Genomic DNA, 56,878 nt, shown 5'->3' on the forward strand with positions numbered 1-56,878 from the left:
CGCCTCCCTGTTCGCCCGGTTCTCCTCCCGCCAGGACGACTCCCCGCAGATGAAGATGATCGCCGCGCTGCGCAACCAGTTCGGCGGCCACGCCGTCGAGTCCTCGAAGTAGCCCTGGGGGAACCGCTGCTCGTCCTCCCTCCCCCTGCCGAGGGCGCCGGGGTTCCCCCGTCGGGGAGACGGAGCGGAACCCGCCGGGACAGCACCCCGGCCTGCTCCTCGCCCGCACGGTGAGGAGCGGGCCGGGGGACGGCTGTTCCAGCCGGTGACCGGGCCGCTGAGCGGGTGACCGAGCACGGCCGGCCGGTGATCGCGGAGTGGAACGCGCGGCCGTGAACCTTCCGCTGCCGGGGGCTGGTTGACAGTCTCCGTCAGCGGCGTCAGAGTCCCCTCCGATGGAGATCAACGATCTGACGACGGCCGAGGCGCGGGTGTGGCGGGCCTTCGCCCGGGGCGAGTACGTCGACTTCCACACCGCTCCCGACGACGACCCCGTCGGCGGCGCGGCCTGGGGACCGGAGCGGACCGTCCGCGCCACCGTACTGCGCGCCCTGCTGCTGGACGGCCCCCAGGAGGACGGCGAGATCCCCTCGCTCAGCCTCGCGGGCGCGCGGATCACCGGCGGCCTCGACCTCCAGTACGCCACCGTCGACCACCCGGTGCGACTACGGCGCTGCCACTTCGAGGAGACACCCCGGTTCTACGGCGGTCGGTTGCGCGAGCTGAACCTCAGCGAGTCCGTGCTGCCCGGCCTGATATCGCACGCCGTACGGGTGGACGGCGTGCTGCGGATGACCCGGGCCCGGGTCCACGGCATGGTGCGGCTGGCCGGTGCGGAGATCGCCGGGAGCCTGTACATGGAGAGCGTGGAGATCGACGCGCCGGACGCCGAAGGGCCGGTGCTCCAGCTCAACCAGGCCGTTCTCGGTGCCGATCTGTGGGCGCCGGGGCTGCGGGCGCGCGGGCCGGTGCGACTCTCCGGCGCCTCGGTCGCCGGTGTGGTCAACCTCAGGGACGCCGTTCTGGAAAACCCCGGCGGCACGGCCCTGGAGGCGCAGTACCTCGTCGTCGGGGCGAACGTGTCGGCCGGGTGCCTGCGGGCCCTGGGCACCGTCGACTTCCGGGGCTGCCGGGTCCCCGGCACCCTCGATCTGGCCCACACGAGCCTGTCCCGGCCCGGCGGCACCGCGCTGCGGGTCAGCAGTTGCGCCGTCGGGGAGCTGTGGCTGTTCGGCGGGGCCCGGGTGGAGGGCGCGCTCCGGCTGCGCCGGGCCCGGGTGGACAGCCTCAGTCTCGACCCGGCGGCGGTGCCGGACGAGGTGTACCTGAACGACCTCACCTACACGGCGCTCGTCCCCCACCATCCGGCCCCGCGCCGCCTGGCCATGCTGGAACGCGACGGTGACGGCTACGTCCCCTACTCCTACGAGCAGTTGACGGCCGCCTACCGCCGCATCGGCGACGACGACGCGGCCCGGCTCGTGCAACTGGCCAAACTCCGCCGGCACCGTCGCACCCTGCGCTGGCACGGCCGTCTGTGGGGCCACCTGCAGGACGTCGCCGTCGGCTACGGCTTCCGCCCGCTGCGGGCCGGCGGCTGGCTGCTGTCGCTGCTCGCGGCCGGCTCCCTCGCCTACGGGCTGCACCACCCCGAGGCGCTCAAGCCGGACGAGGCGCCGGAGTTCAACCCGGTGTTCTACACCCTCGACCTGCTGCTGCCGGTCATCTCCTTCGGGCAGGAGACGGCGTTCGCCCCGCGCGGCTGGTACCAGTGGCTCGCCCACCTGCTCATTCTGCTGGGCTGGGTCCTCGCCTCGACGGTGATCGCGGGCGTGACCCGCGCCGTCAGCCGCCAGTGATCCCCGGGCGGTGTGCCGCGCGGCCGGGGGGACGGCCGCGTCCGGGGCGCCGTGTCCGCGGCAGCCCTCGTCCCGCTGGAGTCCGACGCGGACCCGGCCACCGTGCGCGTGCGGGCGGTGCGGGCGACCGGACGCACCCGGCGGCGGCCGGGCGGACGGTCCCGGCCGGCGGCCGGGCGGCCCCGTCGTGCCGTGCCGGTCCCCGCCGGTTCCGGCCGGCTGGGGGACCGCCCGGTCAGTCCCGGCGCGGCACGCCGTACACCCGCTCCACCCGCAGCCGTACCACCAGCCGCCGGTCGCGGACCATCGCGGCGCGGTAGTCGTCCCAGTCGGGGTGTTCGCCCAGGACGTCGCGGTAGAGGCGGACGAGTTCCTCGACCGTGTCGTCGTGCGGGTCGGCGGCGACCGGGGACAGGTCGGCGGTGCCCTCGGCGACCGCGTAGGCCCACCGGTCACCGGTCGTCACGTGGTAGGAGGCGCGGGGGTCGCGGCGCAGGTTGCGGGTCTTGGCCCGGTCGTCGGTGACCGACACGCGGATCGTGCGGCCGGCGGGGTCGTAGGCGTGGCTGACGTTCGACAGCTGGGGCCGTCCGTCCCGTTTGAGGGTGACCAGCACTCCGGCGTGTCCCTCGGCGAACAGCTTCAGCAGCGCGTCCCGCGTGGCGTCGTCATCGGTCATGCCCGGGTGAACGGGTCGGCACGCCGATGTGTTCCCCCGGGGGCTCCCCGCGGCCCCCAGGTCTGAGGCGGTCCGGGGAGGGTAGACCGGACGCACCTCGGCGAGTGACGAGCACGACGGGAGGACGACGATGGCACGGCTGCGGCAGGAGACCGGCCCGGACGGGGCCGGGCTGGACGGGAAGGCGCTGGAACGGCTGGACGGGCACTTCGCCCGGGAGGTCGACGCGGGCCGGCTGCCGGGCTTCCTGGTGGCCGTCGCCCGCGGCGGACGCGTCGCCCATCTCACGGCGTACGGCAGGCGGGACGTGGCGGCCGGGCTGCCCGTGGAGGCCGACACCCTGTTCCGGATCTACTCCATGACCAAGCCGGTCACCGCGGTCGCCGTGCTGATGCTGGCCGAGGAGGGCCTGCTGTCGCTGGACGACCCGGTGGCCCGGTACCTGCCGGCGTTCGCCGAGCCGCGGGTGTACGTGAGCGGCGAGGCGCCCGACGTCACCACCCGCCCGGCCGCCGGGCCGGTGCTGGTCCGGCATCTGATGACCCACACCGCGGGTCTGACCTTCGCCTTCTACCACGCCCACCCCGTGGACGCGCTGTACCGGGCGGCGGGACTGGAGTCGTCGGTGCCGCCCGGCGCGGACCTGGCCGAGACGGTCGACCTGTACGCGAGCCTGCCGCTCCAGTTCGAACCGGGCACCCAGTGGAACTACTCCGTCGCCAGCAACGTCCTCGGGCGGCTGGTGGAGGTGGTGAGCGGCCGGCCGCTGGACGTCTTCTGCGCCGAACGGATCTTCGGCCCGCTCGGCATGCCGGACGCCGGCTTCGAGGTCACCGACGAACAGGCGACGCGGCTCGCCGAGTTGTACGGCGAGAAGGAGGACGGCGGTATCGAACCCGTCCCCGGGCTGCCGCTGCGGGGCCGGCCGCGGTTCCTGTCCGGCAGCGGCGGCATGGTGGCCTCCGCGTACGACATCCACCGCTTCACGGAGCTGCTGCGGCGCCGCGGTGAACTCGACGGCGTACGGCTGCTCGCCCCGGCGACCGTGGACCTGATGACCCGCAACCACCTGCCCGGCGGCGCCGACCTGCGCGCCTTCGGCAGCCGTCCGGCGCACGACGAGCCCGGCAACGACGGCGTCGGCTTCGGCCTCGGCGTCTCCGTGGTGACCGACCCCGCCCGCACCCAGGCGCCCTCGGGGCCGGGGACGTACGGCTGGAGCGGGGTGGCGACGACGACGTTCTGGGTGGACCCGGGCCGGGACCTGACGGTGCAGTTCCTGACCCAGGTGCGGCCCAGGTCCTCGCACACGGTGTTCCGGGACCTGAAGCGGCTGGTGCACGAGGCGCTCACGGACTGACCGGCACCGGGGCCGCGGCGTCCAGGTGCGGCAGGTGGTGGTCCAGGCGCTCCCGTTTGGTGCGCAGGTAGGTGATGTTGCTCTCGCACGGGGGTATCAGCAGCGGCACCTGCTCGGCGACCCGGATGCCGTGCCGGGTCAGCGCCTCCCGTTTGCGGGGGTTGTTGGACATCAGGCGGACCGAGCGGACGCCCAGGTCGTCGAGGATGCGGGCGGCGGCCCCGTAGTCCCGGGCGTCCACCGGGAGTCCCAGCGCGAGATTGGCCTCCACCGTGTCCAGGCCCTCCGCCTGGAGGGCCATCGCGCGCAGCTTGGCGAGCAGACCGATGCCGCGGCCCTCGTGCCCGCGCAGGTAGACGACGACGCCGGCGCCCTCGGCGGCCACGGCACGCAGCGCGGAGGCGAGCTGGTCGCCGCACTCGCAGTGCCGGGAACCGAAGGCGTCACCGGTGAGGCACTCCGAGTGCAGCCGGGTGAGGACGTCCTCGGTGCCGATGTCCCCGTGCACCAGGGCCACTTGCTCGTCGCCGCGCTGGTGGTCGAGGTAGCCGACGGCGAGGAAGGTCCCGTACACCGTGGGCAGCGGGACGGCCGTCACGCGCTCCACGTCCGTGCGGTGCGCTGTCTTCTCGCCTGGTACGCCATGTGGTTCTGTCATCATTCCGGGGTTCCTCAACGGTGTCACGAGCTGAGACGAAGGGCCTTGCGGACATGGGTGGTTCAGGGGTGCGGGCGGGGGCGCGGGGCGCGGTCCCGGCGGACACCACGCAGGACGTGCGGGCCCGGGCGGCCGGCGGCGCGCGGCAGGTGGCGGTGCTGCCGGTGGGGAGCTACGAGCAGCACGGCCGGTATCTGCCGCTGGCCACCGACACGCTGGTGGCCTGTGCCGTCGCCGCCGGGCTGGCCGCGGCGTACCCGGTGCACCCGCTGCCCCCGGTGACGGTCTCCTGTTCGCACGAGCACGCGGCGTGGCCCGGGACCGTCAGCATCTCCGCCGTGACCCTGCACGCGGTGGTGCGGGACATCGCGGCGTCGCTGCGCCGGTCGGGCGTGGAAGCCCTGGTGGTGGTCAACGGGCACGGCGGGAACTACGTCCTGGGCAACGTCGTCCAGGAGGCCACCGCGCGCGGTGAGCGGATGGCGCTGTACCCGGCCCCGGAGGACTGGGAGGCGGCGCGGCTGCGGGCGGGCGTGGCGACCTCGCTGCTCACCGACATGCACGCCGGGGAGATCGAGACGTCCATACTGCTGCACGCCCATCCGGAGTACGTCCGGCCCGGTTACGAGACCGCCGACTTCGTCGCGGACGACCGGCGTCATCTGCTCTCCCTCGGTATGGCCGCCTATACGGACTCCGGTGTCATCGGCCGTCCTTCGCTGGCTTCGGCAAAGAAGGGCGAGGTGCTGCTGGCGAGCCTCACGGAGTCCTTCGGGGCGTACTTCTCGGTGATGACGGGGGCGGGGGGTGCCGGAGTACCGGCGGCGGGGACGGCGGGGGACGGTGGCCGGGCGGTCGGGGCGGGGGGCCGGAGCACGGGCGGGGGCGGGGGCCTGCGGCCGGGGCCGGGGTCCGAGCCAGGGCCGGGGTCCGAGCCGGGACCAGGGTCTGCGCCGGGACCGGGGACCGAGCCGGGGCCGGGCGGAGACCACGCCCTCGACGCGGACCGTGTGACCGACACGAGCCATGTGACCGACACGAGCCGTGCGACCGACACGAGCCGTGCGACCGACACGGGCCGTGCGACCGACACGAGCCGTGCGACCGACACGGGCCGTGCGACCGGTGGTGGCCATACGGCCGGTGGTGGCCCCGGGCCGGCCGGTGACGGGGTCGACGCCGGACGCGGGTGACCCGGGAGCGGCACGGTCGGCCGTCTCCGGACGGGCCGGGACGCGGCGACCGGGGCCGTGCCCGGCGGGGGCGGCACCCCAGGTGCGTGCCGGACGGGTCGCGGCACGGCAGCCGGTGACACTCCGCACCTGGTCGATGCCGCCGCCCCGCTTCGGACGGGGCGCGGCCCGGCCCCCGAAGCCGTACCGGGCGCCCTCGCGGCCGTCGGCAGCCCGCGCACGGACACGGGGAGGCCGGGGACGGTCCCGGTTCGGGCGGGCACCGGGCCGTGCCCGGCGGGCACCTGCCGGGCGGCGGGACCGGAACGCGGCCAGGAGACCGGCAGCCCGCGGACGGCGGCCGAGGGACGCCACCGGGAGACGAGCCGCCCGCGGACGGCGACCACAGCAGCCCGCCCCCGGGCGGCGGACCAGCCGCGGACGGCGACCACAGCCCGCCGCCCCGGGACGGACCGCCCCCGGGCCGCCAGGACCCCCGCGCCCGGCAGGCTCGCCACCAGGACGAGCACCCCGTACACCACCGCGACACCGAGCCCGCGGTCCGCGCCGAGACCGGCCGCGCCGAACGACCAGGCGGTGACGCCCTCCCGGGGCCCCCAGCCGCCGACGTTGAGCGGCAGGCTCATGGCGAGCAGCGCCAGGACGGCCAGCGGCATCAGCACGGCGACGGACGCGGAACCGCCGGCGACCCGGGCCGCGAGCACGAACAGCGCCAGGTGCCCGGCCAGGACGACCGCCGACGACAGGGCGATGCCGGGCCAGCCCTTCCGGGACACTCGCGTGGCGCGGCGGGCCGGCCGCCGGTCCATGCGGAGGGCGGCGAGGACCGCGAGCGCGCCCAGCGCCGCCAGGGCGACGAGCGGTGCCAGGTGCCGGGCCTCGTCCCGCACCGGCGACTCCATCGTCACCAGCACCACCGCCCCGACGACGGCCAGCGCCACCTGCCCGGCGGCCCGTTCGAGGACGACCGCCCGCACGCCCCGGCCCAGGTCGCCGGCGCCGCGCCCGTGCCGTACCGCCCGGTGGACATCGCCGAGGACCCCGCCGGGCAGCGCTGCGTTGAGGAAGAGGGAACGGTAGTACGCGGCGACGGCCGGGCCCAGCGGCAGGGCGATCCGCAGGCCGCGGGCGACCAGTGTCCAGCGCCACGCGCTGCACACGGTGGTGACCAGCCCGAGGCCGAGCGCCGCCAGCAGCGCCGGTCCGTCGATCCGGCGCAGCCCGTCCAGGAAGGGGCCCCCGCCCGTCCGCCACAGCAGGGCCGCGAGGACGGCGGCACCGGCGAGGGTGCCCAGGTGGCGGCGGAGCCGTCCGGTGGCCGCGCTCATGTGTCACCGCCCGCCGGCCGGCCCAGCGCCAGCAGGTCGTCGTGGTGGACGGTCACGCGCAGCTCCCCGGCGCGGCAGGCCGCCAGGCGCTCGTCCAGGTACGGTGCGGCGGGCCCGCGCAGCGCGGGCCGCTGTTCCACGGCCGCGCCGACCCAGCCGCGCAGCCACCGCTCGGTGAGCGCGGCGTCGCCGGGGCCCAGCCGCCAGGGGCTGGGCCGTACGCGGACCGCGGCGCCGTGCGCGGCGAAGGCGTCCGCCGTCACCGCCACCGCGTCCGGACCGAGCAGGCCGCCGCGCCGCTGGTGGTCGTCGAAGGCCGCGGCGATCTGGGCGTCCAGGGGGTGGGCGGGGGCGAGTTCCACGCGTCCGGCGACGGAGAGGGTGAGCAGCGCCGCGCAGCCGGCTCCGGCGCAGGCGGCGGCGAGGGCGGTGACCTCGTCGGCGGTGAGGACGTCGAGGAGCGCGGAGGCGGTGACCAGCCAGGCCCCGCGCAGGGCGTCGGGGGTGAGGCGGCCGACGTCGCCGCGCCGGGTCTCGACCGTGACCGGGCTGCCGTCGGCGGCGGCGCGCGGGGGGTCGGCGGCGGCGAAGTGCAGGAGGTAGGGGTCGCGGTCGTGCAGGGTCCAGTGCTGGGGGCCGTCGAGCAGCGGGGCGAGCCAGCGGCCCATCGAGCCGGTGCCGCAGCCCACGTCGTGGATGGCCGGCAGACCGGCCGGCCGCGTGGCCCGGAGCGGTTCGAGCAGGTCCCGGGCGCGCGCGGCGGCGTCGGCGGGTTCGCGCAGCCGCAGCCACTCGGGGGGATAGCGGACCGCCTCGGCCGCCGGCTCGGCCCGCCTCACGCCGGCTCCCCGGACAGGGCGGGCAGCCGTCCCAGTACGGCCGCCAGGCACTGGGCGGTCGACGCCCAGCCGTTGAGGGACGTACGGCGGGCGCGGGCGGCCGACCTCAGGCGGCGGCGCAGGTCCGGCTCGGTGAACCAGCCGCGCAGCGCGGCGGCGAGGGCGCCGGGGTCGTCCGGCGGGACGAGGATTCCGGGCACCGGACCGCCGGGGGCGCGGCCGACCGCCTCCGGGAGTCCGCCGACGTCCGTGGCCAGCACCGGGACACCGCGCGCGAGCGCCTCCGTCACCGCCATGCCGTAGGTCTCGGCGCGGGAGGCGAGCACCATGAGGTCGGCGGTGGCGTAGGCGGCGTCGAGGCCGGCGCCGGTCTTCGGTCCCGTCAGCTCGATCCGCCCGTCCAGCCCGTACCCGCCGATCAGCTCCCGCAGCCGGCGGGTGTAGGACGGGTCCTGGCCGAGTGGGCCGACGCACGCGCAGCTCCACGGCAGGTCGGCCACCTCCGCGAGGGCCTCCACCAGCCGGTGCTGGCCCTTGCGCGGGGTGACGGCGGCGACGCACAGCAGCCGGGAGGCTCCGTCGGTGCCGGGGGCCGGCGGCGCGATGTCGGCGCCGGGGGCGGCGAGGTGGACGCGGCCGGGGTCGAGGCCGTGGTGGGCGACCAGGCGGCGGACCGCCCAGCCGCTGGTGGCGACGGTGGCGGACACCGCCCGCAGTACGGCCCCCTCGCGGGCGTCGAGCTCCGCGGCGACGGACGGCTCGCGGCCCGTCTCGTCGGCGAGCGGGAGGTGGACGAGGACGGCCGTCCGCAGCCGTGCGGCCTCGGGGACGACGATCTCCGGGACGCCGCAGGCGACCAGCCCGTCCAGCAGGACCACGGCGCCGTCCGGCAACCGGCGCAGCGCGCGGGCGAGTTCGGCGCGGGCGTCCGGGCCGGGCCGGGGCCAGTCGCCGTCCACGGCGATCGGCCGCACCCGCCAGCCGAAGCCGGGCAGGTCCAGTCCGATCCGCCGGTCGTAGGCGTTGCCGCCGCTGGGCGCGGCGGGGTCGTCGACCCCGCCGGGCAGGACGAAGTGGACGGAGCGCAGGGACATGGGGGCGGTCTCCCCGTTCCTCGGGAGGGAACGCTGCGCGGGCACACGGGCGAGCCGCGCCCGCGCGGTGGCGGCACCGGCCCGCCCGGCTGCCGCGTCCGCGCGCTCGGCGGCGGCCGTGCCGGCCCGCTCGGCGGCGGTCACGCCGGCCCGCTCGGCGACGGCCGTACCGGCCTGCCCGACGGCGGTCGTACCGCCCCCCTCAGCGATGGCCGTACCGCACCCTTCGGCGGCGGTCGCGCCGCCCCGCTCGGCGGCGGTCGCCCCGGTCACAGCGCACGCTCGTAACTCGCCCACGCCACATGGGACTCGTGCAGCGTGACGGTGAGGCCGGCCAGGCCCCTGGCGCCCTCGCCGAGCGCGCCCCGGTGGACGCGGTCGGCGAGCCGGTCGGCGATGACCTTGGCCAGGAACTCGGTCGAGGTGTTGATCCCGGCGAAGTCGGGTTCGTTGTCGAGGTTGCGGTAGTTCAGCTCGGCGACGACCGCGCCCAACTCCCGTGTGGCCAGCCCGATGTCGACGACGATGTTGTCCGCGTCCAGCTGCTCGCGCCGGAACGTGGCGTCCACCAGGAACGTCGCTCCGTGCAGGCGCTGCGCGGGGCCGAAGACCTCGCCGCGGAAGCTGTGGGCGACCATGATGTGATCGCGGACGGTGATGCTGAACAACGGACGACCCTCCAGGTGTGGTACGTCTCCCGGCGCGTTCTGCGGGCTCGCTCTCCGGGTGCGGTGCGTTTGGTAGTACGGCCCGTCCGCTGCTCGCGTTCAGTGGTCGTACCGCACCCGGTGGCACAGCGCGGGCAGTTCTCCGGTGGCCAGACGCGGCAGGACGTCCGGCAGTTCCCCGAAGGCGCACTCGCCGGTGACGAGGGCGTCCAGCGCCGGGTCGGCGAGCAGGTCCAGGGCGAGGGCGAGCCGGTCGGCGTGGGTGCGGCTGCTGGACCGGGCCGGGGAGACGGTGCCGACCTGGCTGCCGCGCACGGTCAGGCGGCGGGAGTGGAAGGCCGCGCCGAGCGGCAGGGCGACGCTCCGGTCGCCGTACCAGCTCAGTTCGAGCACCGTCCCCTCGGGCCGCAGCAGTTCGAGCGAGCGGGCCAGGCCCGCCTCGGTCGCGCTGGCGTGCACCACGAGGTCGCGGTCGCCGAGGGCCGCGTCGGGGGTGGCGAAACCGGCGCCGAGCGCGGCGGCCACCTGCGCCCGGGCCGGGTCGGCGTCGACCAGCTGGACGTCCACGCCGGGGAACCGGGCCAGCAGCGCGGCCACCGAGCAGCCGACCATGCCGCCGCCGACCACGGCGATCCGGTCACCGATCAGCGGGGCCGCGTCCCACAGCGCGTTGACAGCGGTCTCCACGGTCCCGGCGAGCACGGCCCGCCCGGCGGGCACGGACGACGGCACCTCGGTCACGGCGGCGGCCGGGACCACGTAGCGGGTCTGGTGCGGGTACAGGCAGAAGACGGTGCGGCCGACGAGGGCGGCGGGGCCCTCCTCCACCACCCCGACGCTGAGGTAGCCGTACTTCACCGGGCCCGGGAAGTCGCCCTCCTGGAACGGCGCCCGCATCGCCGCGTACTGGCCGGCGGGCACCCGGCCGCGGAACACGAGGGTCTCGGTGCCCCGGCTGACCCCGCTGAAGAGCGTGCGCACCAGCACCTCCCCGGGGCCGGGAACGGGCAGTTCCACCGGGCGGATCACGCCCTGCCCCGGCGAGTCGAGCCAGAAGGCGGCGGCGGTGCGCGTCATCGGGTTCCTCCTGAACGGTCGGCGGACGGCCCACGTAACGAGGGGGCACAGGCCGCCCGGTGGGTGGCGGCGCTGATCGACTCTGTCACACGGCCGGAGGATGTTCGGTGGCCCTGAACGACATGTACGACGCCCGTCCCGTGCGGTGGGAGACCGCCGCCGGCGCGGGCGCGCAGGTCCTGTTGCTGGCGCTGCTCGGCGCGGCGCACGGCATGGGTCCGGCCGGCTGGCTGACCGGGCTCGTCTTCGCGTGCGCCACCTGGGCGGTGCTCTCCCGGGCGCTGCGCCGCGCCCGGCCGCCGGCCTTCGGCCCGGCCAACCGGATCACCCTCGGCCGGGCCAGCCTGGTCGGGGCCGTCACGGCCCTGGTCGCGGACTCCTTCCGCACCGCGCCGCCCGTCTCCCTCCTGGTCGGCCTGACCGCCGTGGCGCTGCTCCTGGACGGCGTCGACGGCCACGTCGCCCGCCGCACCGGCACCTGTACCCCGCTGGGCGCCCGCTTCGACATGGAGGTGGACGCGTTCCTGATCCTGGTCCTCAGCGTGTACGTGTCCGTCCGGCTGGGTCCGTGGGTGCTGCTGATCGGGGCGATGCGCTACGTCTTCGTCGCCGCCGCCCGGGTACGGCCCTGGCTGTCGGCGCCGCTGCCGCCGAGCCGGGCCCGCAAGACGGTGGCCGCGCTGCAGGGCGTCCTGCTGCTGGCGGCGGGCGCGCAACTGCTCCCGCGCCTGGTGGACACGGCACTGGCGCTGACGGCGCTGGGGCTGCTGGTGTGGTCGTTCGGCCGGGACGTGCTCTGGCTGCGGCGCACCTCCCGGGCCGGTGCGGTTCAGGCGGCCGTACCGGAGCCGGCCGCCTCGCGCGGGCGGGGCAGCAGCACCGCCGCCGCCACCGGCACCGCCGCCAGCACCAGCCACGGCACCGGTGCCGGCAGCCCGCTGTCCAGCAGCCAGCCGGTGAGGGAGCTGCCGAGCAGGACGACGAGGCCGGAGACCGAGGACAGCGCGCCCGTGTACAGGCCGAGCCGGCCGTCCTCCGCGAGGTCGGGGACCCAGGCCCGGGCGACGGGCGCGACCAGCATCTGGCCGAGGGTGAGCAGGACGACGAAGGCGGCGGCGGGCAGCAGCCCGGCCGTGCCGGTCCAGTCGGCGGGGCGGGCCGCCGCCACCGCCGCGAACCCGGCCGCGACCAGCGCCAGCCCCGCCGTCATGGACCGGCGCGGGGTCAGCCGCCGGCCCGACCACCGGGTGACGGGCAGTTGGGCGGTCACCACCAGCAGCGAGGACAGCGCGAGCAGCCAGGCCAGCGGCGACTGCGAGCCGGCCGCCCGCTCCACCTCGGCGGGCAGGGCCAGGTAGAACTGGTTGTAGGCGAGGAGGTAGGCGCCGTACGCGCAGCACAGCGCCAGGAAGGGCCGGTTGCGCAGCAGCAGCCGCGCGCCGCCCTCGGCGCGGACGCGGGCCCGGCCGGGGACGCGCTGCGGGAGCAGCCAGGCGTGGCCGGCGAGGACGAGGACGAAGATCCCAGCGCCGGCCAGGCAGGCGGCGCGGAAGTCGACGCCGAGCAGCAGTGCGCCGAGCAGCGGTCCCACGAACGCGCCGGCCTGTCCGGCGACCGTGAACAGCGCGAGCACCCGGGTGCGGTTCTCGCCGCTCTCCTCCTCCCACAGCACCGCCTGCCGGGCGACCTCCGACTCGACGGCGGGCGAGAACAGCGCGGCGGCGAACCCGATGAGCAGGACGGCCGTGACGACGGACCAGGTGGCGTCGGCGTACCCGAGCCAGGCGAACCCGGCGATCCGCAGCAGGCACCCGGTGAGGACGACGGGCCGGATGCCGTACCGGTCGGCGAGCGCCCCGCCGACCACGAACAGCCCCTGCTGGCTGAAGGTGCGCAGTCCCAGCACGAACCCGACCAGCCACCCCGCCATGCCGATGCCCTGGCCGAGGTGCTCGGCGAGGAAGGGCAGCACGGCGTAGAACCCGACGTTGAAGGCGAGCTGGGTGAGGACGAGCAGGCGCAGGAGCGGGGAGAGCCGGGTGCGGCCGCAGGCCGTGCGCGGCGCGTCGGCGGGGGCCGCGGTCACCTGGCCCCCACCAGTTCCCCGGCGGTCCGCGGCGTGCCGGCCTCCGGGGTGTCCGTCCGGTGCGTACGGCTTCGGCGCCGGCGGGGGAGGCGGACTCCGCCGGCGGCGCTCACCGCCAGCGCGCCGAGCAGGGCGAGGACGACAGCGGGGGCGAGGACGGCCCAGGGGGCGCGTTCGGCGTAGGGCTGGTTCTCGGAGAGCAGCAGGCCCCACTCGGGGGACGGCGGCTGGGCGCCGAGGCCGAGGAAGCCGAGCGAGGCGAGGGCGAGGGCGACGCCGGGCAGCCGGATCAGGGCGTGCCGGAGCACGGGCGGCAGGACGGCGGGCAGGAGTTCGCGGCGCAGCAGGTACCAGCGGCCCGCGCCGATCCCCCGGGTGGCCAGGATGTGCGGGGTGGCGCGTTCCTGCTGGAGCAGGGCGGCGGTGTGCGCGGCCAGCGGGGCCCAGGCGACGGCGGCCACCGCGAGGGCGGGGGTGGCGGCGCCGCTGCCGGCGACGGCGGTGACGAGGAGGGCGAGCAGGACCGGCGGGACGGCGTTGACGGTGTCCACCAGCGGCCCGGAGAACCGGGGGACGAGGCCGAGCAGGACGCCCGCGACCAGCGCGGCGGCGCTGATGGTGAGGGCGAGCAGCAGGGTGGACAGGGCGCCGTGGCCGACCCGGGCGAGCAGGTCGCGGCCGAGGGAGTCGGTGCCGAAGGGGTGGGCGAGGGAGGGCGGGCTGAGCCGGGCGCCGGTCTCGACGGCGAGGGGGTCGCGGGGCAGGCCGAGCGCGACGACGGCGAGCAGCGCGGCGGCCAGGCCCAGCGGCAGCAGACCCCGGGCGGGCGGGCGGGGCCGGTGCAGGGTGGACAGGGCGTCGTCGCGCAGGGCGGGCCCGGTGAGCAGGTGGGCGGCGAGCCGGGCGCCGCCGGCGGCGAGGGCGGCGAGCACGACCAGGGCGAGGGTGCCGGCCTGGAGGACGGGCAGGTCCTGGGCGAGGGCGGCCTGGAGGGTGGTGCGGCCCAGGCCGGGGATGTCGAAGATCTGCTCGACGGCGACGGCCCCGCCGGTCAGGCCGACGGCGAACAGGCCGAAGTTGGGCAGCAGCGCGGGCACACAGCGGCGTACGGCCTGCCGGGCGATGCGCCGGCCGGTCAGTCCCCGGGCGGCGGCGGCCAGCGCCCACGGCTCGGCGAAGGCGCCGGGCAGCAGGTCGTCGAGGAGCCGTCCGAGGACCGCCCCGGCGGGCAGGCCGAGGGCGAGGGCGGGCAGCAGCGTGTACTGCGGCCCGTACCAGCCCAGCGCGGGCAGCCAGCCGAGCTGTACGCCGACGACGGTGGCGAGCACGGAGGCGAGGAGGAACTCGGGGAGCGCGGCGAGCACCGCGGAGACCGTGCCGCGCGGGCGCCGGCCCCTCAGCCGCCGCCGCGCGCCCAGCCGGAGCGTACGGGCGCAGACCGCGCCGGCGGTGAGGACGGCGACGCCCAGCGCCACCGCCATCAGCAGCACCGACACGCCCAGTGCCTGGAGCACGCCGGGCAGTACGTCGGTCCCGGAGATCCAGGACTGGCCGGCGTCCCCGCGCAGCAGTCCGCCGAGCCACTTCCCGAGCAGCGGCAGCGGGCCGTCACCGAGCCCGAGCTGCTCGCGGACGGCCGCCAGCACCTCGGGGGTGGGGTCCCGCTCGGCCGACCGTGCCTTGAGGACGGTCAGCGCGGGGTCGGTGCGGGTGAGCCAGGGCAGCAGCCCGATCCCGCACACCAGTCCGGCCGCGAGCAGCATCCGCCACGCGGCGGCGGTCACCTGCTGCCGCACGGCTCAGCGCCGCGTTCCCGTGCCGACGAGGGTGCGCTCGTAGGGGTCGAGGACGACACCCTGCACGCCGTCGGCGACACCGGTGATGATCCGCTGGTGGACGAGCGGTACCACCGCGTCGGTCCCGAGCACGCGGGCCTCGGCGGCCATGGCGGCGTCGCGCCGCTCGTCGGTGTCGGTGACCCGCGCGGCCTTCGTGACCGCCTGGTCCACGTCCTGGTCGCAGAGCTGGGCGATGTTGAAGTCGCCGTCGCAGGTGTAGTCGCTGGCGAGGATGGAGACCGGGTCGCCGGTGTCGAGGAGGGTGTTGCGGGCGAGGACGAACGCGTCGAACTTCCCGTCCAGGGCGTCGCTCTCCAGCCGCGAGTACTCGCGCACGGTGAGCTTCACCGTGAACCCGGCCTTCTCCAGCTGCTCCTTCACCACCTGGGCGACCTCGGGCAGTTCGGGCCGGTTGTCGTAGGTGGCGAGGGTGATGGTCTGCCCGTCGGCCTTCTTCGCGGCGGCCCGCCCGACCGGCTTCTGGCGCTTGCCCTCGGCCCAGGTGACGGCGGGCCCGTAGATCCCGGCGGCGGCGTCCCCGTACCCCTCGTACACGTCCTCGGCGAAGACGGAGGTGTCGATCGCGGCGCGGGCGGTGGCCCGCAGTCCGGCGTCCTCGAGCGGGCCGGAGGAGGCGTTGAGCAGGAGGCTGGTGGTGCGGGTGGTGGCGGTGTCCCGGCGGGTCCCCTTGTCCAGGGTGGCGGCCTGGGAGACGGGCACGGCCTCGGCGATGTCCAGTTCGCCCGTGCGCAGGGCGTTGGCGCGGGCGGTGCCGTCGGCGATGAACCGGGCGTCGACGCCGGACGCCTGCGCCCGGCCGCCCCAGTAGTCGTCGAACCGGTCGAGGGCGGCGGAGGTGGTCCCGTTCACCTCGGTGATCTCGAAGGGCCCGGTGGCGGTTCCGACCGGGTCGGCCTTGCCGCCCGCCTTGTACGCCTTCGCGGAGAGGATGGCGAGGGAGGGGCTGGAGAGCCGGAGCGGGAGCACGGGGTCGGGCTCGTCGGTGGTGACGGTGACCGTCCGGTCGCCGCCGGCCTTCGCGGTGAGGCCGACGCCGGACAGGGCGGCCGGCGCGGGCTCCGCCTCGACTGCGTGCGCGAGGGAGCCGGCGACGGCGGCCGGGGTGACCTCCGTGCCGTCCTGGAAGGTGGCCTCCCGCAGCGTGAACTCCCACGTCCTGCTGTTCTTCCGCTGCCAGGACGCGGCGAGCGCGGGCGCCGCGCTGCCGTTGGCGTCCAGCGAGGTCAGTCCCTCGGTGACGCCGAGCCGGCTGAGGAGGGTGGCGTCGGCACCGTAGGGCGAGAAGTTCTCGGCGGGCGGGAAGGCGAGCGCGACCCGCAGCCGGGAGCCGTCACCGTCGCCGGACCCGGAGTCCGAGCCGCCGCCCGAGGAGAAGCAGCCGGCTATCAGCGGAAGGAGCAGGAAGGGGGCGAGCAGCCGAAGGCGGCGGTGGGAACGCATGGTCCTCGGTTCGATCGGATTCGGGCAGGTCGGACGGGTGGCGGTGGTGCGGGGCCAAGCCTACGTGAAAACCATTTCCAGGAACACAGTCACCCCATGGCCACGGCACAGGACGGTCACGGCATGGGACGGTCACGGCATGGGACGGTCACGGCATGGGCACGTCGAAGTGCACGATCCCCTGTCCCCCGCCGGCGTCCTCCCGCTCGTCGTGTACCACCTTGGCGAACGACCGCCAGAAGGGCTCGGCGCCGGTGACGGCCGGGTCGGTGTGCAGGTACACGGCCCGGTACCCGCCGTCGGCGGCGGCGAAGGCGAGCAGTTCGTCGACGATCCGCCGCGCCAGCCCGCGCCGCCGGTGCTCGGGCCGCACGTAGACGCGCCGCAGCTGCGCCGTCACGCCCGAGGGGTACTTCTCGGCGACGTGCGCGGGGTTCGGCGGGTGCGCGGGGCCTCGGCTGTCGAGGGCCCCGGTCGCGACGACCTCGCCCGCCCCGTCCACGGCGACGACGAGCGTGTGCCGCGCGGGCGTGAGATAGGCGCCGTCCAGATCGATGATGTCGCGGTGCCACCGGGGCACGTACCCGCTGCCGAAGTCGCGGTAGACGGTGTCGAGCATGACGGCCCGGGCGGCGTCGAGGTCGTCAGGGGTCGCCGGACGGATGCTGTAGTGGTGTTCGCGCACTTGCGCATCATATGCATTAGACCTGTAGGCCCTGATCAGTGGCCCCCTGAAGGCCGTTCCGGCCCCACGTACAACCTTTTCACCTGCCTTCGAGTCGATCTGTGCGCGTCCCTGCAGTCCCTGGGCAGCCCGCGCTCCGCCCGGGGTCACGGCTCCCGGCTCACCACCCGCTGAGAGACCCCGTTGATCCACAGCACCACCACCCGGCGGGACGGCCCCGCCCCCTCCCCCGCCGAGGTACGCGCCGAGCGCCGCCACCTCGTCGAGTCCGTCCGCGCCCTGCGCCGCCTCCTCGGCAAGCGCCCCGCCTTCGAGATCGCCGACCGGCGTCGCCTCAACCGTGAGAAACGCGACCTGGACCGCGCCGCCGCCGCGCACGCCAAGACACTGCGCCGCGCCGAGGCCCGGCGGGCACGCCAGGAAGGCTCCCTGACCCGGCAGCTCGCCGGACTCGACGGCAAGCAGCAGAGTCAGGAGCAGCGCGCCCTCGCGGTACTGCGCCGGGAGTCCGTCGCCCGCGCGCTCAGCGGCACCCGCCTCGACGCCCGCGAGATCAACGGCATCGGCGTCGGACTGGTCCGCGACCTGGCCGCCCACGGCATCCGGACGGCCGCGGACTTCGACCGCGTCAGCTGGGGCAAAGCGCCGGGCGGCCGGGGCGGCCAGGTGCTGTACATCCACCGCACCCAGGGCGGCCGGGTCCACGTCAACGGCATCGGCGAGCACCGCGGCCGGCCGCTCATGGCGTGGCGCGAGTCCGCCGTGGCCCGCGCCGAGGCCCGGGCGCCCCACACCCTGCCGCCGGACGAACGGCACCGCATCGCCGAGATCATCGAGGCCGGACGCGCCCGTCTGCGCGAGGAACTCGCCCAGGTGCCGCGCACCGCCGAGGCCGCCCGCACCGAGGCGGAACAGGACTACGCCGCGACGCTGGACCGGCTGGCCGGCGGGCACCGCGCGGCGGCGGACCGGGCGGCCGAGCGGCGCGCGGAGTTCGACGCGATGGCCGAGCATCTGCGCGCCCTCCAGACACAGCTCACGGCGCACCGGGAGAGGTACGGCGACGACGGCATCGGCGGACGCCTCCGGCGCGCACAGACACGGGCCCTGCGCCCGGTGCCGACGCCGGTGCCGACACCGGCACCGGAGGGGTCGCTCGCCGGTACGCCGGCTCCGCCGGTGGAGAACCTGACGGACCGAAACCGGAACAAGGACCGGAACCGGAACCAGGACCGGGACCGGAACCAGGACCGGGACCGGAACCAGGACCGGGACCGGGACCGGGACCGGGACCGGGAGAACCAGGCGAACCGGCAGGACCGGGCGAACCGGAAGACCCCGTCCCCCGGCCCGCACCCCCGTCCGAGCCTCCTCTGGCTGATCCCGATCGTCTTCCTCGGTCTCACCGCGCTCCTGGGCGTGGGCGAGCCGGACGCCACGGCACCGGCGTGGTTCAGGGCCGGAACACGGCTCATCGCCCTGGCGGCCACCGCGGAACTCCTCCGTCTCTGGATCCCGCGCAGACGCCGGCGTACGGCGGCGCCCCTGCCGCCCGGCACCGGCCCGCTGACCGCGGGCGCCTTCTTCGCCCTGCTCGCCGCGAGCATGTGGGCGGACACCGATCCGGACGACGGCGCCGGATGGGCCGCCTCGGTCGTCGCCCTGGCCCTCCTCGCCTTCGGCGCCGTCCGCCGGGTACGCGAACGCTGAGGACCGGCTACGGCACCACCCGCGCGACCGCCCCTGTCTCCAGGGCCACCCACAGCGCGCCGCCGGGCCCGGCCGTGATGTCGTAGGGCCCGGCCTCCTTGTCGGCCCCGGGGAACTCTCCGATGCGCGGCGCGTCGGCGCGGTGCACGGCGACTCCCTGCGGGCGAAGTGACACGCCGACGGACACCGACGTCCTGAACGACGGAATCCGGCACGGCGAGCCACCGCCCGGCCCCGTACCCGTACTTCCCCTACGGACGCCAGGAAGGTTTCACCCGTCTGAACCCGCCGATGGTCTGATCCGGAGCCCGTCAGTCGCCGACGAACCCGACGAAGTCGCCCCACGCGGCGGAGGTGACGGCGAACGACGGCCCGTCCGCCTCCTTGGAGTCACGGACCCGTACGCCACCGGAGGCGTGCGCTATCTCCACGCAACTGTCCCCCTCGGACCCGCTGTAGCTGCTCTTGAACCAGTTCAGCTCGCTCATGGCGTTCCTCGCATCCGTCGCAGCACCTCGGCCGAATCCGCCGGGGACAGGGCCTGTGAACGCATCTTCGCATAGCGCATCTGCATGACACTGACCGCTTCCCGGTCGGTGACGAGCTGCCCGGTCTTCTGCCCCTCCGCGTATCCGAGCCACTGCCGTTCAGGGGTCTCCAACAACTGCATGGGCCCGTCCGTACCCGCGTGATGAGGCTGCCGCAGCGGCATGATCTGCACCTCGACGTTCCACAACTCCGTACAGGCCAGGAGGTGGTCGATCAGCTCACGGGTGACCTCCTCCCCTCCGATGTGCCGCAGCAGCACCGCCTCCTCGACGATGAAGCTGAACGCGATCGGCGGCGTGCGCCGCAGCAGTTCCTGCCGGGCCCGCCGCGCGGCGATCCGCTCCTCCAACTGCTCCTCGCCGGGCGGTGGCGGCACGTTGAGCATGACCGCGCGGGTGTACGCCTCCGTCTGCAACAGCCCCGGCACGACCCGGCACTCGTAGGTGCACAGGGTGACCGCGGTCTCCTCCAACTGGGCCCACTCCCGGAACCAGACCGCCAGCCCCCGCTGCCGTCCGATGTGCCGGGCCATGGCCCGCAGCACGCCGAACGCGTCCAGCGCCTCCTCCACCCGGTCGATGAACGGGGGCGTCGGCAGCCGCCGCCCCTGCTCGACCGAGGCGACGGTGGCGTGCGAGTAACCGATGATCTCCGCGAGCCGCTCCTGCGTCAGCCGGGCCCGTTGCCGGAACGCCTTCAACGCCGCGCCGAAAGCCTTGAGACCGTCGGACGCCTCGACCGTCCCACTGTTCGCCATGACCGCCGACCCCCTTTCTCCGCCGTGTGGCACACGGTGCGGCCGGTACAACGGCCCGGCGCACGGGCGGGATACGCGCGCGAAGCCGTCGGCGCCCGTACAGAGCGAGGCGTACGGGTCCCGTCCGCCATGTGTTCGGCCGGACTCCGGAACATGCCAAGATGCCTACCGGCAGCCGACGCCGCTCACCCCCGGACAACACGCGGCTGCGGCACGCGAGTTCAGGACGGAGCCTGGCATCATGACCTCCCTCGGCAGCGACGGCCCACGTGACACCCCCGCCCACCGGATCGACACCAGCAGGCCGCACCCGGCGCGGATGTACGACTACTTCCTCGGCGGGAAGAACAACTACGAGGTCGACCAGGAAGCCGCCGAGGAGTTCATGAAGGCGGCGCCGGAGGTGCGGGCGGGCGCCCTCGCCAACCGGCGTTTCATGCTGCGCGCCGTCCGGCACCTGGTCGCCGAGTGCGGCATCCGGCAGATCCTGGACATCGGCACGGGCCTGCCCACCGAGCCCAACGTGCACCAGGTCGCACGGGCCGTCGCGCCGGACACCCGCGTCGTCCACGTCGACAACGACCCCATCGTCAGCACCCACTCCATGGCGCTGCTCGACGAGCCCGGCACCTCCGTCGTCCTGGCCGACCTGCGCGCTCCCCGCGCTCTCCTCGACCACCCCGGCGTACGCGGGCTCATCGACTTCGACCGGCCCGTCGCGCTGCTGCTGGCCGCCGTCGTGCACTTCGTCTCCGACGCGGAGGACCCGGACGGCGTCCTCGCCACCCTCCGCGACGCGCTCCCGGCCGGCTCGTACCTGGTCCTGTCGCACGCGACCGGCGACGCCCACGAGGACCGGCGCGAGGGCGCGGCGGCCGTGTACCGGAAGGCCACCGCGTCCATGACCCTCCGCCCGCACGCCCGGGTCCTGGAGTTCTTCGGCGACTTCCGTCTGATCGACCCCGGTCTGGTCCGGGTCACCGACTGGCGCCCCGAGGAGCCGCCGGCGGCCGACGCGCCGCCGATCGGCATCTACGGCGGGGTGGCCCGCAAGGACGGCTGAGCGGCCGGGCCGCCCAGCCCGCCGCCCCCGCGGCGGGCAGCAGGACGGGGTGGGGGCCGCGCGCCGGCGAAAGAGGCCGGGTTCCGACGGCGCGGATCCGCCCGACCGCCCCCCGCGCGTGGTGACTCACAGGTACGGTTCGGCCATGGAATCCGGAACGAGCCCCGCCGCCGCCCCGTCCGCCGGGCCCGCGGCGGTCATCAAGGCCACCGCACGCCGGCTCCTGGGCACGCTGGGGGCGGGACAGCTGTCCCTGGAGGCCGTGGCCGAGGCCGGCGGCCTGTCCCGTGCCGATGTGGAAGCCGTCTTCCCGCACCGGGACGACCTGTTGACCGCCCTGGTCATCGACGCCTACGACGCGTCCGGCGCCGCGATGGAGCGGGCCGACCAGGACGCCCGGGAGGCGGGGGCGTCGGCGGGCGCGCGGCTGCTCGCGGTCGCCCGGGCGCTGCGGCGGTGGTCCTTCGCCCACACCGCCGAGTTCACCCTCGTCTACGGCTCGCCCGTGCCGGGCTACCACGCCCCGCAGGAGACCGTGCCGCCCGCCTCGCGCACGCCCGCGGTGCTGGCCCGGATCGTGCGGTCCGCGCTGGAGGCCGGCGAACTGACCCCGCCCCGGCGGACGGTACCGGGGCCGCCGCTGCTGCGGCCGGAGGCCGTGGCGCTGTTCGGCGGGACACCCGAGGGTCCCTACGCGGACCTCGTCGAGCGCGGCATCGTGCTGTGGAGCGGTCTGATCGGGCTGCTGGTGTTCCAGGTCTTCAGCCGCACCCACGACAGCGTCAGCGACGAGAGCGCGTTCTTCGACTTCGCCGTCGCGGTGGCGGCCGAGGGCATCGGGCTCGAGGTTCCCGTGGGGCGGACCACGGGCGAAAACGCCGACGGGGCGTGAACGCCGCTCGGACCCAGCCGGCCGGCAGCGGTTCCCCGACCCCGCTCCTCACCCGCCCGTCACCCCGCGCCGTACTGCCGGGGGCCTGCGGTCCCGGTTCTCACGGGCCCTCCCCCGGTCTCGCCCGCCACCACTCCACGGTCGCCTTCACCTGTTCGTCCACCGGGGTGGCCCGCACCGCGAACTCGGCCTCGTAGGCGCCGGAGTCGACGACGAAGGGCCGGTCGAACTGGTAGCGGACCTCGCGCAGTTCACGCAGGAGCGGGGAGAAGAGCGCGGCGAGGCCGAGGACGGCCGGCGGCAGGGGGCGGACCGCGACCGGTCCGGTGCCCGCCTCGGCGGCCAGCCGGCCGACCATCTGCCGGACGGACAGCGCGGGTTCGTTCGGCAGGTGCCAGGCCCGGCCCCAGGCCCGCTCCTCGCCCGCGACCTCGACCAGGGCCCGGGCCACGTCGGGGAGGTAGCTCCAGCTGTGCGGGGCGTCCGGGTCGCCGAGCGTGGAGACCGGCTTGCCGCGCAGCAGCCGGGGCATGACGCGGCCGGCCAGGTGTCCGCCGTCGGTGACGCCGGGACCGAAGAAGTCCGAGGCGCGCACCTCGACCGCCTTGATCCGGCCCTGCTCGGCCAGTTCGCGGGTGCGCTCCCAGACGGCGGCGCGCACCCGGCCCTTGGGGCCCCTCGCCGCGAGCGGCAGGTCCTCGGTCAAGGGGCCGTCCACCGGCCCGTACCCGTACAGGTTGCCCAGCAGGACCAGGACGGCGCCGGACGCCTCGGCCGCCGTGTGCAGCGACGCGGCCAGCGGCGGCCAGTCGTCCGCCCAGCGGTGGTACGGCGGTGCGGCACAGCCGTAGACGGTGCTCGCCCCGCGGACGGCGTCGGTGAGCGCCTCGGGGTCGGCGGCGTCGAGCGCCACGTGTTCGATACCGGGTTCGGGGGCGCGGCCCGACCGGGTGATGACACGCACGGGGTGGCCCTGTCCGGCCAGCAGCCGTGCGGTGGCGGCACCGGCGGGCCCTGATCCAATGACGACTTGGAGATTCACGCGCGCACCCTAGCGCGGGGACCACGCGTCGCGGGCATGCCATGTTCGCGCCGCGGTACGGCCGGCTGGTCCGACCGCCCCTGCCGCACACCGGCCCGTCCGCCCCGGCTTCGAGGCGGGGTCCGCTCGTCAGCGTCGACGGCCCCTGGCCGATCGCCGGCCGAGGGGGTCTCGCGGCCTTCCCCGGCCGGGGCGCCGGGCCCCTCCTCATCGCCGCGGCGACCGACCGGGCCGGCGAGAGTCGTGCGGACCGTGAAGGCGGCTCCCGGGCAGGCGGGGGCGGCAGTGGCGGCCGGACCGGGTTCTCCGTCAGCACCGGCTCGGTGCCGCTCCGAGGCCCCGCGGTCGATCCTCGCCCTCCACCGCGCGCTCGCCACGCCGTCGCCCGCGACCAGCGCCGCCGGGCCCGGCGGCCGGCGCTCCCCCGCCCCGGTGACCGGGGGAGCTTCAGCGGAGCGTGACCCCCGCGCGTCAGACGACGACCACGTGCGCATCCGTCGGCGCCAGGACCGTCAGGCAGGACTGGATGTCCGACGGGCCGGTGGTGAAGATCACCGCACTGCCGTACCGGGCGGCCGCTTTCCGCAGGTGAGGGGCGCGGTACCTGGACCGCCACCACCTCTTCGAGCCGACCACGCGGCCCGAGGACCACAGAAACGACGAATCACCGGTGAGTCACATGACTCGACCGGTGATTCGTCAACGCTTCGGGACGATCTAATGAACGCCCCTTCCGGTGTCCGAGGGGGGACTTGAACCCCCACGCCCGATAAAGGGCACTAGCACCTCAAGCTAGCGCGTCTGCCATTCCGCCACCCGGACCAGGTGTCTGCCGCCCGCCAGGGGTGTTCCCCGCGGCGACATGGACAACCATACCAAGGTTTCGCAGCGCCTTTCACCTGCGTTTCCGTGCCTCAGGGGTGACTCGGGGCCGTGCGCTCGGCGGTCCCGGCGGCCGCCCACCCGCCGGGCGGCGCCCGGCGCGGACCGAAAGTGCCGCACGCCCCCTGGACACCGCCCGCCGAATGCGGGATAACGAGCTTCATACAGTATTCGTCGACTGTATGCAATCTACCGCGAGAGCGCCCCAGCCCCTCATGGAAGGGACAGACTTCGCATGCCCGAGGACACCCAGTCCCAGGACGTCATTTCCGGCGGTCACCTCGTGGCCAAGGCCCTCAAGGCCGAAGGGGTCGACCGCATCTACACCCTCTGCGGCGGCCACATCATCGACATCTACGACGGCTGCGTGGACGAGGGCATCGAGGTCGTCGACGTCCGCCACGAGCAGGTCGCCGCGCACGCCGCCGACGGGTACGCCCGGGTCACCGGCAAACCCGGCTGCGCGGTCGTCACCGCGGGGCCCGGCACCACCGACGCCGTCACCGGTGTCGCCAACGCCTTCCGCGCCGAGTCACCGATGGTGCTCATCGGCGGCCAGGGCGCCCTCGCGCAGCACAAGATGGGGTCGCTCCAGGACCTGCCGCACGTCGACATGATGGCGCCGATCACCAAGTTCGCGGCCACCGTGCCGTCCACCGCCCGCGCGGCGGACATGGTGTCCATGGCCTTCCGCGAGTGCTACCACGGCGCTCCCGGCCCCTCCTTCCTGGAGATACCGCGCGATGTGCTCGACGCGGAGGTCCCGGTGGACAAGGCCCGGGTGCCGAGGGCCGGCGCCTACCGGGCCTCGACCCGGTCGGCCGGTGACCCCGAGGCGATCGAGCGGCTCGCCGACCTGCTGGCGCACGCCGAGAAGCCGGCCGTCCTCCTCGGCAGCCAGGTGTGGACCACCCGGGGCACCGAGGCCGCCGTCGAGCTGGTGCGCACGCTGAACATCCCGGCGTACATGAACGGCGCCGGCCGCGGCACCCTCCCGCCCGGCGACCCGCACCACTTCCAGCTCTCCAGGCGCTACGCCTTCTCCGGCGCCGACGTCGTCGTCGTCGTCGGCACCCCCTTCGACTTCCGCATGGGCTACGGCAAGCGGCTCTCCCCCGACGCGACGGTGGTGCAGATCGACCTCGACTACCGCACCGTCGGCAAGAACCGCGACATCGACCTCGGCATCGTCGGGGACGCCGGCCTGGTGCTCAAGGCGGTCACCGAAGCGGCCTCGGGGCGGCTGAACGGAGGCGCGGCCGGGCGCAAGGAGTGGCTCGACGAGCTGCGCGCGGTGGAGCGGGCCGCGCTCGACAAGCGGCTGCCGCAGCTCAGGTCGGACGCCTCCCCCATCCACCCGTACCGGCTGGTCAGCGAGATCAACGACTTCCTCACCGAAGACTCCGTCTACATCGGCGACGGCGGTGACATCGTCACCTTCTCCGGCCAGGTCGTCCAGCCCAAGTCGCCCGGGCACTGGATGGACCCGGGACCGCTGGGCACCCTCGGCGTCGGCGTGCCCTTCGTGCTCGCCGCCAAGCAGGCGCGGCCCGACAAGGAGGTGGTCGCCCTCTTCGGCGACGGCGCCTTCTCGCTGACCGGCTGGGACTTCGAGACCCTCGTCCGCTACGACCTCCCCTTCGTCGGCGTCGTCGGCAACAACTCCTCCATGAACCAGATCCGCTACGGCCAGGCCGCCAAGTACGGCAAGGCCCGCGAGCGGGTCGGCAACACCCTCGGGGACGTCCCCTACGACCAGTTCGCGCGGATGCTCGGCGGACACGGCGAGGAGGTCCGCGACCCCGCCGACATCGGTCCCGCGCTGCGCCGGGCCCGCGAGTCGGGCAAGCCGTCGCTGATCAACGTCTGGGTCGACCCGGACGCGTACGCCCCCGGAACCATGAACCAGACCATGTACAAGTGAGGTGATCGCCCGTGACAGCGAAGGCTCTCGAGGGCGTCCGCGTCCTGGACATGACGCACGTCCAGTCCGGCCCCTCCGCGACCCAGCTGCTCGCCTGGCTCGGCGCGGACGTGGTCAAACTGGAGGCGCCGGCCGGTGACATCACCCGCAGGCAGCTGCGGGACCTGCCGGACGTGGACTCCCTCTACTTCACGATGCTCAACTGCAACAAGCGGAGCATCACCCTCAACACCAAGACCGAACGCGGCAAGGAGATCCTCACCGAGCTGATCCGGCGCTCGGACGTCATGGTCGAGAACTTCGGGCCGGGCGCGGTGGACCGCATGGGGTTCACCTGGGACCGGATCAGGGAGATCAATCCACGGATCGTCTACGCCTCCATCAAGGGGTTCGGCGAGGGCCCGTACACCGGCTTCAAGGCGTACGAGGTCGTCGCGCAGGCCATGGGCGGATCGATGTCCACCACCGGTTTCGAGGACGGGCCGCCGCTGGCGACGGGGGCCCAGATCGGGGACTCGGGCACGGGCGTCCACGCCGTGGCGGGCATCCTCGCGGCGCTGTACCAGCGGGAGCGCACCGGGCGCGGGCAGCGGGTGAACGTGGCCATGCAGCACGCGGTGCTCAACCTCTGCCGGGTGAAGCTGCGCGACCAGCAGCGCCTGAGCCACGGTCCACTCGCCGAGTACCCCAACGAGGACTTCGGCGACGAGGTTCCCCGCTCCGGCAACGCGTCCGGCGGCGGCCAGCCCGGCTGGGCGGTCAAGTGCGCGCCGGGCGGCCCCAACGACTACGTGTACGTCATCGTGCAGCCGGTCGGCTGGCGGCCGCTCACCGAGCTGATCGGCCGGCCGGAACTGGCCGACGACCCCGAGTGGGCGACGCCGGCGGCCCGGCTGCCGAAGCTGAACAAGATGTTCCAGCTGATCGAGGAGTGGTCGTCCACCCTGCCGAAGTGGGAGGTGCTGAAGCGGCTGAACGCGCACGGCATCCCGTGCGGGCCGATCCTGTCCACCAAGGAGATCATCGAGGACCGGTCGCTGGCCGAGAACGAGATGGTGGTCCGCGTCCCGCACCCCGAGCGCGGCGAGTTCGTGACCGTCGGCAGCCCGCTCAAGCTCTCCGACTCCCCCGTGGAGGTCACCGGCTCCCCGCTGCTCGGCGAGCACAACGAAGAGGTCTACGCCGGTGAGCTGGGACTCGGCGACGACGAACTGCGCCTGCTGAAGTCGGACGGGGTGATCTGAGGTGATGGCCGAGGACCGGACTGCGCGGGTGCGCGCGCTGCTGGACGCCGTGCGCGCCGAGGGGCGGACCGCGCTCACCGCGCCCGAGGGCAAGGTGCTCGCCGACGCGTACGGGATCGCCGTACCCGGCGAGGACGTGGTGACCGACGTCGAGGAGGCGGTGGCGTGCGCCGCCCGCTTCGGCGGACCCGTGGTGATGAAGATCGTCTCACCGGACATATCACACAAGAGCGACGCCGGAGGTGTGGTCGTCGGGGTCGAGGGGGCCGCCGCCGTCCGCGCCGCGTTCCACCGGATCGTGGAGAACGCGCGCGCCTACGACGCGGACGCCAGGATCCAGGGCGTACAGGTGCAGGAGCTGCTGCCGCCGGGGCAGGAGGTCATCGTCGGCGCGGTGACCGACCCGGCGTTCGGGAAGGTGGTGGCGTTCGGGCTCGGCGGGGTGCTGGTGGAGGTCCTCAAGGACGTCACGTTCCGGCTGGCGCCCGTGGACGACGGCGAGGCGCTGTCCATGCTGGACTCGGTCCGGGCGGCCGAGGTGCTGCGCGGGGTGCGGGGACAGGAGGGCGTGGACCGGCGGGCGGTGGCGGAACAGATCCGGCGGGTCTCCGCGCTCGTCACGGACTTCCCCGAGATCGCCGAGGTGGACCTCAACCCGGTGATCGCCACCCCGGCGGGCGCGGTCGCCGCCGACGTCCGCGTCATCCTCTCCGAGGCGCCCGCCACACCCCGCCGGCGCTACTCGCGCGAGGAGATCCTCACCTCGATGCGCCGGCTGATGCAGCCCCGGTCGGTCGCCGTCATCGGCGCCTCCGACGAGTCCGGCAAGATCGGCAACTCGGTGATGCGCAACCTGGTCGACGGCGGTTTCGCCGGGGACATCCACCCGGTGAACCCCAAGGCGGACGACATCCTGGGCCGCAAGGCGTACAAGAGCGTCACGGACGTGCCCGGCGAGGTGGACGTCGCGGTCTTCGCGATCCCGGCGCGGTTCGTCGCCGCGGCCCTGGAGGAGGTCGGCCGCAAGGGCGTGCCCAACGCCGTCCTCATCCCCTCCGGCTTCGCGGAGACCGGCGAACACGCCCTCCAGGAGGAGATCGTGGCGATCGCCGAGCGGTACGGCGTCCGGCTGCTCGGGCCGAACATCTACGGCTACTACTCGACCTGGCAGGACCTGTGCGCCACGTTCTGCACGCCCTACGACGTCAAGGGCGGCGTCGCGCTGACCAGTCAGTCGGGCGGCATCGGCATGGCCGTCCTGGGCTTCGCCCGCTCCACGAAGACCGGCGTGTCGGCCATCGTCGGGCTGGGCAACAAGGCGGACCTGGACGAGGACGACCTGCTGACCTGGTTCGGGGAGGACCCGCACACCGAGTGCATCGCGATGCACCTGGAGGACCTCAAGGACGGCCGCGCCTTCGTGGCGGCCGCGCGGGCGACGGTGCCGAAGAAGCCGGTGGTCGTCCTCAAGGCGGGCCGTACGGCGGCGGGCGCCAGGGCGGCCGGGTCGCACACCGGGGCGCTGGCCGGGGACGACGCCGTGTACGACGACATCCTGCGGCAGGCCGGGGTGATCCGGGCTCCGGGTCTGAACGACATGCTGGAGTACGCGCGTGCGCTGCCGGTGCTCCCCGCTCCCCGGGGTGACAACGTCGTCATCATCACCGGGGCCGGCGGCAGCGGCGTCCTGCTGTCCGACGCGGTGACGGACCACGGGCTCTCCCTGATGGAGATCCCGCCGGACCTGGACGCGTCCTTCCGGAAGTTCATCCCGCCCTTCGGGGCGGCGGGCAACCCGGTGGACATCACCGGGGGCGAGCCGCCGTCGACGTACGAGGCGACCATCCGGCTGGGGCTGGAGGACCCGCGCGTCCACGCGTTGGTCCTCGGCTACTGGCACACCATCGTGACCCCTCCCCTGGTGTTCGCCGAACTGACCGCGCGCGTGGTGGCCGAGTTCCGCGAGCGCGGCGTCGAGAAGCCCGTGGTGGCGTCCCTCGCTGGCGACGTGGAGGTCGAGGAGGCGTGCCGGTACCTCTTCGAGCGGGGGGTCGTGGCGTACCCGTACACGACCGAGAAACCGGTGGCCGTGCTCGGCGCGAAGTACCGCTGGGCCCGCGCGGCGGGCGTGCTGGGGGGCGGTACATGAGCTGAGGCGGTGCGGGGCCGGCCGACGGTGCGCGTCGGCCGGCCCCAGGGCCCGTGCGCACACGAAAGGCATTGGACAGGGGGCGCCGGCCAGAGCTTTCGCACGCAAGGGGTGCTGAACGACATGACAACCACCGACATCTCGACGTCCGTCCCCTTCCGGGAGGTGACGGACCACAACGGCCGCGTGTACCGGCTCGGCGAGTCCGACGTCGACATCATGGGACGGCCGCGCAAGTGGATGGTCATCCTGCCGTGGATCGGCATGATGGGCATCAGTTCCGCCGAGTACGCGTTCACCTCGGCGGAGGACACCCTCCACGAGGCCCACCTGTGGAGCAGCGGGCACATCTTCTGGCTGATGGGCGTCTGGGTGTTCTTCCAGGCGGCCGTGGCCCTGCCGGCCGGGCACCTGCGGGAGAGCGGCCGGCTCCCCGCGCGCGGGGCGATGCTGATCGGCGCGGTCGGCACCCTGCTGGGCTATGTGTCCCTGGCCTACGCGCCGCACGTCACCGTCGCCTACCTCGGCTTCGGCATGTGCAGCGGCATCGGCGCCGGTCTGGTCTACGCGACCTGCGTGAACATGGTCGGCAAGTGGTACCCGGAGCGCAAGGGCGGCAAGACGGGCTTCGTCAACGGCGGCTTCGCCTACGGCTCCGTGCCCTTCGTGTTCCTGTTCACCTCGTACATGGACCTGGGCAACTACCAGACGGTGCTGGTCTGCGTCGGCGTCGGGCTGTGCCTGGTCGTGGCGTCGGCGGGCTGGTTCTTCAGGGACCCGCCGAAGAACTGGTGGCCCGCGCACGTCGACCCGCTGCGGCAGACCGACGACCCGAAGATCCGCCGGGCCCTGGCGAAGAACCCGCCGGCCGTCAAGCAGTACACCCCCCGGGAGGCCGCGCGCACGCCCGTCCTGTGGATGATGTGGTTCTGTCTGCTGTGCACGGCCGGCATCAACATCTTCGGCATCGCCTTCCAGGTGCCGTTCGGCAAGGACATGGGGTTCGCGGGCGGCGTGGTGGCGACCGCGATGTCCCTGAAGGCGATCGTCAACGGCACCGGACGCGGCGTCATCGGCTGGATCTCCGACCGGTACGGGCGCCGCAACACCCTGATCATCGTCTGCGTCGTGCTGGGCGCGGCCCAGTTCGGCGTGCTGGCCTCCGGGAAGGCGGGCGTGATGCCGTTCTTCCTGTTCTGCTCGATGGTCTCGGGCTTCGGCGGCGGCGCCATCTTCCCCCTGTTCGCCGCCATGACGGCGGACTACTTCGGTGAGAACAACAACGCGACCAACTACGGCATGGTCTACAGCTCGAAACTGGTTTCGGGGCTCGTCGGCTCCGGCCTGGGCGCGGTGGTGGTCGGCGCCTGGGACTACGAGGGCGCGTTCGCCCTGGCCGGTTCCATCGGACTGGCCTCCGCGGTGCTGGCGCTGTTCCTGAAGGCACCGGGCAGGCCCGGGGCGAGGCGCGTCGTGCCCAACCCCCACCCCCTCGGCGAGGAGATGGCCTGAGCCGGGGGCACCTTCGCGTCCGAGGTGTTTTCCGGTGACACACGGGACGGCCCCTCCCGCGGGCTCGGGTTCGGGAGGGGCCGTCCCGTGCGCGGGCGGGTCAGCGGCGGCGCTCGCGCAGGGCGGCGAGGTTGTCGTAGCTGATCTTGGCCTCGCGCAGCGACTGTGCCGGATCGGTGGCGCTCGGCGCGTTGTCGTCCTCGATCATCGGGTTGCGGTGGTCGCGCTGTCCGACCCGGGAGAAGAACGTCGTGTAGTCGATGACTCCGGTGCCGAAGGGCACCATCTCGTAGCCCATGCCGTTGGTCGTGCTCACGACGCCGTCCTTGGCGTGGAACAGCGGGTAGCGCCTGTTGTGGCGGGCCACCAGGCCGGCCGGGTCGAAGACGTCCTTCCGGGTCGAGCCGTCGTGGGCGGTGTAGGTGTGGAACTTGTACTGGGCGACGTGCGCCCAGAAGATGTCCATCTCCAGCCAGACGGCCCTGGGGTCGGTGACCTTCAGGAAGTACTCCAGCTTGCGGATGCCGGAGCTGCGGGTGGGCCGCCCCTGGTCGTCCAGCGGGCCGCCGTCGAGCAGGAATCCGTACGCCGCGTCGTGGTTGTGGGTGTAGAGCTTGACGCCCTCGCGGCGGGCGATCTCGCCCATGGCGTTCCACTTGTCGGCGGCGACGTCCCAGTCGGCCCGGTGGGAGCTGCCGGTGGGGTCGCCACCGGTGCCCATGTGACCGAGGCCCAGGATGTTGGCGATCTCCAGGTGCTTCTTGAAGGTGTCCAGGTCGGCGCTGGTCAGCGGCCAGGACGGCGGGATGAAGCCGTGGTTGCCCTGGGCGCGCAGGCCGTACTCGTCGAGCCAGGAGCGCAGCAGCCTGGCGCCCTCGACCGTCTCCAGGTCCGCGCCGCCGGGCGCGTTGGCGTGCTGGCGGTAGCCCGCGAACTCGACCTGGCGGTAGCCGTGGCGGGCGAGCTGCTTGAAGACCTCCCGGAAGCCGGAGGGCAGGTCGGTGGCGAGCGGGTCCCGGGCGGTGGCGTCGCGGACGGTGTAGAGGATGATGCCGCGCTTGTGGGCGGGGACGAGGACGTCACCGCCGTGGCCTTTCCCGTGGCCGTGGCCGCGGTCGCTGTCCCGGTGGTGGGCCAGGGCCGGTGAGGCGCCGAAGACGGGGGCGGCGACGGCCGCGCCGGCGACGGCGGTGCAGGTGCTGAGGGCACGGCGACGGCTGATCCCCAGGCCGCGGTGCAGGGCCTCGTCGGGGCCGTCGGCGGCGCCGGGGACTTCGGTACGGTCCGTGACGGTGCGGGACATGTCGGGGAACGGTCTCACGGATGCCTGCCTTCTCGGTCGTGACCTGCGCCGACGCCCTGTCCGAAGCCGGACGGGAGGGCGTGGTGCGAGTCGTTGTCAGTGGCGCGTGCTTCACTGTCGGTAGCTGGAACTCGGGGCCGCACACGGCCGTCGGTCAGTCGAGTCCGGCGAGATGGAGCAGGAGTTCCTTGACGTCGGTGGCCGCGACGCGGTCGCCGACAGCGCGGGGGGTGGAGCAGATGAGGAGCGGACCGTCGTCGTCGCTCGCGGGGAGGCGGCCGTGGCTGCCGCGAATAGGTGAGGCGTCCAGCGGCACGACCGCCATGCGGTAGCGCATGCCGAGTTTCTTGCGGGCCAGGGCGGTGGCCGCCTTCACCTTGACGTAGGGGTCGAGCGGGTCCATGAACAGCTCGACCGGGTCGTAGCCGGGTTTGCGGTGGATCTCGACGAGCTGCGCGAAGTCGGGCGCGCGGGCGTCGTCGAGCCAGTAGTAGTACGTGAACCAGGCGTCCGGCTCCGCGACGGCGACGAGTTCACCGGCGCGCGGATGGTCGAGGTGGTGGGCCTTCTTGCCCTCGTCGTCCAGGAGTTGCCCGATGCCGGGCAGTGAGGCCAGGGCGGCACGGGTGGCGGCGAGGTCCTCGGGGCGGCGGACGTAGACGTGGGCGATCTGGTGGTCGGCGACCGCGAAGGCGCGGGAGGCCATCGGGTCGAGGTACTCCATGCCGTCCTGCGTGTGCACCTCCAGGAGGCCGGCGCGGCGCAGGGCGCGGTTGATGTCCACGGGCCGGTTCACGCGGGTGATGCCGTACTCGGACAGGGCGACGACGGTCCGGCCCTCGGCGCGGGCGGCGTCCAGGAGCGGGGCCATGGCCGCGTCCAGGTCGGTGGCGGCTCGGAGGGAGCGCGGGTCGTCGGGGCCGAAGCGCTGCAGGTCGTAGTCGAGGTGAGGGAGGTAGCACAGGGCCAGGTCGGGGTGACGGGTGCGCAGGACGTGGCGGGTGGCGTCGATGATCCACTGGCTGGAGACCAGGTCCGCGCCGGGGCCCCAGAAGTGGAAGAGGGGAAAGGTGCCGAGTTTTCTTGTGAGTTCGTCGTGCAGGGCCGGGGGCCGGGTGTAGCAGTCGGGTTCCTTGCGGCCGTCGGCGTAGTAGACGGGGCGGGGGGTGACGGTGATGTCGGTGTCGGCGCCCATGGCGTACCACCAGCAGATGTTGGCGACGGTGTAGCCGGGGTGGGCGCGGCGGGCGGCGTCCCAGAGCTTGTCGCCGGCGACGAGTCCGTTGTGCTGGCGCCACAGCAGGACGTCGCCGAGTTCGCGGAAGTACCAGCCGTTGCCGACGATGCCGTGCTCGGCGGGGAGGGTGCCGGTGAGGAAGGTGGACTGGGCGGCGCAGGTGACGGCGGGCAGGACGGTGCCGAGCGGCGCGCGGGAGCCGGACTGGGCGAGCGTCCTGAGGTGGGGCATGTGGTCGAGGAGACGGGGGGTGAGGCCGACGACGTCGAGGACGAGGAGCGGGGTGGGGCCGGTGCCTCGGGGCCGGGCGGGTCCGGTCATGGCAGCTCCTTCAGGCCGAGGCCGGTGAGCAGTTCGCGGGCGAGGGTCAGCTCGGCGGCGATGCCGTCGGTGAGCTGGGCGCGGGTCCGGGGGCGCAGTTCGGGAGGGAGGGCCTGCCAGGTGTAGGTCTCCACCTCGAGGTGACGGGTGAGGGGGTGCGGACCGCCGACGAGGCGGGTCAGCGTGGCTTCGAGGACGTCGAGGGTGGAGGTGAGGGGCGCGGCGGGGGCCGCGTGCAGGGGGACGTGGAAGTGGGCGCGCCACGGGGAGGTGTCGGGCAGGGCGGTGCCGTCCAGTGCCTGGTCCAGGTCGTCGGTGCCGTGCAGCCTGCCGGGCCCGGTGGTGGTGCGGGTCTGGTGCAGGAAGCGGGGTTCGGCGAAGGCGGCGAGCGCGTCGCGGACCTCGGGGAGACGGGGGTGTTCGGCGTGCAGGGCGGCGGACAGCTGGGTTTTGACGACGGGGACCCGGGCGGCGGTGAGGGCGTCCAGGGCGGTGTGCGGGTCTTCGAAGGAGGTGGCGAGGTGGCAGGTGTCGACGCAGACGCCGACGCGGTCGTGGCCGATCGCGGCGAGCGGGGCGACGGCGTCCCGGGTCGTCTCGACGACGCAGCCGGGTTCGGGTTCCAGGCCGACGCGGATGGAGCGGCCGGTCAGCTCCTGGAGGGCGTCGAGCCGTTCGGCGAGGGTGAGCAGGGCGGCGCGGGCCTTCTCGGCGCGGGCGTCGTCGTAGGCGGTGCGCCAGGCCAGCGGGAGGGTGGAGACACTGCCCTCGGTGACGTCGTCGGGGAGCAGGCCGGCGAGGACGCGGGCGAGGGAGGTGGTGTGCTCCAGCCGCTCGGGGTCGGCCCAGTCCGGCTTGTAGACGCGGTACTTGACCTCTTGCGCGCCGAACCCTTCGTAGGGGAAGCCGTTGAGGGTGACGACCTCCAGGCCGCGCCGGTCGAGTCCGGCGCGCAGGCCGCGCAGTGCGGACGGGTCGGTGACCAGGGCGTGGGCGGCGTCGCGGGCCAGCCACAGGCCGATGCCGAGGCGGTCGCGGCCCAGGCGCCGGCGCACGGGTTCGCAGTGGTCGCGGAGCTGGGCGAGGACGCCGTCGAGGGTCTCGGCGGGGTGCACGTTGGTGCAGTAGGCGAGGTGGACGACGGAGCCGTCGGGGTGCCGGAAGCGCATCGCTCACTCACCGCCGCGCAGGATCGAGTTGCCCTCGTGGGTGGCGCCGGGCCGGGCCACGTCCAGGTCGAGGCGTCCGCTGAGCCCGTAGAAGGCGACCGGGTTGCGCCACAGCACGCGGTCCACGTCGTCCTCGGTGAAACCCTCGGCGAGCATGAGGTCGGCGACCTTGCGGGTCTTGAGCGGGTCGCTGCGGCCCCAGTCGGCGGCGGAGTTCACCAGCACCTGGTCGGTGCCGTGGGCGCGCAGGATCGCCACCATCCGTTCCTCGTCCATCTTGGTGTCCGGATAGACGGAGAAGCCGAGCCAGCAGCCCGCGTCCTTGGCTTCCTCGACGGTGGTCTCGTTGAGGTGGTCGACCAGGACCCGGTCGGCGGGGAGCGCGGACTCGCGGACCACGTCGAGGGTGCGGCGCAGCCCGGCCCGTTTGTCGCGGTGCGGGGTGTGCACCAGCGCCGGCAGGCCGTGGTCGGCGGCGAGCTGGAGCTGGGCGGCGAGCGCGGTGTCCTCGGCGGGGGTCATGGAGTCGTAGCCGATCTCACCGACGGCGACGACCCGGTCCTTGACCAGGTAGCGGGGCAGTTCGTCGAGGACCGGGGCGCAGCGCGGGTCGTTGGCCTCCTTGGGATTGAGGGCGATCGCGCAGTGGTGGGCGATGCCGTGCTGGGCGGCGCGGAAGGGTTCCCAGCCGAGGAGGGAGTCGAAGTAGTCGCGGAAGGAGGCCGGGGAGGTGCGGGGCTGACCGAGCCAGAAGGCGGGTTCGACCAGGGCGCGGACGCCCGCGGCGTACATGGCCTCGTAGTCGTCGGTGGTCCGGGAGGTCATGTGGATGTGGGGGTCGAAGATGCGCATCAGGACTCCTTGCCGTGGGGGTCCGCCGGGCCGTGCGACTCGGTCGCCGGTCCGGTCAGGGCCAAAACGCGGTGCAGGTCCCCGGGGACCCGGCGGCCCGCGGCGGTGCGTTCGGCGGCGTAGTCGGCGAGCATCCGGGCGAGTTCGGCGTCCCCGCGGGCCCGGCGGTCCAGCTCCGCCACGTGACCGATGCCGACGCCGGTGAACAGGCACTTCAGTACCGCGTGCCGCCACTGGTGGTCATCGAGGTGGCGGGCGGCGTAGGGACCGACGGCGGCGGCCAGCAGCCGGGTGTCGTTGGTGCGCAGGGCGTCCTCGACGAGCGGCAGCGCGCCGGGGCCGGGCACCAGGTGGGGCAGGGCGTGCAGGACGGCGCGGCGTTCGTCGGCGGTGCCCTGGTGGTAGACCCGGCCCAGCGCGTCGGCTCCGGCGCGGGCCGCGTGCAGGATCAGGACGCGGGCGGCGTCGGCGTGGGCGGGGCCGCAGCGGCGGCCGGCCTCGGCGAGACGCAGTTCCCACGCGGAGATCGGGCCGTGGCCTCCGGGGTGGGCGCCGGCCTCGTCGAGGGCCTGGTCGAGCCAGTGGCGGGCGGCGGGGTCGAGCCGGGCGGTGAGGGCGGCACGCAGGTCGGCCGGCGGGGTCGTGGCGGGGGTGGTGTCCCGGCCCCGGGCGTCGTTCCGCGCGGCGCCGGTGTCCTCCGTGCGCCGGGTGGGGTGGGCGGCGTGCGGGTGCGTCATGGAGTGCTCCCTCGTGGGGTGGCGGAGGGCACGCCTGGGGGTGGGGCGGCCGGCGCCGGGAGATCGGTGGCGGTGGGGGGCCGGGTGGAGTGGGCTGCGGTGGAAGTCCGGGTGGGACGGGCTGCGGTGGGGGCCTGGGTGGGACGGGCTGCGGTGGGGGGCCGGGTGGCGGGGACTTCGGCCGAGGCGCGAGTCCGGGTGACGGGGACTTCGGCCGAGGCCGCGGCGCTGTGGAGGAACGGGAGGGAGTGGGCGGCGAAGTGGGGGCCGGCGTGGGAGTGGCGGGGCAGTTCGACGACGGTCAGGCCCTGGTAGCCGGTGGCGGCGAGGGCCGCGAGGACGGGCGGGAAGTCGATCTCGCCCGCACCGAACGGGAGGTGCTCATGGACACCGCGGCGCATGTCCTCGACCTGGACGTGCCGCAGCCAGGGACCGGCGGCGCGTACGCAGTCGGCCGGAGGAAGGGGTTCGAGGCACTGGCAGTGACCGATGTCGAGGGTGAGGCCGAGCGCCTCGGGACCGCCGAGGGCGTGGCGCAGGTGGTGGAAGTCGGCCAGGGTGGCGAGAAGGTGCCCCGGTTCGGGTTCGACGGCGAGCGGGACACCGGCGGCGGTGGCCGCCTCCACGACCGGGGCCACGGCGGCGGCCAGGCGGTGCCACGCCGTCCGGGCGCCGGTGCCGTCGGGAACGACGCCGCTGAAGCAGTGGACGGCGTGGGCGCCGAGGTCGGCGGCGACCCGCACGGCGGTGAGCAGCAGGCCGACGCGGCGGGCGCGGTCGTCCGGGTCGGGATCGAGGAGGGAGGGCCCGTGTTTGCGGCGCGGGTCGAGGACGTAGCGGGCGCCCGTCTCGACCGTGACGCCCAGGCCGAGGGCGTCCAGCCGGTGCGCGACCCGGCGGGTGCGGGCGGCCAGGTCCGGGGCGAGCGGATCGAGGTGCATGTGGTCGAGGGTCAGTCCGACGCCGTCGTAGCCGAGGTCGGCGAGGAGGGCGAGGGCGTCGTCCAGACGGAGGTCGGCGAGGCCGTTGGTGCCGTAGCCGAAACGGAGGGGGGCGACTGCGGCGTCTCGCGGTGCGGGCGACGTCATGTGATGCTCACCTTCCTCGCGAACCGTCGGCCCAGTGGGGCGAGCCCCGCGATCAGGAGACCCGCGACGCTCGTGCCGGAACGGGTGGCGAGGGCGGCCTGGAGGGGGATCGTGGCGCGGATGCCGCCGCCGACGGCGCGTTGGGTGAGCGGGGGTGAGGGGTTGAGGGTGGCGTGGAAGTAGGGGCGGGCGGCCGTGGCGGCGTAGACCGCGCCGAGGACGGCGGTGAGCCGCGCCCCTCCCGATGCCCCGTCCGTCGGCGCTGACCGGTCCGTCGGTGTGAGGCCCGGCAGACCGCGGGAGGCTGCTTCCCGTCGGTCTGCCGGGGGTCGGATGGGCCGCCTGGTCACCAGTCGGGTCAGCAGGGCGGTGGTGGCGAGGGCCGCGAGGGGGGCCGCCGCCGATCCGCCGGTGGTCTCCCGGCGGGACACGGCCGTGACCGCGAGGGTGTGGGTTCCCAGGAGGGCCGCCGAGGGCAGGGCCGGGCGGATGCGTCCCGCGCCGGCCGCGGCGCCCAGGAGCAGGTCCAGGGCGCGCGCCCCGGCCATGGCGACCGGGCCGGCGGGCGTGTGCTTGAGGGCGAGGTCGTAGGCCCAGACGGTCGCCGCCAGGGGTACGGCCACCGCGAGGGCGGGACGGCCGGCGCCGGCCGCGAGGGCCAGGCCGGCGCCGGTCAGGGCACACGCGGCGGTGAGGGCGGTGGAGGGGCGCACCCGGCCGGACGGAAGGGGGCGGTGGGGGCGTTCAGCGGCGTCCTCGGTGCGGTCGGCCCAGTCGTTGAGGACCATACCGGCCTCGTACAGGCAGACGGAGGAGCCGATGGAGAGCAGGGTGCGGTACCCGGGCCGGGCGCCGACCGCCGCCGCGCCGGCCAGGGCGTCGCCGGGGACGGTGAACAGGGCGGGCAGCCGGAGCAGTTCGGCCCAGGCGCGGGAGACGCGGGAGACGTGGGACCTGTGGGGATCGTCGGCCACGCGGGAGGCGTGGTGTCCCGGTGGCTTTCCGGTCACGCGGGAGCGCGGTTCCGTATCCGTCCGGCCGGTGAGAACGGGGGTGTCGCGCGCCGCTTCCGTGTCCGCCGTCGCGTCGGCCGGCCGGTTCACCGGCGGTCCCCGGGGCCGGCGGGCGCGTCACCGGCCGGCCGCACCGCCAGGCGGTCCGCGAAGCCGAGGAGCTGCGCGTACTGGTCGCCGAGGGCGGACGGCCCGTCCCCCACCGGGTCCTTGAAGTAGAAGCCCAGTTCGCGCAGGGGGCCGGTCAGGCCCAGCTCGTGGGAGCGGGCGGCCAGACGGGCCAGGTCGAGGACGAGGGGGGCGGCGAGGGCGGAGTCACAGCCCTGCCAGATGGTCTGGAGGATCATGCGGGTGCCGAGGAAGCCGTCGAAGGCGATGTGGTCCCAGGCCGTCTTGAAGTCGCCGAGCGCGGGGACGTCGTCGATGTGTACCTCGCCCTCGACGGTGGTGCCGAGGGTGTCGGCGAGGACGCGTTCCTTGCCGGCGTTCTTGGCCGCCGCGGCGGCCGGGTCGGCGAGGGAGGCACCGTCGCCGCCGCCGAGGAGGTTGGTGCCGGACCAGGCCCGGACGGAAAGCGCCCGCTGGGCGAACATCGGGCCCAGTACCGAGCGCAGCAGCGTCTGCCCGGTCTTGCCGTCGCGTCCCGCGTACGGCAGGCCGCAGGACGCCGCCTCCGCGGCCAGGGACGGGTGGTGCAGGCCGGTGGAGGGGGTGAAGTTGACGTAGGGGCAGCCGGCGCGCAGGGCCGCCGCCGCGTAGAGGGAGCTGGGCGGCAGGGTCCGGCCAGTGGCGAGCGGCTCGGTGGAGGCCACGTTGACGACCACCGCCCGCGCCGCTCCGAAGCGGCGTACGAAGTCACGGATGTCTGCGGCGAAGGCGGTGATCAGTTCCTCGGCGGACCGGGTGTCACCGGGCAGGGGCCCGCCGGGGCGGATCTCCCGTTCCGCGGCCGACAGTTCGGCGTGGACGGCGGCGGGGAGACCGGGTGGCAGTACGCCGCCGGCGGCCAGGGCCTCGGCGCGCTTGGGAAGGGGACAGTCCACGGTGTCGTGGCCGCCGAAGACGAGGGAGGGAAGGGCGGGGAGGGCGGAGCCGGCGAAGTGGGGGGTCTCGGTGACCAGGCCGGTCGGTGGGTGCAGGCCGGCGGTCATGGCCGCGCAGCCCGCCACCACGGTCGTGGCGACCGAGCCGCGCGCACCGATCAGCCACACACCGGTACGGGAAGCCGAAGAGGAAGAGGAAGAGGAGGAGGAAGAGGAAGAAGGGGAGGGGGAAAGGGAGGGGGACGCGGACATGGGCAGCCTCCTTGTCGGACGCGTCGATGTGGAGCCCCGGCGGGACCGGGTGGAGCCCCGGAAGAACCGGGTGGAGCCCCGGCGGGACCGGGTGGTGACGGCGGGCGGGGGTCCGGCGTCCCCCGCCCGCCGCCGTCCGGTGGCCCCAGGGGGCTACGGGCGGGTCAGGAGGGCAGCTCCCTCAGCTGGATGTCGCGGAAGGAGACCTTGTCGGCGGCGCCGTGGTTCTGGAGACCTATGTAGCCGTCCGTCAGGCTCCGCTCGGGGTCCTTGTTGGTGAAGTCGTTGATCTTGACTCCGTTGAGGAACACCTGGAGGCGTTCGCCCCGGACCTTGATCTCGTAGGAGTTCCACTGGCCGGGCGGGCGCAGGACCTGGTCACGGGCCTTGATGTCGGCCGACTGGAAGGAGTAGACGGCACCCGTGGTGCGGTCGGCCGCGTCCGTGGCGTCGATCTGGATCTCGTACCCCTTGTCCACCGCGGACCAGGGGTCGTCGGAGGCCGGGAAGCCCACGAAGACGCCGGAGTTGTCGTCACCGCGCATCTTCCAGTCGAGCTTGAGCGAGTACGACTCCAGTTCCTTGGCCTGGTACCAGAGCAGGCCCATGCCGCCGTTGGACTCCAGCGTGCCGTCCTTGATGTCGAAGGTGCCGGGGCCGGCCTGCTTCCAGCCGTCCAGGGTCTGCCCGTTGAAGATCTTCCGGTAGCCCTTGTCCGGCTTGCAGTCGGCCTCGACCTGGCCGGTGGCGTACTGGAGACCGCCGAGCAGATGGGCCCGGAAGGCCTCGTCGGCGTAGGACTCCTTGGTGTGGCCGAGGCCGGTGTAGAAGGAGCGGCCGCCTTCGTAGGCGTGGCACCAGGCGATCGGGTGGTCGCCCTTCATGGTGCCGCCCTGGTAGGTGGTCTCGTCGAGGGTGGCGAGGACCTTGACCCGCTCGCGCGGGTTGGTGCGGTAGTTGTACAGCTCGTCGGTGCGCTCCCAGGTGTCGCCGAGGTGCGCGGTGGCCGGGTGGTCGTGGTCCTCGACGCGCACGGTGGCCTTCTGCTGGGCCGGGTGCGAGTCGAAGTAGGCGCCGACGAGGCCGCCGTAGAACTCCCAGTCGTACTCGGTGTCGGCGGCGGCATGGACGCCCATGTACCCGCCGCCATTCGCCACGTAGTTCTCGAACGCCTTCTGCTGGTCGGCGTCGAGCACGTCACCGGTGGTGGACATGAAGACGACCGCGTCGTACTTGGCGAGGTTGGCCGTGGTGAACTGCTTGGCCTCCTCGGTGGCGGTGACGGTGATGCCGGCCGGGACGCCGAGTTCCCTCAGCGCGGCGACGCCCTCCGGGATGGAGTCGTGGCGGAAGCCGGCCGTCCTGGAGAAGACGAGGACCTTCTTGCCGTTCTTGAAGGGTTCCTTGGAGAACTCGAAGTCGTCCACGTCGAACAGCGCGCCGTCGCCGCCCTTGAAGACGAGGTAGATGTCCGAGGTCTTCTTGGGCAGGGACCGCAGCGGCACGTCGACGTCCTGGAACGTCTCCCAGCCGCCGGTCGGCGGGATGTACGCCGAGCCGTGCAGCTTGCCGGTGGGCGAGCCGGTGCGCAGCTCGACGAAGCCGCCGGCGCCGCCCGAGGAGGCCCGGACGGTCAGCTTCTTCTGCCCGTCGAACTTGTAGGGGGTGAAGGAGATCCAGTCGCCGTCGTGGATGTCGCCGACGGTCCTGCCGCCGTTGGCGCCGGTCTTGTCGATCACCGACACGCCCTGCTGGGTGGTGAAGTGCTCGGCCTGGCGGTGCAGCGGCTGGAGGACGGTGCGGGCGGTGCCGGTCAGCGCCTCCTGGCCGCTGGCCCCGCCGTCGGTGTAGCTGGCGCCGACGACGCCGTAGATGTTGGCGTTGGGGTCGTGGCCGCCGTCGCCGGCGGGCGGCTTGAGGGTGCCCTCGCAGCCGGTCTCGCTGGTCAGCTCGTGGGCGTGGTTGTCGTGGCCGAGGCTGTAGACGACCTTGACCTTGGAGCAGTCGACGGTCTCCTCGGGGTCGGTGACCGTCACCTTGAAGGGGACGGGCTCCCCGAAGGCGGCCAGGGCGCCGTTGCCGGGGACGTCGATCCTCACCGTGGGTTCGGTGTTGCCGACCACGATGCGGACGCTGGCGTTGCCGGTGTTGCCCTCGGGGTCCTCGGCGGTGAAGGTCGCGGTGTAGGTGCCGGCCTTCTTGTACCTGTGGGTGGGGGTGAGGCCCTCGCCCGTGGTGCCGTCGCCGAAGTCCCAGCTGTAGGTCAGCTCCGGGGAGTCGGCGTCCTTGGCGGTGGCGGTGAACCTGACCTTGAGGCCGGCCGCGCCGGAGGTCTTGTCGGCGCTCACCTCGGCGATCGGCGAGAAGCCGTCCTCGGCGTTCTCGATCCGGTAGAGGGCGGAGTCGTCGTCGCCCTGGAACCAGGAGAGGCCGTAGTCGAGGACGTAGAGCGCGCCGTCGGGGCCGAACTCCATGTCCATGATCTGGGTGCCGGTCCACGGGAAGTCGTTGATCGACGCGACCGTGCCGTCCTCGTTCTGCTCGATCCGCTTGATCCACTGGCGGCCGAACTCGCCGGCGAAGAAGTCGCCGTCGTACGCCTCGGGGAACTTCACGCCGGAGTCGAGGTCGGGGTCGTAGCGGTAGACCGGGCCGGCCATCGGGGACTCGGAGCCGCTGCCGAACTCGGGCACGGAGTCGTCGTCGTACGGGATCCAGGCGGGCTGCGCCGGCGGCAGGTCGACCAGGCCGGTGTTGTGCGGGGAGGTGTTCCTCGGGGCGGCGCAGTCGAAGGGCTCGCCGGAGGTGCCGGTGGCGAAGTCGTAGTCGACGTACGGGTCGTTGGCACCGGTGCAGAACGGCCAGCCGAAGTTGCCGGGGCCGGTGACCTTGGCGAACTCGACCTGTCCGGCCGGTCCCCGGTCCGGGTCGGCGGCGCCGGCGTCGGGGCCGTAGTCACCGACGTAGATGGTGCCGGTCTTGTCGTCGACGCTCATCCGGAACGGGTTGCGGAAGCCCATCGCGTAGATCTCGGGGCGGGTCTTCTCGGTGCCGGGGGCGAAGAGGTTGCCGTCCGGGATCGTGTACGAGCCGTCCTCGGCGACCTTGATCCGCAGGATCTTGCCGCGCAGGTCGTTGGTGTTGCCGGAGCTGCGGCGGGCGTCGAAGGCCGGGTTGCGGTCGGGCCGCTCGTCGATCGGGGTGAAGCCGTCGGAGGCGAAGGGGTTGGAGTCGTCGCCGGTGGAGAGGTAGAGGTTGCCCTCGGCGTCGAAGTCGATGTCACCGCCGACGTGGCAGCAGGTGCCGCGGGAGGCGGCGACGTCCAGGACCTTCTTCTCACTGGCCGGGTCCAGGGTGCCGTTGGGGTTGAGGACGAACCGGGAGAGCCGGTTGACGCCGTCGAACTCGGCGAAGTCGGCGGCGGTGCCGTTCTCCGGGGCGTCGCCCGCGGGGGTGTCCAGCGGCGGGGCGTAGTAGAGGTAGATCGCCCGGTTGTTCTCGAAGTCCGGGTCGACGCCGACGCCCTGGAGGCCCTCCTCGTCGTGGCTGTAGACGGGGATCCGGCCGGCGATCTTGGTGACGCCGCCCTGGTCGGTGAGGCGCAGGGTGCCGTCGCGCGAGGTGTGCAGGACGCTGCGGTCCGGAAGCACGGCGAGCGACATGGGCTCGCCCATCTCGGGTTCGCCCTTGGCGAGCGGCACCTGCTGGAACTGCCCTTCGGCCGCGGGGGCCGGGTCGGCCTGGGCCGCGGCGCCGGGCTGGGCGCCGGCGGTGCCGGCCGGGGCGCCCACGGCCAGCAGCAGGCCGGTGAACAGGGCGAGGGTGGTGCGGAGTCCGGTTCTCCTGGTGCTCGTGGTTCTGGTTCTGTGCACGGAAGTCCCTCCGGGAACGGGTGGGCCGTACGGGATGGGGTGTGCGAGGGCGTGCCGGGTGGGGAGGTGCGGTGCGGGCGCCGGGGTGCGCCGTCACCCCGGAGGTGTGCCGAGCCGCGGCGTTCGGCCGCTGGACGCTCAGCCGTCGAACACTCGGCCGCTGAACCCTCGGCCGCTGGACGCTCAACCGTCGAACACTCGGCTGCTGAACGCTCAGCCGCTGGACGCTCAGCTGCCGAACCGTCGGCCGCTAGGCGCTCAGCTGTTGAACGCCGCGTCGAAGGACGCGCTGGGCGGCTCGTGGTCGTAGGTCTTCAGGTGGGTCAGGGCCTCGGGGGCGCCCTGGAGGCGGTCCATGCCGGCGTCCTCCCACTCCACGGAGACGGGACCCTGGTAGTCGATGGCGCGCAGCATGCGGAAAACGTCCTCCCAGGGGACGTCGCCGTGCCCGGCGGAGACGAAGTCCCAGCCGCGCCGGGGGTCGCCCCAGGGCAGGTGGGAGCCGAGCCGGCCGTTGCGGCCGTCGAGGCGCTTGCGGGCCTCCTTGCAGTCGACGTGGTAGATCCGGTCGCGGAAGTCCCACAGGAAGCCGACCGGGTCGAGGTCCTGCCAGACGAAGTGGGAGGGGTCGAAGTTGAGGCCGAAGGCGGGGCGGTGATCGACGGCCGCCAGGGCCCGCTGGGTGGTCCAGTAGTCGTAGGCGATCTCGCTGGGATGGACCTCGTGGGCGAAGCGGACGCCCTCGGTGTCGAAGACGTCCAGGATCGGGTTCCAGCGGTCGGCGAAGTCCTGGTAACCGCGCTCGATCATGGAGTCGGGGGCGGGCGGGAACATGGCGACCAGGTGCCAGATGGCGGAGCCGGTGAAGCCGATGACGGTGTCGACGCCGAGCCGGCGAGCGGCCCGCGCGGTGTCCTTGAGCTCGGCGGCGGCCCGCCGGCGTACGCCCTCCGCGTCCCCGTCGCCCCAGATCCGGGCGGGCAGGATCGCCTGGTGGCGCTCGTCGATGATGGCGTCGCAGACGGCCTGGCCGACGAGGTGGTTGGAGACGGCCCAGCACTTCAGGCCGTACTTGTCGAGAAGCCGGTGGCGGCCGTCGACGTAGGACGGGTCGGCGAGGGCCTTGTCGACCTCGAAGTGGTCGCCCCAGCAGGCGAGTTCGAGGCCGTCGTAGCCGAAGTCGCGGGCGAGCCGGCAGACCTCCTCCAGGGGCAGGTCCGCCCACTGGCCGGTGAAGAGTGTGAACGGGCGCGGCATCGTGGCAGACCCTCCTCAGACGGCGACGGGTGTGTAGACGGCGTTCTTCTCGGCGCTCGCCTCCACGGCGGCGAGCACCCGCTGCACCTGGAGTCCGTCGGCGAAGGACGGCTCCGGGGCGCGGCCCTCGGCGACGGCGTGCACGAGGTCGCGGACCTGGTGGACGAAGGTGTGCTCGTAGCCGAGGCCGTGGCCGGGCGGCCACCAGGCGTCCAGGTAGGGGTGGTCGGGTTCGGTGACGAGGATGCGGCGGAACCCCGCGTGCTCGTCCCGCTCCGTGGCGTCGTGGTAGGTCAGCTCGTTGAGGCGTTCCAGGTCGAAGGCCAGCGAACCCCGCTCGCCGTTGAGTTCGATGCGCAGGGCGTTCTTGCGGCCGGTGGCGTAGCGGGTGGCCTCGAGGGAGGCGAGGGCGCCGGAGGGGAAGCGGCCGGTGAAGACGGCGGCGTCGTCCACGGTGACCCGGCCGGTGCCCGCGCCGTCGGCGGGCCCCGGGGGCAGGGGGCGTTCCCGTACGAAGGTCTCGGTGAGGGCGGAGACGCCGGCCAGCCGTTCGCCGGTCAGGTACTGGGCGAGGTCGACGATGTGGGCGCCGAGGTCGCCGAGCGCGCCGGAGCCGGCGAGTTCCTTGCGCAGCCGCCAGGTCAGCGGCGCGGCCGGGTCGACCAGCCAGTCCTGGAGGTACGCCACCCGCACGTGCCGCAGCCTGCCGACGCGGCCCTCGGCGACCATCCGCCGGGCCAGCGCGGTGGCGGGGACGCGGCGGTAGTTGAACCCGACCATGGCCACCTGACCGCGGGCGGCGGCCGCTTCGGCGGCGCGGGCCATGGCCTCGGCCTCGGCGACGGTGTTGGCCAGTGGTTTCTCGCACAGGACGTGTTTGCCGGCGGCCAGCGCGGCCAGCGCGATCTCGGCGTGGCTGTCGCCGGGGGTGCAGATGTCGACGAGGTCGACGTCGTCCCGTTCGACGAGGGCGTGCCAGTCGGTCTCGGTCGCCGCCCAGCCGTGCCGGTCGGCCGCGGTGCGGACGGCGTCGGCGTCCCGCCCGCAGACCGCGGACAGCACGGGGTTCAGCGGCAGGTCGAAGACGCGGCCCGCGGTGCGCCAGCCCTGGGAGTGGGCGGCGCCCATGAAGGCGTAGCCCACCATGCCGACCCGCAGGGGCGGTCTCGACACGGACGGCGCCGCGGCCGCGACCGTGGCGGTCACGACCGGTGTGCCCGTCGCGGTGGGCGTGCCCGTCACTGTAGGCGTTCCCCTCACTGTGGGCGTTCCCGTCGCTGCGGACACGTCCGTCGCGGCGGGTGTTCCCGTCGCCTCCGCCGTCCCCGTCGAGCCCGCCGTCCCCGTCGAGCCCGGCGTCCCCGTCGAGCCCGGCGTCCCCGGGACCCTCGGGCTGCTGCGGCTGTCCCATGCGGATGTCCTCCTCGTCGTGGTGGTGCGATGGCCCGCGGGTCCCGCCCCGGGCTGGTCAAAGCCGTGGGCGAGGCGCCCGCCCGGGGCCGGTCCGGCTCGTCGAGCGCGGCCCCGCCCCGGCGCCGGTCGGACAGCGAGCGCGGTCCCCCGCCCAGAACCCGTCGGACCCGTGCGCCCGGTCCCCGCCCCCGGTGACTGGTCAGGCCCCCGGGGGCGGGCGGCGGGGCCTCACTTGAAGCCGGTGGACATGTACTGGTCGACGTTCTCCTTGTCGACGACGGCCGAGTAGAGGGTGATCGAGGCGGGGATCTCGTACTCGGCGAGGCCGCCGATCCCCTTGCCCTGGCCCAGCGCGCGGGCGAGGTCGATCGCCGAGGCGGCCATGGTCGGCGGGTAGAGGACCGTCGCCTTCAGGACGCCGTTGTCCTGCTTGATGGCCTGGAACGCGGAGAGCGCGCCCGCGCCGCCGACCATCAGGAAGTCGTCGCGTCCGGCCTGCTCGATGGCCCGGAGGGCGCCCACGCCCTGGTCGTCGTCGTGGTTCCACAGGGCGTCGAACGTCGACTGGGCCTGGAGCAGCTGGGCCATCTTGGCCTGGCCGGACTCGACCGTGAAGTCGGCGGCCTGACGGGCCACCTTCTTGATGTTGGGGTAGTTCTTCAGGGCGTCGTCGAAGCCCTTGGTGCGCTGCCGGGTCAGTTCGAGGTTGTCGATGCCGGCCAGTTCGATGACGCGGGCGTCCGCCTTGTCCTTGAGCTTCTCGCCGATGTAGTGCCCGGCGTTGAGGCCCATGCCGTAGTTGTCGCCGCCGACCCAGCAGCGGTATGCCTGCGGGGTGTTGAAGACGCGGTCGAGGTTGACCACCGGTATCCCGGCCCGCATCGCCTTCAGCCCGACCTGGGTGAGCGCCTTGCCGTCGGCGGGCAGCACCACCAGGACGTCGACCTTCTTGTTGATGAGGGTCTCGATCTGGCCGATCTGCTGGGCGGTGTCGTTGGAGCCCTCGGTGACCTCCAGGGTCACGTCGGAGTACTTCTCGGCGCGGCCCTTGGCCTGGTCGTTGATGGCGTTGAGCCAGCCGTGGTCGGCGAGCGGTCCCGCGTAGCCGATGGTGACCTGCTTGCCGGGCTTGTCGTCGGCGGCGGGCCGGGTGTCGGCACCCGCCTCCTCCTCGTCGTCCGGCTCGTTGCTCGTGCACCCGGTGAGGAAGGCCCCTGCGGACACGGCTGCGGCTCCGAACAGCAGCCCTCTGCGGCTCGCGAACGGCGTGTGCTCTGGCATGACGCTCAACCCTTTCCTCATGACGTGCTCGCGGTACGGCGCTGGACCAGCACGGCGGCGACGATGATCGCTCCCTTGGCGATCTGCTGGACGTCGCTCTGCAGGTTGTTCAGGGCGAAGATGTTGGTGATCGTGGTGAAGATCAGGACGCCGAGCACGGAGCCGACGATGGTGCCGCGTCCGCCGCTGAGCAGTGTGCCGCCGATGATCGCGGCGGCGATGGCGTCGAGTTCGTAGAGGTTGCCGTTGGTGTTCTGGCCGGAGCCGGACAGGACGATCAGCAGGAAGGCGGCGATGCCGCAGCACAGCCCGGACAGCAGGTAGAGGTAGAGGCGCTGGCGGCGCACGTCGATGCCGGCCAGGCGGGCGGCCTCCGCGTTGCCGCCGACGGCGACCGTGCGGCGGCCGAAGGTGGTCCGGTTCAGCACCAGCCAGCCGACGACGGTGACGGCGGCGAAGACCAGGACCAGCGGCGGTACGCCGAGCACGTAGGCGTCGCGCTCGCCGAGGTCGAGCACGCCCTCCACGGTGACGACCTGGGTCTGCCCGTCGGTGATCTGCAGGGCCAGGCCGCGGGCGGAGGCCAGCATGGCGAGGGTGGCGATGAACGGGACCATCGCGCCGTACGCGATGAGGACGCCGTTGACGAGTCCGCAGCCCACCCCGACCACGACCGCGGTGAACAGGATGCCGAGGAATCCGTACTCCTGGGTGGCGACCGTCGTCGCCCACACCGAGGCGAGGGCGACGATCGCGCCGACGGAGAGGTCGATGCCGCCGGACATGATCACGAAGGTCATGCCGACGGTGACGACGCCGATCACGGACGCCTGGGTGAGGACGAGTTGCAGGTTGCGGGTGTCGAGGAACTCGTCGGGCTTGGTGACGCCGCCGATCAGGACCAGCACGGCGAGCACGCCGAGCAGGGACAGGATGCGGACGTCGGCGCGGGCGGCCACGCCCCGCCAGGCGGGCGGCCCGTCCACGGGTGCCGCCTTTGCGGTGCCGTCCCGGGGCGGGGACACGTGCTGCGTCATGCTGCCGGGCTCCCTTCCATGACGAGGTCGAGTACGCGGTGTTCGTCGAGTTCGCGGGCGGGTGCCTCGTGCACGACCCGCCCCTCGCGCAGGACCAGCACCCGGTCGGCGAGGCCGAGCACCTCGGGCACCTCGCTGGAGACCAGCAGCACCGCCAGTCCCTCGTCGGCGAGGCGTCGGACGACCGCGTACAGCTCGGCGCGGGCGCCGACGTCGACGCCCCGGGTGGGTTCGTCCAGGAGCAGCACGCGGCAGCCGCGCAGCAGCCAGCGGGCGAGGACGGCCTTCTGCTGGTTGCCGCCGGACAGGGTGCGCACGGGCACGTCCGGGTTGTCGGGGCGCAGCGACAGCTCGCGGGCGGCGGCGCGGGCGGCGCCCCGTTCGGCGCCCCGGTCGAGCCAGCCGCCGCGCGAGAAGCGGGACATGGAGGAGACCGACACGTTGCGGGTGACGGACTCCAGCATCAGCAGGGCCTGCGCCTTGCGCTCCTCGGGGGCGAGGCCGAGGCCGGCGCGTACGGCGGCCCGGACGCTGCCGGGCCTGAGCGGACGTCCGTCGACCAGCACCTGTCCGGCCGACGGCTTGCGGGCGCCGTAGACGGTCTCCAGGATCTCGGAGCGGCCGGAGCCGACCAGTCCGGCGAGGCCGACGATCTCCCCGGGGCGGACGTCCAGGTCGAGGGGGGCGAACTCCCCTCGCCTCGCCAGTTTCCGCACGCTCAGCACCGGCTCGGCGGTGGCGGCCGGGGCGGGGGCGGGCCGCTCCGGGAAGACGTACGCGACGTCGCGGCCGGTCATCAGGGCGACGACCTCGCTGGTCGGGGTGGACTCGGCGGGCAGTCCGCGGGCGACGGCGCGGCCGTCCTTGAGGACGGTGACCCGGTCGCCGATGCGGCGGATCTCCTCCAGGCGGTGCGAGATGTAGACGACGGCGACGCCGGCGGCGGTGAGGTCGCCGACGATCCGGAAGAGGTTGTCGACCTCGTCGGGGTCGAGGGCGGCGGACGGCTCGTCCATCACGATCAGCCGTACGTCGTGGGAGAGCGCCCGTGCCATGGACACGATCTGCTGCTGGGCCGCCGACAGGTCCCCGACCGGGCGGCCCGGGTCGACCTCGGGGTGGCCGAGCCGCTTCAGCAGCGCGGCGGTGGACGCGCGGGCGGCCCGGCCGCGGACGACGAAGCCGGCGGTGGTCGGTTCGTGGCCGAGGTGGACGTTCTCCGCCACCGACAGGTGCTCGACCAGGTCGAGTTCCTGGTAGATGGTGGCGATGCCCAGGCGCATGGCGGCGGCGGGCGAGCGCAGGGTGACGTCCTCGCCGCGCCAGTGCAGGCGGCCGGCGTCGGGCTGGTGGGCGCCGGCCAGCACCTTGATGAGGGTGGACTTCCCGGCGCCGTTCTGGCCGAGCAGGCAGTGCACCTCACCGGCCTGGACGTCGAGGTCGACGCCGTCCAGGGCCCGGACCCCGGGGAAGGACTTGGTGATGCCGGACATGCTGAGCAGCGGTGGTTCTGGTGCCATGTGAGGTCCCCTCGGCGGGCGTGCGGGCCGGTGTCAGGGCAGGGCGGGGCTACGCGCTGTACAGAGGAAAAGGGGTGTGGCCGGAGGGTGCTACGCGGGTGAGAACAGGTGGTCGCTGATGAGCCGGGCGGCGCCGATGACTCCGGCGGTGGGGCCCAGTTCTCCGAGCACGATGGGCAGGTTGCCGGTCGCCAGGGGCAGCGACTGGCGGTAGACCTGGGTGCGGATCGCGGCGAGCAGGGTGTGGCCGAGGCCGGTGACCCCGCCCCCGATCACCACCAGGCCGGGGTTGAAGAAGCTGACCAGGCCGGCGATGACCTGGCCGGTGCGGCTGCCGCCCTCGCGGATCAGGTCGAGGGCGGTGGCGTCGCCGGCCGCCGCCGCGGCGGCGACGTCGACGGCGCTCAGGCTTCCGCCCGGCTCCAGCCGGGCGGCGAGTTCGGCGGACCGGCCCTGCTGGGCGGCCTCCGTGGCGTCGCGGGCCAGGGCCGCGCCGCTGAAGTGGGCCTCCAGGCAGCCCCGGTTGCCGCAGGCGCAGGGGCGGCCCTCGGGTACGGCCTGGATGTGTCCGATGTCGCCGGCGCTGCCCGTCGTCCCGCGGTAGACGTCACCGCCGACGACGATGCCGCAGCCGATGCCGGTGCCTATCTTGACGACGAGGAAGTCGTGCACGGTGCGGGCGACGCCCGCGTGCTGCTCCCCCAGCGCCATCAGGTTCACGTCGTTGTCGACCATCACCGGGCAGCCGAGTTCCTGGCTGAGCGCCTCCCGCACGGGGAAGCCGTCCCAGCCCGGCATGATCGGCGGGGCCACGGGGACGCCCTCGGGGAAGCGGACCGGCCCCGGGACGCCGATGCCGGCGCCGTCGAAGCCCTCCGCGAGCCCCGAGGCCCGCAGCTTGGCCGCCATGGACAGCACCTGCTCGAAGACCGCGACGGGGCCTTCGCGTACGTCCATGGGCTGGTTGGTGTGTCCGAGGATCTCCAGCTCGGCGTTGGTGACGGCGACGTCGACCGAGGTCGCGCCGATGTCGACGCCGAGGAAGCGGAGTCCGGGGTTGAGCCGGATGTTGTGCGAGCGGCGCCCGCCGCGGGAGGCGGCGAGTCCGTCGGCGACGGCCAGTCCCGTCTCCAGCAGCCGGTCCACCTCCACGGCCAGTTTCGACCGGGAGAGGTCGACCTGGTCGCCGAGCTGGGCGCGGGAGTTGGGGCCGCCGTCACGCAGCAGCTTGAGCAACCGGGCCTGGTGGGCGTTGGCGGGTCGTGCGGTCATGCGTCTCACGTGCCCCTCCCCGCCTCAATCGGCTGCGCGCTGCCATGCCGTGCTTTCGAAGGGAACGTAGCAGCGGCTGCCGAAGCTGGGAAGAAGCTGTGCACAGATTGCCGTCGACTTCTTCCACTCACAGGACAAAGAGTCGTACGGGAGGGGTGTGTTCAGGACGCGGCGCGCTCGTGGTACGACCGCCGGGTGTGCTCGGTGTGCTCGCGCATCAGCCGGGTGGCGCGCTGCTCGTCCCGGTCGGTGATGGCGGCGATCATCTCCCGGTGCTCGACCCAGGACTGCCGGCCGCGCTGCCGGGCGATCGGCGTGTAGTACCAGCGCACCCGGCGGTCGACCTGGGCGGCGAGTTCGGCGAGGACGGCGTTGCCCGCCAGCTCCATCACCTTGGAGTGGAACCGCGCGTTCAGGGCGACGGCGCCGTCCACGTCGTCGGCGGCGACGGCCCGCTCCCCCTCGGCGCACAGCTCCTCCAGCGCCGCCACGCCCGCGCCGGAGGCGTTGGCCGCGGCGAGCCGGGCCGCCTCGGCCTCCAGCAGCGTACGGACGGTCAGCAGCTGGTCGGCCTCCTCCTCGGTCGGCTCGTGCACGAACGCGCCCTGGGCGGGGCGCAGATCGACCCAGCCCTCGGTGTTCAGGCGCTGGAGCGCCTCGCGCACGGGCTGCCGGGAGACGCCGAGGTGCCCGGCGAGTTCGCTCTCGACGAGGTGCTGGCCGGGGCGCAGGGCCCGGGTGGTGATGAGTTCGAGCAACGCCTCGTAGACGCGGTCGCGCAGCGGGCCGGGGCGTTCGAGCCTGGGCACCGCTCCTTGCGGCAGTCCTGTCGACAACATCGCGGCCCCCTGGGCAAGGACGGAGACGGGGAAAAAGGTAAAGAAAGCATAAAGTGTTTTTCGTCTACAGTCTACGGCCCGTCCCCGCCCGCCCTCGTCTGCCCCCGCTCACCCTTGCCCGTCCCCGCCCGCTCCCTCGCCCCCCTGAACCGGGGGTCAGGGGCAGCGCACGACCTGTCCGGCGTACGACAGGTTGCCGCCGAAGCCGAAGAGCAGGACCGGGTCGCCGGCGGTGATCTCGCCGCGTTCCACCAGCTTGGCCAGGGCCAGGGGGATGCTGGCCGCCGAGGTGTTGCCGGACTCGGTGACGTCGCGGGCGACGACGGCGTCGACGGCGCCGATGCGCAGGGCCAGCGGCTCGATGATGCGCAGGTTGGCCTGGTGCAGGACGACGGCGGCGAGGTCCGCGGGGTCCACGCCGGCCCGTTCGCACACGCTCCGGGCGACGGCGGGCAGCCGGGTGGTCGCCCAGCGGTAGACGCTCTGGCCCTCCTGGGCGAAGCGCGGCGGGGTGCCCTCGATACGTACGGCGTGTCCGAGTTCGGGCACCGACCCCCACAGCACGGGTCCGATGCCGGGCTCCTCGCCCTCGGCGCAGGGTTCGACGACCACGGCCCCCGCCCCGTCGCCGACGAGCACGCAGGTGGTGCGGTCGGTCCAGTCGGTGACCTCGGACATCTTGTCGGCGCCTATGACCAGGGCCCGGCGCGCGGCGCCCGCGCGGACGGCGTGGTCGGCGGTGGCCAGGGCATGGGTGAACCCGGCGCACACGACGTTGACGTCCATGGTGGCCGGGTTCCCCATGCCGAGCCGGGCGGCGACCCGGGCGGCCGTGTTCGGGGAGCGGTCGATGGCGGTGGAGGTGGCGACCAGCACCAGGTCGACGTCGGCGGGGGTGGCCCCGGCCTCGGCGAGCGCCTTGGCCGCGGCGTGCGCGGCGAGTTCGTCGACGGGTTCGTCGGGCCCGGCGATCCGGCGGGTGCGGATGCCGACCCGGCTGGTGATCCACTCGTCGCTGGTGTCGACCATGCCCGCCAGGTCCTCGTTGGTCAGGACCCGGGCGGGCTGGTGGTGGCCGACTCCGGTGATGCGCGAGCCGTGCATGGGCGGATCCCCCTCATTGCCTGCGGTTGCGGGATCCACCAGTCTGATCAGTGACTCACGGGTACGGCGGCAGGTGATGCGACAGGAAACGCGGGCCGGGCTTGTCGGCTTCCATCAGAACCCGGCCCGCCTCCCCGACCCCGACCCGGCTCAGCTCTCCGAACCCGGCCCGCCTCCTCACCCGGTGAACAGCCGCATCACCCGGTGAACAGCTGCGTCGCCTTGCGCACCAGTTCGTACAGCCCGTAGGCGAGCGGCGCTCCCACCCACAACCAGGCGAACGCGGTCAGCGGGCGCCGGTCGGGCGGGTTCTCACTGCTGTCGGACGACATCGGCGGCCTCCTCGGGGTCCGGGGCGGGGACGTGGTGGCGGGGGTGGACGGGACGGACCAGTTCGTTGGCGACGAAGCCGACGACGAGCAGCCCGATCATGATGACGAACGACAGCCCGTACAGGGACGGGCCGTGCCGCCCGGCCTCCTCCTGCCGGTCGGCGATCCAGTTCACGATCAGCGGCCCGAGGACGCCCGCGGTGGACCAGGCGGTGAGCAGCCGCCCGTGGATCGCGCCGACCTGGTAGGTGCCGAAGAGGTCCTTCAGATAGGCGGGGGCGGTGGCGAAGCCGGCGCCGTAGAAGGACAGGATCACCAGGGCGGCCAGGACGAACAGCGGCTTGGAGGAGTCGCCGAACAGGGCGATCAGCGCGTACATCACGGCGCCGACGCCCAGGTACACCCGGTAGATGTTCTTGCGTCCGATCAGGTCGGAGGTGGACGACCAGCCGATCCGGCCGGCCATGTTCGCGGCCGACAGCAGGGCCACGAACCCGGCGGCGGCGGTGGCGGACACCGGCGCGGAGCTGTCCGCGAAGAAGTCCGTGATCATCGGCGCGGCCTTCTCCAGGATGCCGATGCCGGCGGTGACGTTCATGCAGAGCACGATCCACAGGCACCAGAACTGCGGGGTGCGCACGGCCGAGCGCGCCGAGACCTGGACGCCGCCGAGCGGGGCGGGCCGCCCGTCGGCCGCCTCGGGGGCGCGCGGCACCCGCACCAGCAGGACGCCGAGCAGCATGAAGACGGCGTACGACAGCCCGTGCGCGAGGAAGGCGAGCGCGATGCCGGAGTTGTCGGCGCCGAAGGACTCCAGCATCTGCGCGGACCAGGGCGAGGCGATCAGCGCACCGCCGCCGAAGCCCATGATGGCGATGCCGGCGGCCATGCCGGGCCGGTCGGGGAACCACTTGATGAGCGTGGAGACCGGTGAGATGTACCCGATGCCCAGGCCGATGCCGCCGACGAAGCCGTAACCGAGGACGATCAGCCAGTACTGCCCGGTGGCCGCGCCCAGCGCGGAGAGCAGGAAGCCGGACGAGAAGCAGACCAGCGCCACGGTCATCGCCCAGCGCGGCCCGCGCTTCTCGACCAGGGTGCCGCCGAACGCGGCCGACAGACCGAGCATGACGATGCCGAGCTGGAAGGGGAGCGCGCTCTGGGTGCCGCTGAGGCCGAGCGCGGATTCCAGGGGCGGCTTGAACACGGACCAGGCGTAGGCCTGGCCGATGGAGAGGTGGACCGAGAGCGCGGCCGGCGGGACGAGCCAGCGGCTCCAGCCGGGCGGTGCGACAGGGGGACTCATGAATCCCCCACCGTAGGCAGCCGGACGGCGGTTGAGAAGGTGCTTGATCGAACAACCACCGAGCGCCACCGACCGTGCACAATCCCTTGCCGCCTCCTGCTCCATACTGTAGACAGTATTTCGTCGGCACCCAGTGCCGACGCGCATCCCGCTCTCCGTGACCGCGTCCGGCGCGGCACGGCACCCGTCAGGTCATCGCGACGGTGATGACCGACGCCCCCGTCCCGGACCCGTCGGCACCGAGGAGCGCCGTATGAGGAAGCCGCGACCGACGCACTGCACCAGGCTCACCCACCCCTTGGTGCGGGGCTCCCGCGACGCCCCCTTCCGCCGGGCCGGCCGGGAGGAGGCCCTGGACCGGACCGCCCGGGGCCTGGCACGCAACCGCGGCGCGGTTCGGCATGTTCTCCTGCGCCCGCGCGACCAACGAGACGAACTACGTGGCGCAGGAGTTCGCCCGGTGGTGATGGGCACCCGCAACGTCGACTCCTGCAACCGCGCCTGCCACGCCCCGTCCCTCGCCGGCCTCTCCGCCGCCTCCGGCTCCGGCGGCGGCACCTCCTCGTACGAGGAGGCCGAGCACACCGACGTCATCGTGATGTGGGGCTCCAACGCCCGTTTCGCCCGCCCGATCTTCTTCCAGCACGTCCTGAAGGGGATACGCGACGGCGCCCGGATGCACGCCGTCGACCCGCGCCGCACCTCCACCGCGGAGTGGGCGAGCAGTGGCGGAACAGTTACGCCGTCTCCGTCGCCGGGCGCGGCTTCGACGCCCGGATCTCGGTCGAGCAGGACGCCCCGCTGACCGACTCGGCGTGCGTGTACTGCGGCGACTGCGTCGAGGTGTGCCCCACCGGAGCCCTGTCGTCCAAGACGGAGTTCGACATGCGGGCGGCGGGTACGTGGAACGGGTCGGCGCAGACCGGGACGACCACGGTGTGCGCGTACTGCGGAGTGGGGTGCAGCCCCACCCCGCACGTACAGGACAATGAGATCGTCAAGGTCACCTCGCCGCACGACAGCCCGGTGACCCACGGCAATCTCTGCATCAAGGGCCGTTTCGGCCACCAGCACGTACAGAACCGGGGCTGATCAGAACATGGGACGAGTCACGGAACGACGCAAGGTGATCCGCATCCGCGACGGGGCGGTCAACACCCGTCCGGACACGCTCGTCGCCGAGGAACCCCTGGAGATCCGGCTCAACGGCAGACCGCTCGCCATCACCATGCGCACCCCCGGCGACGACTTCGCACTCGCCGCCGGGTTCCTGGTCAGCGAGGGGGTGCTGGCCCGTCAGGAGGACCTGCGGAACATCGTGTACTGCGCGGGGGCCACCATGGATGTCCCCCCAGGTCCTTCAGGCGCCGGGAGAGGCTCCAACACGTACAACGTGGTGGACGTGCACACGGCGCCGGGCGTCGTCCTGCCCGACATCACCCTCGAACGCAACGTCTACACCACCTCCTCCTGCGGCCTGTGCGGCAAGGCCAGCCTGGACGCGGTCCGCACGACGGCCCGCTGGCCCATCGCCGACACGCCGCCGGTGCGGATCGACGCGGACCTGCTCGCCGAGCTGCCCGACCGGCTGCGCGCCGCCCAGCGGGTCTTCGACCGCACCGGCGGGCTGCACGCGGCGGCGCTCTTCACCGAGGACGGCGAACTGGCCGACATCAGGGAGGACGTGGGCCGGCACAACGCGGTCGACAAGCTCGTCGGCCGGGCGCTGCAGAACGGTGGGCTGCCGCTGTCGCGTTCCGTGCTGCTCGTCTCAGGGCGGGCCTCGTTCGAACTGGCCCAGAAGGCCGTCATGGCCGGTATCCCCGTGCTGGCGGCGGTGTCGGCGCCGTCCTCGCTCGCCGTGGACCTGGCCGCCGAGACCGGTCTGACCCTGGTGGGCTTCCTGCGGGGCACCTCGATGAACGTGTACGCGGGCGAGGACCGCATCGCCCTGCGGACCGCCGCGTCCCGGGGCTGAGGCACCGGCCCGCGACACGACGGCGGAACCCCGGCCGGCGGAGAGCGCCCCCTGCGCCGGTACGGGGTGACGGCGTGTCAGGTGGCGTGGCGCCGGGGGGTGT

At 73.8% G+C, this 56,878-nt stretch carries 44 protein-coding genes, 1 tRNA gene and 5 pseudogenes; 15 read left to right on the top strand and 35 right to left on the bottom strand.

What is annotated here, in order from left to right:
• A pseudogene (locus tag ACY1JF_RS19755) lies at positions 1-112 on the top strand (6-phosphogluconate dehydrogenase); the annotation flags it as partial.
• 283 nt (positions 113-395) lie between these two features.
• Positions 396-1,859, top strand: a complete 1,464-nt coding sequence (locus ACY1JF_RS19760) for a membrane-associated oxidoreductase (RefSeq protein WP_462706479.1) — start codon at positions 396-398, stop codon at positions 1,857-1,859.
• A gap of 235 nt (positions 1,860-2,094) precedes the next feature.
• On the opposite strand, the gene ACY1JF_RS19765 is transcribed toward ACY1JF_RS19760, so the two are convergent.
• Complete coding sequence (locus ACY1JF_RS19765) at positions 2,095-2,538, bottom strand: PPOX class F420-dependent oxidoreductase (protein WP_462706480.1); 444 nt, start codon at positions 2,536-2,538, stop codon at positions 2,095-2,097.
• A 130-nt stretch (positions 2,539-2,668) separates the two neighbouring features.
• Between ACY1JF_RS19765 and ACY1JF_RS19770 the strand changes: the two genes are divergently transcribed.
• Positions 2,669-3,898 (top strand): serine hydrolase domain-containing protein, encoded by a 1,230-nt coding sequence (locus ACY1JF_RS19770; RefSeq protein ID WP_462706481.1) that lies wholly within the window; start codon positions 2,669-2,671, stop codon positions 3,896-3,898.
• Here ACY1JF_RS19770 and ribA read toward each other — a convergent pair.
• Complete coding sequence (ribA, locus tag ACY1JF_RS19775) at positions 3,888-4,556, bottom strand: GTP cyclohydrolase II (RefSeq protein ID WP_462706482.1); 669 nt, start codon at positions 4,554-4,556, stop codon at positions 3,888-3,890. The genes ACY1JF_RS19770 and ribA overlap by 11 nt on opposite strands.
• Before the next feature lie 53 nt (positions 4,557-4,609).
• Here ribA and ACY1JF_RS19780 point away from each other — a divergent pair.
• Positions 4,610-5,353 (top strand): annotated as a pseudogene (locus ACY1JF_RS19780) (creatininase family protein); the annotation flags it as partial.
• Positions 5,354-6,207: 854 nt separating this feature from the next.
• On the opposite strand, the pseudogene ACY1JF_RS19785 reads toward ACY1JF_RS19780, so the two are convergent.
• From ACY1JF_RS19785 to ACY1JF_RS19805, 5 genes and pseudogenes are all read right to left on the bottom strand, one after another.
• Positions 6,208-7,077: pseudogene (locus ACY1JF_RS19785) on the bottom strand (lysylphosphatidylglycerol synthase transmembrane domain-containing protein); the annotation flags it as partial.
• Positions 7,074-7,985 carry an SAM-dependent methyltransferase gene (locus tag ACY1JF_RS19790; RefSeq protein WP_462706566.1) on the bottom strand — a complete coding sequence of 304 codons (912 nt, stop codon included), beginning with the start codon at positions 7,983-7,985 and terminating at the stop codon, positions 7,074-7,076. The pseudogene ACY1JF_RS19785 and the gene ACY1JF_RS19790, both read right to left, overlap by 4 nt.
• Positions 7,913-9,055: a glycosyltransferase family 4 protein gene (locus ACY1JF_RS19795; protein ID WP_462706567.1), complete on the bottom strand. Its 1,143-nt coding sequence runs from the start codon at positions 9,053-9,055 to the stop codon at positions 7,913-7,915. Before ACY1JF_RS19795 ends, ACY1JF_RS19790 begins: the two co-directional genes overlap by 73 nt.
• 224 nt (positions 9,056-9,279) lie before the next feature.
• Positions 9,280-9,678, bottom strand: a complete 399-nt coding sequence (locus tag ACY1JF_RS19800; protein WP_462706483.1) for a 6-pyruvoyl trahydropterin synthase family protein — start codon at positions 9,676-9,678, stop codon at positions 9,280-9,282.
• 99 nt (positions 9,679-9,777) lie between these two features.
• Positions 9,778-10,755, bottom strand: coding sequence for a zinc-dependent alcohol dehydrogenase (locus tag ACY1JF_RS19805; RefSeq protein ID WP_462706484.1), 978 nt, complete (start codon positions 10,753-10,755; stop codon positions 9,778-9,780).
• Between the two features lie 107 nt (positions 10,756-10,862).
• On the opposite strand from ACY1JF_RS19805, the pseudogene ACY1JF_RS19810 reads away from it, so the two are divergent.
• Positions 10,863-11,603: pseudogene (locus tag ACY1JF_RS19810) on the top strand (CDP-alcohol phosphatidyltransferase family protein); the annotation flags it as partial.
• Here the strand turns inward: ACY1JF_RS19810 and ACY1JF_RS19815 are convergent.
• The 4 genes from ACY1JF_RS19815 to ACY1JF_RS19830 all read right to left on the bottom strand — a co-directional run bounded on the left by ACY1JF_RS19815 (position 11,585) and on the right by ACY1JF_RS19830 (position 16,759).
• Positions 11,585-12,841 carry an MDR family MFS transporter gene (locus ACY1JF_RS19815; RefSeq protein ID WP_462706485.1) on the bottom strand — a complete coding sequence of 419 codons (1,257 nt, stop codon included), beginning with the start codon at positions 12,839-12,841 and terminating at the stop codon, positions 11,585-11,587. The pseudogene ACY1JF_RS19810 and the gene ACY1JF_RS19815 sit on opposite strands and share 19 nt — an antisense overlap.
• Positions 12,838-14,604: an ABC transporter permease subunit gene (locus tag ACY1JF_RS19820; RefSeq protein ID WP_462706568.1), complete on the bottom strand. Its 1,767-nt coding sequence runs from the start codon at positions 14,602-14,604 to the stop codon at positions 12,838-12,840. Before ACY1JF_RS19820 ends, ACY1JF_RS19815 begins: the two co-directional genes overlap by 4 nt.
• Positions 14,605-14,640: 36 nt before the next feature.
• On the bottom strand, positions 14,641-16,140 hold the full coding sequence (locus ACY1JF_RS19825; protein WP_462706486.1) for an ABC transporter substrate-binding protein: 1,500 nt from the start codon (positions 16,138-16,140) through the stop codon (positions 14,641-14,643).
• A gap of 148 nt (positions 16,141-16,288) precedes the next feature.
• Positions 16,289-16,759: a GNAT family N-acetyltransferase gene (locus tag ACY1JF_RS19830; protein WP_462706569.1), complete on the bottom strand. Its 471-nt coding sequence runs from the start codon at positions 16,757-16,759 to the stop codon at positions 16,289-16,291.
• A gap of 249 nt (positions 16,760-17,008) precedes the next feature.
• Between ACY1JF_RS19830 and ACY1JF_RS19835 the strand changes: the two genes are divergently transcribed.
• On the top strand, positions 17,009-18,535 hold the full coding sequence (locus tag ACY1JF_RS19835; protein ID WP_462706487.1) for a hypothetical protein: 1,527 nt from the start codon (positions 17,009-17,011) through the stop codon (positions 18,533-18,535).
• A 7-nt stretch (positions 18,536-18,542) separates the two neighbouring features.
• Here the strand turns inward: ACY1JF_RS19835 and ACY1JF_RS19840 are convergent, their stop codons facing one another.
• The 3 genes from ACY1JF_RS19840 to ACY1JF_RS19850 form a co-directional block, all read right to left on the bottom strand.
• Complete coding sequence (locus tag ACY1JF_RS19840) at positions 18,543-18,683, bottom strand: hypothetical protein (RefSeq protein WP_462706488.1); 141 nt, start codon at positions 18,681-18,683, stop codon at positions 18,543-18,545.
• A 163-nt stretch (positions 18,684-18,846) separates the two neighbouring features.
• Positions 18,847-19,023, bottom strand: a complete 177-nt coding sequence (locus tag ACY1JF_RS19845; protein ID WP_462706489.1) for a DUF397 domain-containing protein — start codon at positions 19,021-19,023, stop codon at positions 18,847-18,849.
• A complete protein-coding gene (locus ACY1JF_RS19850; protein WP_462706490.1) occupies positions 19,020-19,841 on the bottom strand; it encodes a helix-turn-helix domain-containing protein in 822 nt (273 codons plus the stop codon). Before ACY1JF_RS19850 ends, ACY1JF_RS19845 begins: the two co-directional genes overlap by 4 nt.
• A gap of 241 nt (positions 19,842-20,082) precedes the next feature.
• Between ACY1JF_RS19850 and ACY1JF_RS19855 the strand changes: the two genes are divergently transcribed.
• Positions 20,083-20,904 (top strand): SAM-dependent methyltransferase, encoded by an 822-nt coding sequence (locus tag ACY1JF_RS19855; protein ID WP_462706491.1) that lies wholly within the window; start codon positions 20,083-20,085, stop codon positions 20,902-20,904.
• A 145-nt stretch (positions 20,905-21,049) separates the two neighbouring features.
• Entirely contained in the window at positions 21,050-21,796 is a 747-nt protein-coding gene (locus ACY1JF_RS19860) for a TetR/AcrR family transcriptional regulator (RefSeq protein WP_462706492.1), read from the top strand.
• A gap of 100 nt (positions 21,797-21,896) precedes the next feature.
• On the opposite strand, the gene ACY1JF_RS19865 is transcribed toward ACY1JF_RS19860, so the two are convergent.
• Entirely contained in the window at positions 21,897-22,838 is a 942-nt protein-coding gene (locus tag ACY1JF_RS19865; protein ID WP_462706493.1) for an NAD-dependent epimerase/dehydratase family protein, read from the bottom strand.
• 737 nt (positions 22,839-23,575) lie between these two features.
• Positions 23,576-23,660, bottom strand: a tRNA-Leu gene (locus tag ACY1JF_RS19870).
• Positions 23,661-23,955: 295 nt separating this feature from the next.
• On the opposite strand from ACY1JF_RS19870, the gene ACY1JF_RS19875 reads away from it, so the two are divergent.
• The 4 genes from ACY1JF_RS19875 to ACY1JF_RS19890 all read left to right on the top strand — a co-directional run bounded on the left by ACY1JF_RS19875 (position 23,956) and on the right by ACY1JF_RS19890 (position 30,549).
• Positions 23,956-25,644 carry a thiamine pyrophosphate-binding protein gene (locus tag ACY1JF_RS19875; protein WP_462706494.1) on the top strand — a complete coding sequence of 563 codons (1,689 nt, stop codon included), beginning with the start codon at positions 23,956-23,958 and terminating at the stop codon, positions 25,642-25,644.
• 11 nt (positions 25,645-25,655) lie between these two features.
• The gene (gene frc, locus ACY1JF_RS19880) at positions 25,656-26,888 is read left to right on the top strand and encodes a formyl-CoA transferase (protein WP_462706495.1); all 1,233 of its coding nucleotides are present in this window, start codon (positions 25,656-25,658) and stop codon (positions 26,886-26,888) included.
• Positions 26,889-26,892: 4 nt separating this feature from the next.
• A complete protein-coding gene (locus tag ACY1JF_RS19885; protein ID WP_462706496.1) occupies positions 26,893-29,037 on the top strand; it encodes an acetate--CoA ligase family protein in 2,145 nt (714 codons plus the stop codon).
• 123 nt (positions 29,038-29,160) lie between these two features.
• The gene (locus ACY1JF_RS19890) at positions 29,161-30,549 is read left to right on the top strand and encodes an OFA family MFS transporter (protein WP_462706497.1); all 1,389 of its coding nucleotides are present in this window, start codon (positions 29,161-29,163) and stop codon (positions 30,547-30,549) included.
• 100 nt (positions 30,550-30,649) lie between these two features.
• On the opposite strand, the gene ACY1JF_RS19895 is transcribed toward ACY1JF_RS19890, so the two are convergent.
• The 19 genes from ACY1JF_RS19895 to ACY1JF_RS19985 all read right to left on the bottom strand — a co-directional run bounded on the left by ACY1JF_RS19895 (position 30,650) and on the right by ACY1JF_RS19985 (position 54,797).
• Entirely contained in the window at positions 30,650-31,852 is a 1,203-nt protein-coding gene (locus tag ACY1JF_RS19895) for a sugar phosphate isomerase/epimerase family protein (protein WP_462706498.1), read from the bottom strand.
• Positions 31,853-32,006: 154 nt separating this feature from the next.
• Positions 32,007-33,410 carry an alkaline phosphatase family protein gene (locus tag ACY1JF_RS19900; RefSeq protein ID WP_462706499.1) on the bottom strand — a complete coding sequence of 468 codons (1,404 nt, stop codon included), beginning with the start codon at positions 33,408-33,410 and terminating at the stop codon, positions 32,007-32,009.
• On the bottom strand, positions 33,407-34,579 hold the full coding sequence (gene eboE, locus ACY1JF_RS19905; RefSeq protein WP_462706500.1) for a metabolite traffic protein EboE: 1,173 nt from the start codon (positions 34,577-34,579) through the stop codon (positions 33,407-33,409). The genes ACY1JF_RS19900 and eboE overlap by 4 nt, the downstream gene beginning before the upstream one ends.
• Positions 34,580-34,582: 3 nt before the next feature.
• Positions 34,583-35,431 carry a TatD family hydrolase gene (locus ACY1JF_RS19910; RefSeq protein WP_462706501.1) on the bottom strand — a complete coding sequence of 283 codons (849 nt, stop codon included), beginning with the start codon at positions 35,429-35,431 and terminating at the stop codon, positions 34,583-34,585.
• Entirely contained in the window at positions 35,431-36,168 is a 738-nt protein-coding gene (locus tag ACY1JF_RS19915; RefSeq protein ID WP_462706502.1) for an EboA domain-containing protein, read from the bottom strand. Before ACY1JF_RS19915 ends, ACY1JF_RS19910 begins: the two co-directional genes overlap by 1 nt.
• Positions 36,165-37,256 (bottom strand): sugar phosphate isomerase/epimerase family protein, encoded by a 1,092-nt coding sequence (locus ACY1JF_RS19920; protein ID WP_462706503.1) that lies wholly within the window; start codon positions 37,254-37,256, stop codon positions 36,165-36,167. Before ACY1JF_RS19920 ends, ACY1JF_RS19915 begins: the two co-directional genes overlap by 4 nt.
• Positions 37,253-38,230: an SCO3242 family prenyltransferase gene (locus tag ACY1JF_RS19925; protein ID WP_462706504.1), complete on the bottom strand. Its 978-nt coding sequence runs from the start codon at positions 38,228-38,230 to the stop codon at positions 37,253-37,255. Before ACY1JF_RS19925 ends, ACY1JF_RS19920 begins: the two co-directional genes overlap by 4 nt.
• Before the next feature lie 125 nt (positions 38,231-38,355).
• Positions 38,356-39,564: an inositol-3-phosphate synthase gene (locus ACY1JF_RS19930; protein WP_462706505.1), complete on the bottom strand. Its 1,209-nt coding sequence runs from the start codon at positions 39,562-39,564 to the stop codon at positions 38,356-38,358.
• A 164-nt stretch (positions 39,565-39,728) separates the two neighbouring features.
• Positions 39,729-43,436: a ThuA domain-containing protein gene (locus ACY1JF_RS19935; RefSeq protein WP_462706506.1), complete on the bottom strand. Its 3,708-nt coding sequence runs from the start codon at positions 43,434-43,436 to the stop codon at positions 39,729-39,731.
• Between the two features lie 258 nt (positions 43,437-43,694).
• Positions 43,695-44,693 carry a sugar phosphate isomerase/epimerase family protein gene (locus ACY1JF_RS19940; RefSeq protein ID WP_462706507.1) on the bottom strand — a complete coding sequence of 333 codons (999 nt, stop codon included), beginning with the start codon at positions 44,691-44,693 and terminating at the stop codon, positions 43,695-43,697.
• Positions 44,694-44,708: 15 nt separating this feature from the next.
• Positions 44,709-45,839 (bottom strand): Gfo/Idh/MocA family protein, encoded by a 1,131-nt coding sequence (locus ACY1JF_RS19945; protein WP_462706570.1) that lies wholly within the window; start codon positions 45,837-45,839, stop codon positions 44,709-44,711.
• Between the two features lie 495 nt (positions 45,840-46,334).
• A complete protein-coding gene (locus tag ACY1JF_RS19950; RefSeq protein WP_462706508.1) occupies positions 46,335-47,387 on the bottom strand; it encodes a substrate-binding domain-containing protein in 1,053 nt (350 codons plus the stop codon).
• 17 nt (positions 47,388-47,404) lie between these two features.
• Positions 47,405-48,424 carry an ABC transporter permease gene (locus ACY1JF_RS19955; protein WP_462706509.1) on the bottom strand — a complete coding sequence of 340 codons (1,020 nt, stop codon included), beginning with the start codon at positions 48,422-48,424 and terminating at the stop codon, positions 47,405-47,407.
• Positions 48,421-49,944 carry a sugar ABC transporter ATP-binding protein gene (locus ACY1JF_RS19960; RefSeq protein ID WP_462706510.1) on the bottom strand — a complete coding sequence of 508 codons (1,524 nt, stop codon included), beginning with the start codon at positions 49,942-49,944 and terminating at the stop codon, positions 48,421-48,423. Before ACY1JF_RS19960 ends, ACY1JF_RS19955 begins: the two co-directional genes overlap by 4 nt.
• A 90-nt stretch (positions 49,945-50,034) precedes the next feature.
• Entirely contained in the window at positions 50,035-51,216 is a 1,182-nt protein-coding gene (locus ACY1JF_RS19965; protein ID WP_462706511.1) for an ROK family protein, read from the bottom strand.
• A gap of 161 nt (positions 51,217-51,377) precedes the next feature.
• Positions 51,378-52,055: a GntR family transcriptional regulator gene (locus ACY1JF_RS19970; RefSeq protein ID WP_462706512.1), complete on the bottom strand. Its 678-nt coding sequence runs from the start codon at positions 52,053-52,055 to the stop codon at positions 51,378-51,380.
• Positions 52,056-52,211: 156 nt separating this feature from the next.
• A complete protein-coding gene (locus ACY1JF_RS19975; protein ID WP_462706513.1) occupies positions 52,212-53,159 on the bottom strand; it encodes a beta-ketoacyl-ACP synthase III in 948 nt (315 codons plus the stop codon).
• Between the two features lie 197 nt (positions 53,160-53,356).
• Positions 53,357-53,491: an MFS transporter small subunit gene (locus ACY1JF_RS19980; RefSeq protein ID WP_462706514.1), complete on the bottom strand. Its 135-nt coding sequence runs from the start codon at positions 53,489-53,491 to the stop codon at positions 53,357-53,359.
• Positions 53,472-54,797: an OFA family MFS transporter gene (locus tag ACY1JF_RS19985; protein WP_462706515.1), complete on the bottom strand. Its 1,326-nt coding sequence runs from the start codon at positions 54,795-54,797 to the stop codon at positions 53,472-53,474. Before ACY1JF_RS19985 ends, ACY1JF_RS19980 begins: the two co-directional genes overlap by 20 nt.
• A 253-nt stretch (positions 54,798-55,050) precedes the next feature.
• Here ACY1JF_RS19985 and ACY1JF_RS19990 point away from each other — a divergent pair, with 253 nt between their 5' ends.
• From ACY1JF_RS19990 to fdhD, 3 genes and pseudogenes are all read left to right on the top strand, one after another.
• Positions 55,051-55,602, top strand: a complete 552-nt coding sequence (locus ACY1JF_RS19990) for a molybdopterin-dependent oxidoreductase (RefSeq protein WP_462706516.1) — start codon at positions 55,051-55,053, stop codon at positions 55,600-55,602.
• Positions 55,515-55,889: pseudogene (locus ACY1JF_RS19995) on the top strand (4Fe-4S binding protein); the annotation flags it as partial. The gene ACY1JF_RS19990 and the pseudogene ACY1JF_RS19995, both read left to right, overlap by 88 nt.
• A gap of 7 nt (positions 55,890-55,896) precedes the next feature.
• The gene (gene fdhD, locus ACY1JF_RS20000) at positions 55,897-56,775 is read left to right on the top strand and encodes a formate dehydrogenase accessory sulfurtransferase FdhD (protein ID WP_462706517.1); all 879 of its coding nucleotides are present in this window, start codon (positions 55,897-55,899) and stop codon (positions 56,773-56,775) included.
• Positions 56,776-56,878 lie beyond the last annotated feature (103 nt).

This window comes from Streptomyces sp. SYSU D01066-1 (assembly GCF_054956795.1).

Excerpts from the sequence above, each read along its gene's own strand:
- ACY1JF_RS19945 (WP_462706570.1), bottom strand. The coding sequence starts at position 45,839 with ATGGTGGGCTACGCCTTCATGGGCGCCGCCCACTCCCAGGGCTGGCGC.
- ACY1JF_RS19960 (WP_462706510.1), bottom strand. The coding sequence starts at position 49,944 with ATGGCACCAGAACCACCGCTGCTCAGCATGTCCGGCATCACCAAGTCC.
- ACY1JF_RS19900 (WP_462706499.1), bottom strand. The coding sequence starts at position 33,410 with ATGACCGGACCCGCCCGGCCCCGAGGCACCGGCCCCACCCCGCTCCTC.
- ACY1JF_RS19850 (WP_462706490.1), bottom strand. The coding sequence starts at position 19,841 with ATGGCGAACAGTGGGACGGTCGAGGCGTCCGACGGTCTCAAGGCTTTC.
- ACY1JF_RS19910 (WP_462706501.1), bottom strand. The coding sequence starts at position 35,431 with ATGCGCATCTTCGACCCCCACATCCACATGACCTCCCGGACCACCGAC.
- ACY1JF_RS19950 (WP_462706508.1), bottom strand. The coding sequence starts at position 47,387 with ATGCCAGAGCACACGCCGTTCGCGAGCCGCAGAGGGCTGCTGTTCGGA.
- ACY1JF_RS19940 (WP_462706507.1), bottom strand. The coding sequence starts at position 44,693 with ATGCCGCGCCCGTTCACACTCTTCACCGGCCAGTGGGCGGACCTGCCC.
- ACY1JF_RS19895 (WP_462706498.1), bottom strand. The coding sequence starts at position 31,852 with ATGTCCCGCACCGTCACGGACCGTACCGAAGTCCCCGGCGCCGCCGAC.
- ACY1JF_RS19920 (WP_462706503.1), bottom strand. The coding sequence starts at position 37,256 with ATGACGTCGCCCGCACCGCGAGACGCCGCAGTCGCCCCCCTCCGTTTC.
- ACY1JF_RS19890 (WP_462706497.1), top strand. The coding sequence starts at position 29,161 with ATGACAACCACCGACATCTCGACGTCCGTCCCCTTCCGGGAGGTGACG.
- ACY1JF_RS19975 (WP_462706513.1), bottom strand. The coding sequence starts at position 53,159 with ATGCACGGCTCGCGCATCACCGGAGTCGGCCACCACCAGCCCGCCCGG.
- ACY1JF_RS19805 (WP_462706484.1), bottom strand. The coding sequence starts at position 10,755 with ATGACGCGCACCGCCGCCGCCTTCTGGCTCGACTCGCCGGGGCAGGGC.
- ACY1JF_RS19770 (WP_462706481.1), top strand. The coding sequence starts at position 2,669 with ATGGCACGGCTGCGGCAGGAGACCGGCCCGGACGGGGCCGGGCTGGAC.
- ACY1JF_RS19830 (WP_462706569.1), bottom strand. The coding sequence starts at position 16,759 with ATGCTCGACACCGTCTACCGCGACTTCGGCAGCGGGTACGTGCCCCGG.
- eboE (WP_462706500.1), bottom strand. The coding sequence starts at position 34,579 with ATGCGCTTCCGGCACCCCGACGGCTCCGTCGTCCACCTCGCCTACTGC.
- ACY1JF_RS19970 (WP_462706512.1), bottom strand. The coding sequence starts at position 52,055 with ATGTTGTCGACAGGACTGCCGCAAGGAGCGGTGCCCAGGCTCGAACGC.
- ACY1JF_RS19985 (WP_462706515.1), bottom strand. The coding sequence starts at position 54,797 with ATGAGTCCCCCTGTCGCACCGCCCGGCTGGAGCCGCTGGCTCGTCCCG.
- ACY1JF_RS19760 (WP_462706479.1), top strand. The coding sequence starts at position 396 with ATGGAGATCAACGATCTGACGACGGCCGAGGCGCGGGTGTGGCGGGCC.
- ACY1JF_RS19845 (WP_462706489.1), bottom strand. The coding sequence starts at position 19,023 with ATGAGCGAGCTGAACTGGTTCAAGAGCAGCTACAGCGGGTCCGAGGGG.
- ACY1JF_RS19860 (WP_462706492.1), top strand. The coding sequence starts at position 21,050 with ATGGAATCCGGAACGAGCCCCGCCGCCGCCCCGTCCGCCGGGCCCGCG.
- ACY1JF_RS19875 (WP_462706494.1), top strand. The coding sequence starts at position 23,956 with ATGCCCGAGGACACCCAGTCCCAGGACGTCATTTCCGGCGGTCACCTC.
- ACY1JF_RS19990 (WP_462706516.1), top strand. The coding sequence starts at position 55,051 with ATGAGGAAGCCGCGACCGACGCACTGCACCAGGCTCACCCACCCCTTG.
- ACY1JF_RS19980 (WP_462706514.1), bottom strand. The coding sequence starts at position 53,491 with ATGTCGTCCGACAGCAGTGAGAACCCGCCCGACCGGCGCCCGCTGACC.
- ACY1JF_RS19765 (WP_462706480.1), bottom strand. The coding sequence starts at position 2,538 with ATGACCGATGACGACGCCACGCGGGACGCGCTGCTGAAGCTGTTCGCC.
- ACY1JF_RS19930 (WP_462706505.1), bottom strand. The coding sequence starts at position 39,564 with ATGTCCGCGTCCCCCTCCCTTTCCCCCTCCCCTTCTTCCTCTTCCTCC.
- fdhD (WP_462706517.1), top strand. The coding sequence starts at position 55,897 with ATGGGACGAGTCACGGAACGACGCAAGGTGATCCGCATCCGCGACGGG.
- ACY1JF_RS19855 (WP_462706491.1), top strand. The coding sequence starts at position 20,083 with ATGACCTCCCTCGGCAGCGACGGCCCACGTGACACCCCCGCCCACCGG.
- ACY1JF_RS19820 (WP_462706568.1), bottom strand. The coding sequence starts at position 14,604 with ATGCTGCTCGCGGCCGGACTGGTGTGCGGGATCGGGCTGCTGCCCTGG.
- ribA (WP_462706482.1), bottom strand. The coding sequence starts at position 4,556 with ATGACAGAACCACATGGCGTACCAGGCGAGAAGACAGCGCACCGCACG.
- ACY1JF_RS19825 (WP_462706486.1), bottom strand. The coding sequence starts at position 16,140 with ATGCGTTCCCACCGCCGCCTTCGGCTGCTCGCCCCCTTCCTGCTCCTT.
- ACY1JF_RS19965 (WP_462706511.1), bottom strand. The coding sequence starts at position 51,216 with ATGACCGCACGACCCGCCAACGCCCACCAGGCCCGGTTGCTCAAGCTG.
- ACY1JF_RS19915 (WP_462706502.1), bottom strand. The coding sequence starts at position 36,168 with ATGACGCACCCGCACGCCGCCCACCCCACCCGGCGCACGGAGGACACC.
- ACY1JF_RS19955 (WP_462706509.1), bottom strand. The coding sequence starts at position 48,424 with ATGACGCAGCACGTGTCCCCGCCCCGGGACGGCACCGCAAAGGCGGCA.
- ACY1JF_RS19885 (WP_462706496.1), top strand. The coding sequence starts at position 26,893 with ATGGCCGAGGACCGGACTGCGCGGGTGCGCGCGCTGCTGGACGCCGTG.